Below are 57,671 nucleotides of genomic sequence, written 5' to 3'. Positions count from 1 at the left end.
GTGCTGACCGGTGTGGTCGACGACGGTACGGCCCGGGTGTCGGTCGCCCAGGCGGACAACCGCAACGGCCAGCAGGTCGCGGGCAAGACGGGTACCTCCGACGACAACAAGTCGGCCTGGTTCACCGGCTACACGCCGAACCTGGTCACCTCGGTCGGCCTCTTCGGTGAGGGCGCGCCCGGCAGCGACAAGGCGGGCGCGCAGGTCTCCCTGACCGGCGCCGCTGGCGGCGGCCGGGTCAACGGCGGTGGCTTCCCGGCCCAGATCTGGGCGGACTACACCTTCGGCGCGATGGGCAAGGTCACCAAGTTCGACCTGGACACCACGCAGGGCGCGGCGGTGAAGCCCACCCCGACGCCCACCCTCACGCAGACGCCGTCCAGCACGCCCTCGGAGGAGCCGACCACCGAGGAACCGACGACCAAGCCGCCGACGACCACCAGCAGCGCTCCGGTGACCCCGTCGGACGAGCCCACGACGAGCAAGCCGCCGTCGACCGAGCCGGCGACCACGCCCGCGACGACACCGACCATCGGGATCCCGGAGGATCCGGCTGATCCGAACGCTCAGTGAGCGTGCCGAGGGGGCGCCCGGTTGATCACACCGGGCGCCCCCTCGCTCGTACTCAGCCTCCGTTGACGTTGTTCGCGATCCGGTCGCCGATCTCCTTGTCGACGTTGCGCCAGTACTGGACGGCGCGGTCGAGGACAGGACGCGAGACGCCGGCCTTCAGGTGGCCGCTGATGTTGGACACCAGCCGGTCGCGGGCCGCGTCGTCCAGCACCTGGCGGACCATCGTGCCCGCCTGGCCCCAGTCGTCGTCCTCGCGGTGCAGCGCGTACGCCTCGCGCACCAGCTCGCCGGCGGTCTGCCAGCTCGCGGGGTCACCGAAGCGCCCGTAGTCGGCCGCGGGGCCGCCGTAGGAGTTCGGCGCGTACGGCATCGCCGCGTTGGACGCCTCGTAGCGCATCGGGCCGTCCTTGGCGTACGAGTTCACCGGGGAGCGCGGGCGGTTGGGCGGCAGCTGGTTGTAGTTCGGGCCGATCCGGTACCGGTGGGTGTCCGGGTACGAGAAGAGCCGGCCGAGCAGCATCTTGTCCGGCGAGGGGCCGACGCCCGGCACCAGGTTCGACGGCTCGAACGCGGCCTGCTCGATGTGGATGAAGTGGTCGTCCGGGTTCTCGTTGAGGGTCATCCGGCCGACGTCGATCAGCGGGTAGTCCCCGTGCGGCCAGACCTTGGTCAGGTCGAAGGGGTTGAAGCGGTAGTCCGCCGCGTCCTCGAAGGGCATGATCTGGACCTTCAGGGACCAGGTCGGCGCGTTCCCGGACTCGATCGACTCGTACAGGTCCCGGCGGTGCTTGTCCGCGTCGTGACCGGCCAGCTCGTCCGCCTCGGCCTGGGTGAGGAACTCGATGCCCTGGTCGGTCTTGAAGTGGTACTTCACCCAGAACCGCTCACCGGCGCCGTTGATCCACATGTAGGTGTGGGAGCTGTAGCCGTTCATGTGGCGGTACGTCTTCGGGATGCCGCGGTCGCCCATCAGCCAGGTCACCTGGTGTGCCGACTCGGGGGAGAGGGTCCAGAAGTCCCACTGCATGTCGTTGCTGCGCAGCCCGGTGGCCGGGTGGCGCTTCTGCGAGCGGATGAAGTCCTGGAACTTGATCGTGTCACGGACGAAGAAGACCGGGGTGTTGTTGCCCACGAGGTCGTAGTTGCCGTGCTCGGTGTAGAACTTGAGCGCGAAACCGCGGGGGTCGCGCCAGGTGTCGGGAGAGCCCATCTCGCCGGCCACCGTGGAGAACCGCGCCAGCATGTCGGTCCGCTTGCCCGGCTGGAAGAGGTCGGCCTTGGTGAACTGGCTGACGTCATTGGTGACTTCGAAGAACCCGTACGCGCCACTGCCCTTGGCGTGCACCACACGCTCGGGGACCCGCTCGCGGTTGAACTGGGCCATCTTCTCGATGAGGTAGTGGTCCTGGAGCAGGATCGGACCGTCGGGACCCACGGTGAGCGAGTGTTCGTCGCTCTCCACCGGAATGCCGACGTTGTTCGTGGTGTACGGAGCCTTCTGGGATGCCTCAGTCACGAGCGTCCTCCCGTCAAAGAAGAGGGTTGTCAGGTCGCTTCGTCCACCCCAGCAGTCAACTCCGCCGACGGGATGTCGGCAACATTTGGACTGCGTCCACTTTCGGTTCGAATCCGGATGGCTGCTGAGGAGGGCCCCGCGTGGGTACCCCCCTCAGCTCCGGTTCAACTCGAACCAGACGACCTTTCCCGTGCTCAGCCGGGTGGCTCCCCACCGTCTGGCCAGTTTGTTGACCAGGATCAGCCCACGGCCGCCCTCGTCGGTGGCCCGCGCCTGCCGCAGCCGCGGCAGCTGCGGCACATCGTCGCCGACCTCGCAGCGCAGTACGTCCGTACGCAGCAGCCGCAGGGTCACCGGCCGTGACGCATAGCGCACGGCGTTGGTCACGACCTCGCTGACGAGCAGCTCCACGGAGTCGGTCATCTCCTCCATGCCCCAGCGCGCCAGCGCCCGCCGGGCGAGCTTGCGGGCCCGCCCCGGTGCCGCGTCCTCCGGCTCCAGGTACCAGTACGCGACATCGCTCGGCGCGATCCCGTCGAAGCGGGCGGCGAGCAGCGCGATGTCGTCGTCCCGGTCGCCCGGGCCGAGCATGTCGAGCACGTCGTCGCAGAGCGCTTCCAGTGGCGGCGGATGGTCGGGGCCGGTCAGCGCCGCGGTCGCGGCCAGCCGCTCGCGGAGCTGCTCTATCCCGGTCCACACATCCCTGAGACGGGACTCGACCAGGCCGTCGGTGTACAGCAGCAGCGTCGCCCCGGCGGGCGCGTCCAGCTCGACCGCCTCGAAGTCCACCCCGCCCACGCCGATGGGGGCGCCCGGCGGCACCCGCAGCACCTCGGCCCGGCCGCCCAGGTGCAGCAGGACCGGCGGCGGATGGCCCGCGTTGGCGATCGTGATCCGGTGCGAGACCGGGTCGTAGACGGCGTACAGGCAGGTCGCCATCCGGTCGGTGCCCAGGCGCTGCGCCTGCTCGTCGAGGTGGTGCAGCACCTCCTGCGGCGGCAGGTCGAGCCCGGCGAGGGTCTGCGCGGTCGTCCGCAGCTGGCCCATGATGGCGGCCGAGGTCATCGAGTGGCCCATGACGTCACCGACGACGAGGGCGACACGGCTGCCCGGCAGCGGGATCGCGTCGTACCAGTCGCCGCCGACGCGCGCGGTCTCGGCGGCCGGAAGATAGCGGGACGCCAGCCGCACACCCGTGGGTCTGGGCAGCGTCTCGGGCAGCATCGTGCGCTGCAGCTCGTCGGCGATGTACGCCTCGCGCCCGTACAGCACCGCCTTGTCGATCCCGAGCGCGGTGTGCGTGGCCAGCTGGGCGGCGACCAGCAGGTCATCGGTCTCGAAGGCGAGCCGCTCAGGACGGCGCAGGAACAGTGCGGCGCCGATCACCCGGCGGCGGCCGCGCAGTGGAGCCAGGATCGCGCGCTGCCCGCACGGCACGGACAGCTCGTCGCCGAGCAGCTCGGGCAGCGCCGCACGGGCCGCGGGCGCGTCCGCGAACACGGGCCGTACCCCACGCAGCACCTCGGCGAGAGCGCCACCGGGGCGCACCTCGCACAGCTCGGCGGAGACCGGCGGCAGCTCGACGGGCTCCGGCTGGAACGCGGGCGGCAGGACGGTCTCCGCCTCCCGCTCCGAGGGAATCCGGTCGGTGCGCCGCAGCCGCAGCACGAGGGGCCCGGTGGGCCGCTCGTCACCGACCGGCAGCGGGTCGCGCAGATAGACCAGGATCTCGTCCGAGAAGGTCGGCACGGTCGCCCGGCACAGGCCCATCACGATCTCGTCGAGGTCGATGCCCCGGGCGATCCTGCGGGTCGCGGCGCCCACGAAGCGCAGCCGGTCCCCGTCCCGCCGCATCGGCATCGGCCCACCCGGCGGCAGACCCTGCCCGGTACGCCGCTCCTTGTCGCCGGAACTCCCCGGCGGCCGCTCCTGCTCGGAGCCCTGCTGCACCGGAATGCTGTCGGGAGCGGGGCGCGGGCGGTGCGGATCGGGCACGGCGGCCGAGGACTGGGCGTGCTCGGGACCGGGGGACGCGGACGGAGGTGTGCCGGTGCCGGCCGAGGCCTGAGCGCCGGACGGCCCGTTCGGCGGGCAGGGCACCGTCGTACCGGGTCCGGACGGGGCGTCGCCCGAGCGGGCCTGTACCGGTAAACCCGTGCTTCCTGAGGCCCCCGACGGCTGCTCCGGGGTATGCAGGAGCGCCCCGCGTGGGTCCGCGGGGGCGGCTGGCCGGCCGGCGCCGGGCTTGCGGCGCTCGTGCGCGGTGGGGTGCTCCGTCACGCGTGTCGAATCCATCCGTCCGGGGCTGTGCGTCGTGCGCACAGTTCGTCCCGCAGCCCCGATACCCGGAATGTGTGCTCCAGGAACGGAATCTGCGCGTCGTCAGGACCGGGTCGGTCCGTTACCGGCCGGAGCGCCGTTGTGGCTCCGCCGGACGCCCTCGCGGCCCGGTCCGGCCGGTGCGGCAGCCCGCCCGCCGTACGGCCGTGGCCCTCGTACCCCTCGCTCACGTCCTGCCGCCCCTCGGTGACGTATGGTCAAGCCCGCCCCATACTGCGGGAGTTGTTCCTGCCGTGCGCCCTTGCGGAAGACGATCCTACGGTTGTACCACGGGGGCGCATCAAGGGTCTCATGAGGACACATGCGCGGGCGTACGGTCCCAGTCATCGGGGAGAGCGGGAACCGGCCATGCCGGATCGGGCCGCCAGTGCTGCCAGCCGTCGCGGAACGGCGAGCCCCAGGAGCGGATCACCTCCACCGCGGCCCACCCCGCTTCCCTTACCTTTCCCGCCAGTTGGGCGTCCATCAGACCCGCCCGCTGGGCCTGCGCGAACTCGTCCTCGTCCAGCCAGCGCCAATTCCGGTCCGGGTGCACGGCGATGTCCAGGAAGTGGTCCTCCGAGTCGACGCCGCCCTCCCAACGGGCCCGCGGCGCCTCAAGGTTCACGTACCAGTTCTTGAATCGCCATCCGGACTCCCAGAACAGCCACACCGACCAGGGTTCGCCGGGCCGCGCCAGCTTGAGCACCCCGGTGCCGAACCAGCGGTCAAGGCGCACGGTACGCGGCTTGGTGTAGCGGGACTCCAGCGGTTCCCCGTGCACGGGCGTGCCGTCGGCCAGCACCGGCCGCACACACTCGGTACCGGGCGCCATCCACACCGCGAGCAACTCGTCGTCGTCCTGTACGACGGTCACCGGGCGGCAGATGTGGAAGCGCGCGCCGGCGTTCTCCCGGTACCGCCACAGGATCTGACTCCCGGGGGCCCAGTGCGCCGTCGAGCCGCCCGCTTCCACTTCTCTCACCGCTCCACCGTCTGTCATGACCAGATATTAGGTGCCCGGGGCATACGACGCTGCGGAGTGCGTCATGGTTCTCCCCACCGGCCGCAGGACGTTACGGAGGTGTCATCAGGCGTTTTTCGAACGGGCAAGCCTGTTACGGGCGCGTCATCCGCAGGACATTCAAGGCCTCGTCCAACTGCTCGACCGTCAGATCGCCCCGCTCCACATACCCCGACTCCACGATGACCTGGCGGATCGTCTTCCGCTCCGCCAGCGACTTCTTGGCGACCTTGGCGGCCTCCTCGTACCCGATGTACTTGTTCAGCGGCGTGACGACGGACGGCGACGACTCGGCGTACTCCCGGGCCCGTTCGCGGTGCGCGACGATCCCGTCGACGGTCCGGTCGGCGAGCAGCCGCGAGACGTTCGCGAGCAGCCGGATCGACTCCAGCACGTTCTTGCCGATGACCGGCAGCATGACGTTGAGCTCGAAGTTCCCGGCCGCGCCGGCGGTGGCGACGGTCGCGTCATTGCCGATGACCTGCGCGGCGACCATCAGCACGGCCTCGGGAATGACTGGATTCACCTTGCCCGGCATGATCGAGGACCCCGGCTGCAGATCCGGCAGGCTGATCTCGGCGAGCCCCGTACGCGGCCCGGAAGCCATCCACCGCAGGTCGTTCGCGATCTTCGTCAGCCCGATCGCGATCGTCCTGAGCTGCCCGCTGGTCTCCACGATCCCGTCGCGCGCCCCCTGCGCCTCGAAGTGGTCGCGCGCCTCCGTCAGCGGCAGCCCGGTGTCCCTGGCCACCTCCGCGATGACAGCCGCGGAGAACCCGGGCGGCGTGTTGATCCCCGTCCCCACGGCCGTCCCGCCCAGCGGCAGTTCGGCCAGCCGCGGCAACGAGGCGTTGAGCCGCTCGATCCCGTACCGCACCTGGGCCGCATACCCCCCGAACTCCTGCCCCAGCGTCACCGGTGTGGCGTCCATCAGGTGCGTACGCCCCGACTTCACGACGTCGGCGAACTCCTCCGACTTGCGGGTGAGCGAGGCGGCGAGGTGGTCGAGGGCCGGGATGAGATCCCGGGTCACGGCGGCGGTCGCGGCGATGTGAATGGACGACGGGAACACGTCGTTCGACGACTGCGACGCGTTGACGTGATCATTGGGGTGTACGTCCCTGCCGAGCCGCTCGGTCGCGAGCGTGGCGATGACCTCGTTGGCGTTCATGTTGGACGAGGTCCCGGACCCTGTCTGGAACACGTCGACGGGGAACTCCGCGTCCCAGTCGCCCCGCGCGACTTCGGCGGCCGCCTCCTGGATGGCCTCGGCGATGTCCTTCCCCACCACACCCAGCTCGCCGTTCACCTTCGCCGCGGCCGCCTTGATCCGGGCGAGGGCCTCGATATGAGCCCGTTCGAGATGCTGGCCGGAGATCGGGAAGTTCTCCACGGCCCGCTGCGTCTGGGCCCGCCACTTGGCGTCGACGGGGACGTGGACTTCGCCCATGGAGTCGTGCTCGATGCGGTAGTCGCTCATACAGGGGTAACTGTGTTCGCGGGCGGCGGTGTTCCCTGGGCGGGGATTTTCGCCCCCTCCGCCCCTGCCCGTCCCTTGTTCCTGGGGGCTGCCGCCCCCAGACCCCCGCTGTCGCGCTGAACGCGCTCGTCCTCAAACGCCGGACGGGCTAGGGGTTAGCCCCTCCGGCGTCTGAGGAGCGGGGTCTGGGGCGGAGCCCCAGAAACAAGGGACGGGAAGGGGCGGAGGGGGCGAACTGCATCTATCAGCGGCCCGCCGCGGGCTACCCCAGCCCCGGCCCCCGTACCGGAATAGAAGTGAACGTAGGCGCGGGCGCCGGGTCCTGGAAGAAGTCGTTGCCCTTGTCGTCGACGACGACGAACGCCGGGAAGTCCTCGACCTCGATCTTCCAGACGGCCTCCATGCCGAGCTCCTCGTACTCGACGACCTCGACCTTCTTGATGCAGTCCTGGGCGAGCCGAGCGGCGGGGCCACCGATCGAGCCGAGATAGAAGCCGCCGTGCGCATCACACGCGTTGGTGACCTGCGCCGAACGGTTCCCCTTCGCCAGCATCACCTTGGACCCACCCGCCGCCTGGAACTGCTCGACGTAGGAGTCCATCCGCCCGGCGGTGGTCGGCCCGAAGGAACCGGACGCGTACCCCTCGGGGGTCTTCGCCGGCCCGGCGTAGTACACCGGGTGGTCCTTCAGGTACTGCGGCATCTCCTCACCCGCATCGAGCCGCTCCTTGATCTTGGCGTGCGCGATGTCACGCGCCACGACAAGCGGCCCGGAGAGCGAGAGCCGGGTCTTCACGGGGTACTTCGTCAGCTCGGCGAGGATGTCGTCCATGGGCTGGTTGAGGTCGATGCGGACGACATCGCCGTCCGACTCGAGATGCTCGTCCGTCGTCTCCGGCAGGAAGCGCGCCGGGTCGGTCTCCAACTGCTCCAGGAAGACACCCTCGGGCGTGATCTTCGCGAGCGCCTGCCGGTCGGCCGAGCAGGACACCGCGATGGCGACGGGGCAGGACGCGCCGTGCCGCGGAAGCCGCACCACGCGCACGTCGTGGCAGAAGTACTTGCCCCCGAACTGAGCCCCGATCCCGATCCGCTGCGTCAGCTCGAAGACCTTCTGCTCGAGGTCCTTGTCCCGGAAGCCGTGCCCGAGCTCGGAACCCTCGGCCGGAATCTCGTCCAGGTAGTGCGCGGACGCGTACTTCGCGGTCTTCAGGGCGTACTCGGCGCTCGTACCGCCGACCACGATCGCCAGGTGGTAGGGCGGGCACGCGGCCGTACCCAGTGAACGGATCTTCTCCTCCAGGAACTTCATCATGGAGCCCTCGTTGAGGACCGCCTTCGTCTCCTGGTAGAGGAACGACTTGTTGGCCGAACCGCCGCCCTTGGCCATGAACAGGAACTTGTACGCGCCGCCGTCCGTCGCGTACAGCTCGATCTGCGCGGGGAGGTTCGAGCCGGTGTTCTTCTCCTCCCACATGGTGAGCGGAGCCATCTGCGAGTAGCGCAGGTTCAGGTTCAGGTAGGCGTCGTAGATGCCGCGTGAGAGGGCCGCCTCGTCGGAGCCCTGGGTGAGGACGTTCTGTCCGCGCTTGCCCATGACGATCGCCGTGCCGGTGTCCTGGCACATGGGGAGGACGCCCGCGGCCGCGATGTTCGCGTTCTTCAGGAGGTCGAGCGCGACGAACTTGTCGTTGCCCGAGGCCTCCGGGTCGTCGATGATGCGCCGGAGCTGCGCGAGGTGGGCGGGCCGCAGGTAGTGCTGGATGTCGTGGATGGCCTCCGCGGCGAGCTGGCGCAGGGCCTCCGGCTCGACCTTGAGGAATGTCCGCCCGTCGGCCTCGAAGGTGGAGACACCCTCGGAGGTCACCAGCCGGTACGGAGTGGTGTCCTCTCCCTGGGGGAGCAGATCGGTGTACGCGAACTCAGGCATCTAGCCCATTCCTCACTTGACGGACAGCGGCATGCCTCCATCGGCAGCATCCACCAGCGTAGAACCTGACTCGGACACCGAGCTTGTGAGGTAAGGCTCAGTTCGTCGTCCACACCCCCTAGTCGCGATCTATCGCGTTTGGGTACGCTGATGCCGTGGACCTTCAGAAGCGCCCTGACCCGACTGTCCCCACGTCTGCCCCCGCGTCTGCCCCCGCGTCTGCCCCCGCGTCTGCTCCGGCGTCCGCTCCGGCGGTCGCGAAGCCGGCCGGGCTCCGTGCCTCGGACGCCGACCGCGACCGGATCGCCGACATCCTGCGCGATGCCCTCGCCGAGGGGCGCCTCACCCCGGAGGAGCACTCCGAGCGGGTGGAAGGGGTCCTGGCCACCAAGACGGTGGGCGAGCTGGACCAGTTCGTCCAGGACCTGCCCGCCGCCCACGCGCCCCGCGCGACCCCCGCGTACACGATCGCGCCCAACCGCCCCACGGTGGGCGCGATCCCGCTGGAGCCCGATGACAATGTGGTGGCGGTGTTCAGCGCCGCCGTCCGCAAGGGCCGCTGGCGAGCGGGCCGCCGTATCCACGCGTACGCGGTCTTCGGCAGCGTCGAGATAGACCTCACCGAGGCGATCTTCGAGTACCAGCAGGTCGTGATCAAGGCGATCTCGGTCTTCGGCAGCGTGGAGATCCGCGTCCCGGAGAATGTGTCGCTGCGGGGCAGTGGCGCCGGCGTCCTGGGCAACTTCGAGGTGGACACGCTGGATTCGGGCGATCCGGACGCGCCCGTGATCTACGTGGACGGTCTCGCCGTACTGGGGAACGTCGAGGCGAAGCCCAAGCGGGGCAAGCTGATCGCCGACATCCTCGACCGCGTGACGGACCGGGTGTCGGACCGGCTGGACAGGAGTTTGCGCAAGCACCTGGACCGTTGACGCCTGTGAATCCCGCGGCCCCCGCGGCGAATTGGTCCAGTCGCGTCGGCTCGGTACCCGTGTGGCCGCCGTGCAGAAATCCCGGGCTTCGGAACCCAGTGCATAGGCGCGCGCACAGCGGGTAGGCCTTGCTGCATCGTCCCCTGGAGGGCGCTGTGGACTTCCCGCGGCGCCCGGCACGCTCGCGAAGCCGTCGTCAGGAGTAGACCGTGCTGCAACCGCCGCATCAGTCCCTGCAGCTAGCCGCCGTTCAGGCCCAGCGGGCGCCAGTGCGGGACAGGGATCAGGAAGCCCCATGGCACACGGAGGCCGTGTGCCGGAGGGACGAGGCAGGCCTGTTCTTCGCGCCCTCCAAGGAGCCCACCGCGGCCCGCCTCTCCCGTGAGGAGGCGGCGAAGCGCGTCTGTGCCCGCTGTCCGGTGATGGTCGAGTGCCGGGAACACGCGCTCCTGCAACCCGAGCCGTACGGAGTGTGGGGCGGCCTCACCGCCGCCGAGCGCCGCGTGGTCCTCGCCCGTCGCCGCCGGCGCGACCTCGAACTCAAGAAGGCCGCCCGCCCGGCGGGGACGATAGCCGCGGCCGGCTAGCCCCGAGCTCACAGAGATAAGAGGCGCCCCTCCGCACAAGGGGCGCCCCTTTTTTCGTGGAACCGGTTTCCGTGGAACCGGTTTCCGTGGAACCGGCGTAGCTACTTCGCCCGGTCGAAGTCGATCGCGCTGTACGCCCGCAGCTTGCTCAGCCGGTGCTCCGAGGTGATCTGCCGGACCGTCCCGGACTTGGACCGCATGACGATCGACTCGGTCGTCGCGGTCTCGGCGCGATACCGGACCCCCCGCAGCAGCTCGCCGTCCGTGATGCCGGTGGCGACGAAGAAGACGTTCTCACCGGAGACCAGGTCGTCCGTGTAGAGGACGCGGTCGAGGTCGTGGCCCGCGTCGATCGCGCGCTGCTTCTCCGCGTCGTCCTTGGGCCACAGCTTGCCCTGGATGGTGCCGCCCAGGCACTTCACGGCGCAGGCCGAGATGATGCCCTCCGGGGTACCGCCGATGCCTAGGAGCAGGTCGATGCCGGTGCCCTCGCGCAGGGCCAGGATCGAGCCGGCGACATCGCCGTCGGTGATCAGCTTGATCCGGGCGCCCGTCTCGCGGATCTCCTTGATGATCCCGTCGTGGCGGGGGCGGTCGAGGATGCAGACGGTGACGTCCTCGGGAGAGGACTTCTTGGCCTTGGCGACCCGGCGGATGTTCACCGACACGGGCGCGTTGATGTCGACGAAGTCGGCGGCCTCGGGGCCGGTGACCAGCTTGTCCATGTAGAAGACCGCGGACGGGTCGAACATGGTGCCGCGGTCGGCGGCGGCGAGCACCGCGATCGCGTTCGTCATGCCCTTGGCGGTGAGGGTGGTTCCGTCGATCGGGTCGACGGCGATGTCGACCTCGGCGCCGGTTCCGTCCCCGACGTGCTCTCCGTTGAAGAGCATCGGGGCCTCGTCCTTCTCACCTTCACCGATGACGACGACGCCGTTCATCGAGACGGTGGAGACGAGGGTGCGCATGGCCCGCACGGCGGCACCGTCGGCGCCGATCTTGTCGCCGCGGCCGACCCAGCGGCCCGCGGCCATGGCGGCTGCTTCGGTGACCCTGACCAGTTCCAGGGCGAGGTTTCGGTCGGGGGCCTCTGAGGGGACCTCGAGTTCGGACGGCAGATGATGCTCGGTCATCGAGACGCACCTTTCTGATACGACGACGGCCGGATGAGGGTGTGCCTCGACTCTATCGTTAGGCTGACAAAATGAGCAGGGGACCCCACGGATGAGCAGGCCAGGGCACCTGCGACGATAGACGTGTGGCAGGTATGAAAGGCAAGCAGTCGGTCCGGGACATGATTCTTTCCCTGGCCCTCATCGGGCTCGTGGCAGGCGTCATCTACGTCTTCATCCCGCACGACGACTCAGAACCCGAGCTCAAGCGCGTCGACTACCGCGTCGAGCTGCTCACCGCTCGCCGTGCGGCGGCCTACCCCGTGGCGGCACCCGAGGGGCTGCCCACGGCGTGGAAGGCGACGTCGGTGCGGTACGACGGCTCGGAGTTCGACGCCTGGCACCTGGGCTTCCACGACCCCGACGGCCAGTACGTGGCGGTCGAGCAGTCCACCGAGAAGCCGGCCGCGTTCATCGCCACGGCCAGCCAGGGCGCCGAGGAGACGCAGGCCACCCAGCGCATAGGCGATCAGACGTGGCAGCGGTACGAGGGCACCACGTACGACGCTCTCGTGCTCAAGGGCGAGAAGGCTACGACGGTGGTGACCGGGACGGCGTCCTTCGGGCAGCTCACGAAGATGGCGCAGGCCCTCAAGACGACGTAAGGCCCCTTGCAGGAAGGGCCCCGGCGATATCGCCGGGGCCCTTCCTGCTGCTTACGACCGCATCACACGGTCGTGATGACCTGCTCGCTCTCCAGTCGCGGGGAACGCGGGAACCAGGCGTCCTCGCCCGGGCGGCCGATGTTGACGACCATCAGGGGAGTGTGGTCGTCGTCAAGGAACTCCTTCTGGACGCCGGCGGCGTCGAAGCCGCTCATCGGGCCCGCGGCCAGGCCGGCGGCGCGGACGCCGATGATGAAGTACGCGGCCTGGAGGGAGGCGTTCAGCGCGGCCGACCGCTCGCGGGCTTCGCGCGAGCCGCCGAAGAGGTCCTTGGCGCCGGGGAAGTGCGGGAAGAGCTTCGGCAGCTCCTCATGGAACTCGTTGTCGGCGGAGAGAATCGCGACCAGCGGGGCCGCCTCCGTCTTCGGCTGGTTGCCCGCGCCCATGAGCGCGACGAGGCGCTCGCGGGCCTCGGCGGAGCGGACCAGGGTGATCCGCAGCGGCGACTGGTTCATGGAGGTCGGGCCGTACTTGACCAGGTCGTAGATCGCCTGCACCTGCTCATCGGTCACCGGCTCGTCGGTGAAGGTGTTCGCGGTGCGGGCCTCGCGGAACAGCAGGTCCTGTGCGGTGGGGTCAAGAACGAGAGACATGATGAACCTTCTCGGTACGTGCGACGGATCCGGGGGATCGGCTGGCAACGTCGAGAGTACGCCATTAAGTTTAGAGTTCAATTAAAAGTGGGGCGGAGTGATCCGCTTCACAGGTACCCGTGTTGTTCTGCCTGACGGCGGGGCTACTCGGACCGGTTGCCGTCCGAGTCCTCCTCGTCACCCTCCTCGGATCCCTCTTCCTCGGCCAGCGCCGCGTCCAGCCGCGCCCGCGCGCCCTCCAGCCAGCGGCGGCACACCTTCGCCAGCTCCTCGCCGCGCTCCCAGAGCGCGAGGGACTCCTCCAAGGTCGTGCCACCGGCCTCCAGCCGGCGTACGACCTCGATCAGCTCGTCCCGCGCCTGCTCGTACCCGAGCGTCTCGTCCACCTTGCTGGTCATGCGCCCACCCTATGCATCGACTCGGACGGAGAACTCACCCTCGGCGACCCGCGCCCGCAGCGGCTCGTCCGCCGTCACCTCGGAGGGGTCCCGGACCACATGGCCGTCGGCCTTCTGCAGCACGGCGTAACCCCGCTGGAGCGTCGCGGCGGGGGAGAGGGCCACCACGCGCGCGCGGGTGTGCGCCAGCTCGGAGTCGGCGCGGTCGAGAAGGTGGCCGAGCGTGCGTCGGCCGCGGTCCAGGAGCGAGACGACGTGGTCGGCCCGCTCGTCGATCATCCGGTGCGGATCCTCTATCGAGGGCCGGGCCAGCGCGTGTGCGAGGCCGCGCTCCTCGCGGTCGATGAAGGCGTGGACGCTGCGCCGCGCCCGGTCCCGCAGCAGCCGCACCCGCTCGTACTCCTCGCCGACGTCCGGCACGACCTTCTTCGCGGCGTCCGTCGGCGTGGAGGCGCGCAGGTCGGCCACATAGTCCAGGAGCGGGGTGTCGGGTTCGTGCCCGATGGCGGACACGACGGGCGTACGGCAGGCAGCGACCGCCCGTACCAACTGCTCGTCCGAGAACGGCAGCAAGTCCTCCACGCTGCCGCCGCCGCGCGCCACGACGATCACGTCGACGCCGTCGAGCGCGTCCAGGTCCTTCACGGCCTGCACGACCTGCGGTACGGCGTGCACGCCCTGCACGGCGACGTTGCGGACCTCGAAGCGGACGGCCGGCCAGCGGTGCCGCGCGTTCTCCAGTACGTCCCGCTCGGCCGCGGACGCCCGCCCGCACACCAGCCCGATGAGCTGCGGCAGGAAGGGCAGCGCCTTCTTGCGCTCCGCCGCGAACAGCCCTTCGGCTGCCAGCGCCTTCTTCAACTGCTCCAGGCGCGCGAGCAGTTCGCCCACCCCCACCGGCTTGATCTCGGTGGCCCGCAGCGACAACTGCCCCCGCGGCGCATACCACTCGGGCTTCGCCAGTACGACGACACGGGCGCCCTCCGTCACCACATCGGCCACCGAGTCGAACACCTGCCGATAGCAGGTCACGCTCACGGAGATGTCGTACGACGGGTCACGCAGCGTCAGGAAAACGACGCCCGCGCCCGGGCGCCGCGACAACTGGGTGATCTGACCCTCGACCCACACCGCGCCGAGCCGGTCGATCCATCCCCCGATGAGCCGCGACACCTCACCGACGGGCAGCGGAGCCTCTGCGGACGTGTTGAGAGCCATGCCGCGAGAGTAACCGCAGGCTCTGACAACAGGGCTGCACGATCCGGCCGGGGAAGTTCTTAGCCCGTCCGGCGTTTGAGTACGAGGCCGTTGCGGCCGACAGCGGGGGTCTGGGGGCGGCAGCCCCCAGGAACAAGGGACGGGCAGGGGCGGAGGGGGCGAAACCCAGGCCGCAGGCCCCAATACCGGCCAGCCGACTAACCAGCCCCCGCGGCGCTCCGGCCTCTCTGCCCCACCAACACCGCCAGCCCCACCACCAGCCAGACCGCGCCCACCACCTGGGCCGTCCCCGAGGCCTCGACGATCACCGCGACGGTGATCGCGGCACCGACGACCGGAACCAGGACGTGCCGCCACCACACCACGGGCCCACCCCGCCGCCGTACGGCGAACCAGCCCACCACGCTCGCGTGCAACAGCGTGAAGGCGGTCAGCGCACCGACGTTGACCACCGACACCAGCTGGTCGAGCCCGTCATCGCGCCGCGCCGCCCAGACCGCGGCGATCAGCGTGATGACGGCCGCGCACAGCAGCGCCGGCCTCGGCACCCCGGAGTCGGTCTTCGACAGGGCCTTCGGCAGCCGTCGGCCGCGGGCCATCGCGAACATGAGACGGCCCGCCGCGGCCTGCCCGGCGAGCGCCGCGAAGGCCGCCCCGATCGCCTTGCTCACGGCCACCAGGTCATGCAGCCAGGTCCCGACGGAGGCGTCCACGGCGTCGTAGAAGGCCGATCCCTGCTTCCCGGGGTCGGCGGCGAGCTGCGCGGACGTCGTCGGCTCCAGGAGCGCCACCAGGTAGGTCTGCGCCACGAACAGCACACCCGCGAGCGCCAGGCAGAACAGCACCGCCCTGGCCACCTTCTCCGAACCCCCGGTGACCTCCTCCGCGAAGGAGGCGATCGCGTCGAAGCCCAGATACGACAGGACGGCGATAGACACCGCGCCGACGACCGCAGACAGCGCGAACGCCCCCTGGGTGCCGTCACCGGACAGCGGCGACAGCCAGCCCCGGTGGGCCCCGTCGCGCGCGAGCATGACGACCGCCGACACGACGAAGACAAGAAGGACCACGATCTCCATCGCCAGCACCAGGAAACCGACCCGCGCCGCGGCCCGTACGCCCCACAGGTTGAGCAGCGTCGTGATGACCACGGCGAGCGCGGTCCACACCCAGCGGGACACCTCCGGGACCAGTGCGTTCATCGCGATGCCGGAGAAGAGGTACGCCACGGCCGGGATGAGCAGATAGTCCAGCATCGCCATCCAGCCGGCGACGAACCCGGCCTCCTTTCCGAGCCCCACGCGCGCGTAGGCGAACACCGAACCCGCCTGGGGGACCACGCGGACCATCTGCGCGTAGCTGAACGCGGTGAACGCCATCGCGACGGTCGCGACGACGTAGACCAGGGCCACCGCACCGTGCGACTTGGCGTCGAGGGTGCCGAAGATGCCGACAGGTGCCATGGGGGCGATGAACAGCAGCCCGTAGACGACCAGGTCCCGGAAGCCGAGACTGCGCCGCAGCCCCTGCTCCTCACCCGCACCACCGGCCGCTTCCGTTGAGGTCTGTGTGCCGGACATCCGTGCCTCCCGAGAGTCGCGACTGGCCCCACCCCTCCCAGCTCCCGACCAGTCTCCCCAAGGAGGCGATCTTTGACCTGCCGAGCGCGGCCTTACGATGGGGTGCATGACTGCTTCGCCTGGCCGCCGTGTCCTGCTTGCCGCCCCCCGGGGCTACTGCGCGGGTGTGGACCGCGCCGTGATCGCCGTCGAGAAGGCCCTTGAGCAGTACGGGGCCCCGATCTATGTCCGCCACGAGATCGTGCACAACAAGTACGTCGTCCGGACCCTGGAAAAGAAGGGTGCGATTTTCGTCGAGCGGACGGCGGAGGTCCCCGAGGGGGCCATCGTCATGTTCTCGGCGCACGGCGTCGCCCCGGTCGTCCACGAAGAGGCCGCGGCCGGAAAGCTCGCGACCATCGACGCGACCTGCCCGCTGGTCACCAAGGTCCACAAGGAAGCCGTCCGGTTCGCGAAGGACGACTTCGACATCCTCCTGATCGGGCACGAGGGCCACGAGGAGGTCATCGGCACGTCCGGTGAGGCGCCCGAGCACATCACGCTCGTCGACGGCCCCGCGGACGTCGCCAAGGTCGAGGTCCGCGACCCGTCCAAGGTCGTCTGGCTCTCCCAGACCACGCTGTCCGTCGACGAGACCATGGAGACGGTCGACGCGCTCAAGGAGAAGTTCCCGCAGCTCATCTCGCCGCCCAGCGACGACATCTGCTACGCCACGCAGAACCGTCAGATCGCGGTGAAGAAGCTCGCCGAGGACGCCCAGCTGGTGATCGTGGTGGGCTCCAAGAACTCCTCCAACTCGATCCGGATGGTCGAGGTCGCCCTGGACGCGGGTGCCCCCGCCGCGCACCTGGTGGACTTCGCCTCCGAGATCGACGAGACCTGGCTGGACGGTGTCAGCACGGTCGGCCTCACCTCCGGTGCCTCGGTACCGGACGTGCTGGTGGACGAGGTCCTCGAGTGGCTGGCCGCCCGTGGCTACGGCGACGTGGAGACGGTGAAGACGGCCGACGAGTCCATCACCTTCTCGCTGCCGAAGGAACTGCGCCGCGATCTGCGCGCGGAGGCGGCGGCACTGGTGGCGGAGCGCACCGGCGAGAAGTAACGCACCGGCGAGACGTGACGGATCGGCTAGACGTGACGGATCGGCGAGACGTGACGGATCGGCGAGACGTGACGGATCGGCCGGTCGCACGGCTTCCGGACGTGGGCCGGTCGCACGGCTTCCGGACGTGAAGGTTCCGGGGCCGTGCTTCCTCCGGGAAGTGACTGTCAGTCGCAGGCCTTAAATTGGGGTCCATGCAGATCTTTGGTGTGGACATCGGTGGTTCCGGGATCAAGGGCGCTCCTGTGGACCTGGACCGCGGCGAATTGACGGAAGAGCGCTTCAAGGTGCTCACCCCGCATCCCGCGACGCCCGACTCGGTGGCCGACGGCGTGAAAGAGGTCGTCGGTCACTTCGGCTGGACGGGTCCGGTCGGCATCACGTTTCCCGGTGTGGTCACCGGCGAGGCCATCATCCGTACCGCCGCCAATGTCGACAAGAACTGGATCGACACCGACGCCCGCGCCCTGCTGAGCGAGCGCCTCGGCGGCCTTCCGGTGACGGTGTTGAACGACGCGGACGCGGCGGGCGTCGCCGAGATGCAGTTCGGTGCGGGCAGCGACCGTCAGGGCACGGTCATCCTGCTCACCTTCGGCACGGGCATCGGCAGCGCGCTCTTCATCGACGGCGAGCTGGTGCCGAACACGGAGCTGGGCCACCTGGAGCTGGGCGGCCACGACGCGGAGAAGCGTGCCTCCACCAAAGCCAAGGAAGACCACGAGCTCACCTGGGAGCACTGGGCGCGCCGGGTCACCAAGTACCTCGCCCACGTGGAGATGCTCTTCTCGCCCGAGCTCTTCATCATCGGCGGGGGCGTCAGCCGCAAGGCCGACAGGTTCCTCCCCCTGATCGAGGGCATCAAGGCCGAGATCGTCCCGGCGCAGCTGCAGAACAACGCGGGGATCGTGGGGGCGGCTATGCGGGCGGCGAAGGCGTCGTAAGGCTTTTCAGAGCTGGACTTCGTAGCGGGGCGAGTCGGGTGGCCGGGTGGGAAGCCCGCCGCGAAGCGGCGGAAACCACAGCGGACCTCAGGCGGGACGCCGACGTGCGGGAGCCTGGGCCGCCCTGCGCTGGGCGGCCCGTCGGCTCATGAGCCGAACCTTCCGTACGGTCACGATGAGCCCCGCGACCAGCGTCCCCCCGTACAGCCATCCCGCCTGCACGGCGAGCGCGGTGACCAGCCCCATCAGCCGCCCGCCTACCCCGCCCCCGCTGTCGTCGGCGACGGGCAGCAGCCCGAAGGCGAAGGCGATCGGTACGACGACCGGCGCGGTGACGAGGTCACCGCGCCGCACCCACACCGCGGTCAGCGCGCAGACCGGCAGGAACAGCACCCCGTACACCACCGGCGACGCCCCGAACAGCAACTGGTCCAGGCAGCCGAGCGCGAACATCAGCGCACCGCAGAACAGTCCGCTGCCCAGCCCGGTGAGCCGGGGGTTCGGCATCCGCCGTACCGCCTGGACGACAGGCGGAGCGGGCCGCCGGGCCACCGCCGAACCCCGCCGCACCGCGCCTGCGGCACTCCGCCCGGCCTGCGAGGGGAAGGGCGTGCCGCGTCGCGGTCTGTACTGCGGTCCGGCCTGAGAGGGACGCGTCCTGTGTTGCTCCACTGGACCAACTTAGGTCGGTTTATGTGTCGAATAGGCCTTCAGACACGCCGGAGGGCAGACCTTGGGCAAGCGTTCGATACGTCGCCGGGGCGGGATCCCGCACGCCGTAGACTGGTGGATCGGCCCGCGCTCTCCTGGGCCCCTCGCCCATCCTCACGTACGGGAAGTCGCAACGTGTCGCTCACGATCGGAATCGTCGGTCTGCCCAATGTCGGCAAGTCGACCATGTTCAACGCCCTGACCAAGAACGACGTGCTCGCGGCCAACTACCCGTTCGCCACGATCGAGCCGAACGTCGGCGTGGTCGGCGTCCCTGACGCGCGGCTGGCGACGCTGGCCGGGATCTTCGGCTCGCAGAAGATCCTCCCCGCCACGGTCGACTTCGTCGACATCGCCGGCATCGTGAAGGGTGCCTCCGAGGGTGAGGGCCTGGGCAACAAGTTCCTCGCGAACATCCGCGAGTCCGACGCGATCTGCCAGGTCATCCGCGCCTTCCAGGACGAGAACGTCGTACACGTCGACGGCAAGGTCTCGCCCAAGGACGACATCGAGACGATCAACACCGAGCTGATCCTCGCGGACCTCCAGACGATCGAGAAGGTCCTGCCGCGTCTCCAGCGGGAGTCGCGCATCAAGAAGGACATCGGCCCGAAGGTCGCCGCGGTCGAGGCCGCCCAGGCGATCCTGGAGCGGGGCGACACCCTCTTCTCCCAGGGCATCGTCCAGGGCTCCGGCAAGGAGGAACTCCTCCACGACCTGCACCTGCTCACCACCAAGCCCTTCCTCTACGTCTTCAACGTCGACGAGGACGAGCTGGTGGACGAGGACTTCAAGACCGAACAGCGCGCCCTGGTCGCCCCCGCCGAGGCGATCTTCCTCAACGCCAAGCTGGAGGCGGACCTCGCCGAGCTCGACGAGGAGGAAGCGATGGAACTCCTGGAGTCGGTCGGCGTAGAGGAGCCCGGTATGGCGACCCTGGCCCGCGTCGGCTTCGACACCCTCGGCCTCCAGACCTATCTGACGGCCGGCCCGAAGGAATCCCGCGCCTGGACCATCAAGAAGGGCGCCACTGCCCCCGAGGCCGCCGGTGTCATCCACACCGACTTCCAGAAGGGCTTCATCAAGGCCGAGGTCATCTCCTTCGCCGACCTCGTCGAGACCGGCTCGGTCGCCGAGGCCCGCGCCAAGGGCAAGGCCCGCATGGAAGGCAAGGACTACGTCATGCAGGACGGCGACGTGGTGGAGTTCAGGTTCAATGTGTAGCGGCTGACGCATCACCACGTCGCTGATCTGGCAAACGTGCAGGTCAGAGAGGGTCCGACTCTTCGGAGTCGGGCCCTGGTTCTTTCCCGTGCTGGGACGAGCCCTGTCCAGAGCACAGGCGGCGGGACATGCGCGGGTGAACGGCGCTTCCGACGCCCTCGTCATGACTCCGAGGCCGGAGCAGGTATGGACCCGACGGACGTTCCGATCTCCTGGCCGAGAAGGAGAAAGCTTCGGGCCTGTCCAGGTGACCGGGCCAGGCGTATGGAGGGGCTTGCCCTCGTGTCATGGCGGCCATTCCGGTAAACCCCGGGTGGCGGCCGCCTCCGGATGTGAGTAGAGGTCTTGACTGGGATGGCCGGTGAAGCGGGACACTAACGTGTATGTTACTAACATTTCCGTTAGTGTCGTGCGTGGAGGTCGGCAGACGTGGTCGAATTCGTAGGCCGTCGGCAGGAACTGGCGACGCTGGAACGAGAGCTGCAGAAGGTGACGGCAGGGGTTGGCGAGGAGCGGCCCGGTCGGTGCGTGATGTTGCGCGGGCGGCGTCGAGTGGGCAAGTCGCGACTGGTCGAGCGGTTTGCGGAGCGCTCCGGAGCTCCGTTCCTGTTCTACGCGGCGACTGGTGCGTCCCCGAGGGATGATCTGGCACGGCTCGCCCGGGACGCCCAAGCGTCGACGCTGCCGTTGGCGGGGTTGGTGGCCGCCGCGCGGCCGGAGGGCTGGGACGCCGCGTTCGACGTGCTGGCTGCGGCGCTGCCCGCCGACCGGGTGAGCGTGCTGGTCATCGATGAGGTGCCGTACCTGATGGATACCGCCGGCGCCTTTGAGGGGATGCTGCAGCGGGCCTGGGATCGGGTGCTGGAGACCAAGCCGGTGCTGCTGGTCCTCATCGGCTCCGATCTGTCGATGATGGAGGCATTGAACAGCTACGGGCGCCCCTTCCATCAGCGCGGCCGGGAGATGGTGCTGGGACCACTCAACCCCGCCGAGGTGGGGCGGATGCTTGGGCTGGGTCCGGCGGAAGCCTTCGACGCTGCGCTGGTCACAGGCGGGCTGCCGCTGATCTGCGCTGAGTGGCCGCGCGGCGCAGGGTTGTGGGACTTCCTCGGCGAGGCGTTGAGTGATCCGGTATCGGCCCTGCTTGTGTCGGCCGAGCGCTCGCTGGCTGCGGAATTCCCCCCGCAGGCCCAGGCGCGTACGGTGCTGGCGGCTATCGGTAGCGGCGAGCGGACCTTCACCAACATCGCCCGTGCAGCCGGTGGGATCGGGGCCACGCCGCTGCAGCGAGCTTTGGAACTGCTTACGGACAAGCGGATTGTCGCTGGGGAACTGCCTGTATCGCTGCGGCCGTCGAAGGATCGCCGCTACCGGGTGACAGATCCCTACCTGCGGTTCTGGCTGCATCTGCTCGGCCCGTCCATGGAAGAGATCGAGCGGGGGCGGGGCGATCTGACCTTGGCGCGCATCCGGGAGAACTGGACCAGCTGGCGCGGCCGGGCCGTCGAGCCCCTTGTCCGCGAGGCCCTGGCGCGGATACTGCCCGACGATCGGCTTCCCGCGGCCCCCGCGGTGGGCGGCTACTGGACCCGTACCAACGACGTCGAGATCGATATCGTCGGGGCGGATCGCGCTCCCATCGCCAAGGAGCTGCTCTTCGTTGGCTCCATCAAGTGGCTGGAGCAGTCGCCCTTCGACCGGCACGACTTGGCCGCTCTCCACCGGCACCGGGCCGCCCTCACCCACGAACCTGTTCCAGTCGTGGCGGTTTCGCGCAGTGGAGCCGACTGTCCGGGGCTTGAGGCCACCTACGGGCCCGGCGATTTGCTGACCGCCTGGCCGCTGTGAGCGGCGGATTACAGGCGAGACTCGGGAGTTGATCCGGGGCTCCGCACGGTCCTGCGGGCGTTCCGCAGTACCCGCAGCGTGCCCAGTACCGGCGGACTCGCGGAGCCCCGCAGCAGTGCTGCTCCGCGTGCCAGTGCCGCGTCGGCGGTCAGGAGCTCGATCTCGACGAACGCGTTCAGCAGAGCCCGGCCGGGTGCCGAGACCTGGGCGGGCAGTTCGCGGGCTGCCGCCAGGGAAGCCCGGGCCGCGCCGACCTCGTGCTCCACCAACTGGCGCAGGCCCGGCGGCTCATACCCCGCCACGAGGTCCGCCTCCGTGACCGAGAAGCGCGCCAGTGTCCTTGCCGGAATGCCCGGTCGGCCTTCCGCGATGTCCTCGGCGAGATCGTTGACGAAGTCCAGTCGCTGGCTGCCGTCGATGAGTGTCCGGCATGCCGCCCGGTACCGGCCGTCACCGTCCTCAGGACACAACAGCACGGCAACCAGCATGAACGCGGGCAGTGAGTAGGCGTCCACGTAGGCCTGGTAGTCGGCCTCGGAGACGAAGCCGGTGAACTCCAACTCGGCGCCGGCGGTGGACAGATACTCCTCCACCGCTCCCCGAAGCCGTGGATACGCAGCGACGGTGTGCAGCAGGGCGCGGATCAGCGGATCGTCCGCCACCCCCGTTTCCAGTGCCTTGCGAACCTGCTGCTCCCAGGATGCCCACGCCGCGATCCGCTGCGGCTTCGGGCCGGTGTCCAGCAGGTTGTCCCCGTGGTGCATCACGGCCGTCGCGGCCACCACATGCGGCAGCACCGACGGCGGAAGCAGCAAACGGGCCGCCAGGTAGGAACTACGGCGGAACCGCGACACCAGCCGACGCCCGTCGTCGTAGTCCCTCCGGAGCTGCGGTTCCCGGACCCCGGCCGCCGTCAGGCTCCGCTGCCATGTGCTCAACCTCGTCACCATCCCTGGCATTCGCGGGCCTTCCAGGTGCGTCCGCCGTGATTCTGTCACGCAGGAGAGGGGCCGCCTCCCCCCGGAGGCCGCCCCCCGTTCGGGTCAAGGCCGTGACTGTCAGTGCTCCGTGGAAGGATGCGCGGCATCGGGGCGGACGGCTCAAGAGGGGCGTGGCATGGCGGGTGTGGAGGGGAGCGGGATGCCGGGTCCTGCGCGGCCCGGGAGTCCCGGTGAAGCCCTGCCGGTCGGGCGGCGGGCCAGGGAACTGGTCGTGGCGGGTGCGCGGTTGTACGGGGCCGCGCGGGCCGTGCTCACCGATCACGCGCGGGCACTCGAAGCGGTGCGGGCGGCGCTGGCGCCGATACATGCCGAACTGGTCGCCGGAGAGCTGGAGTCCATCCCCGTCTCGCGGCTGAAGGACGTCACCGAGGGGCGGTTGCGGCTCGGCGCGCTGGAGACGGCCGGGTTCGAATCGGTGCGGGCGGTGTACGGGACGAGCCGGTACGAGCTGCGGCAGGTGCCCGGCGTGGGGGCGCAGACCGCCGACCGTGCGCTCGCCGCCGCACGGCAGATCGCGCGGGCGGTGGAGGAGACCGTCTCCGTGCGGATCGACGTCGATCACCCGGAACCCCGGACGACCGCCCTGGTCATCGCCTTGCGCACACTCGTCGAGGCCGGTCCGGACCTGCGCCGGGCCGTGGACGCGGCTACCCGGCTCGACGAGCGGCTCGGTGCGCTGCTGCCGGCGGCCCGGCCTGCCGGAGGGCGGCTGCGGATGGCGCTCGCGGGACGGCAGCGGCGCGAGAGCGCGTGGGCGGCGGTCGTGGAGCTGCGGGAGCTGACCACCGGCGCCGCCGCCAGGGACGTACGACTGCTGCTCGCGCAGGCGTCGGCGGACCTGTTGCGCGAACCCGCCTCCGACATCGAGGCGTGGGTCGACTTCGAGCTGCGTTCCACGGAGTACTACAGCCAGCTCGCCGAGGTCTCTCAGCAGCGGCCGGATGTCGAGGCCTCCGAGGGATTCCTGCCGTCGGAGGTCGCCCAGCGGGTGCACGCGCAGGAGCTGGACGATACGCACCGGCGGGTCTCGCTGCGCGGCTATCAGGCCTTCGGGGCCCGATTCGCGCTGGCCCAGCGGCGGGTCGTCCTCGGCGACGAGATGGGGCTCGGGAAAACCGTGCAGGCCATCGCGGCGCTCGCCCACCTCGCGGCGGACGGGCACAGCCACTTCCTGGTCGTCTGCCCGGCCAGCGTACTGATCAACTGGACGCGCGAGATCGGCGCACGCAGCACCCTGCGGGCGTTGCCGGTGCACGGCTCCGACCGGCTGGACGCGTACGAGGAGTGGCGGGAGCGCGGGGGCGTCGCCATCACCACGTACGACGTGCTGCACAGCCTGCCCGAACCCGACGGCACCAAGAAACCCATGGGTACGAAACCGGGGATGCTCGTCGTCGACGAGGCGCACTACGTGAAGAACCCCGACACCCGTCGTTCCAAGGCGGTCGCCGCCTGGACCGGACACTGCGACCGTGTGCTGTTCCTCACCGGTACGCCCATGGAGAACCGTGTCGAGGAGTTCCGCACCCTGGTCCGCTACCTTCAGCCCGGCCTTCTCCCCAGCATCCACAACGGCTCCGCGGCCGCGGGCCCGCATGTCTTCCGCAGATCCGTCGCGCCCGCGTATCTGCGCCGTAACCAGCAGGACGTCCTCACCGAACTTCCCGCCCTCCTTCAGGTCGACGAGTGGGAGGAGTTCGGCGCGGCGGACCGGGCGGCGTACCGCAAGGCTGTCCAGGACGGGAACTTCATGGCGATGCGCCGCGCCGGGTACGCCGACGCGGAGAGGTCGGCGAAGCTGCAGCGGCTGCGCGAGCTGGTCGCCGAGGCCGCGGAGAACGGATTGAAGGTCGTCGTCTTCTCCTACTTCAAGGATGTCCTCGCCACCGTCCAACACGCGGTGGGGGAGGGGATGTTCGGCCCGATCTCCGGCGCCGTCCCCGCCGCGCGCAGACAGCGAATGGTGGACGACTTCACGGCCGCCCCCGGGCACGCGGTGCTGCTCTGCCAGATCGAGGCCGGCGGCGTCGGCCTCAACCTGCAAGCGGCGTCCGTGGTCATCCTCTGCGAGCCGCAGGTCAAGCCGACCATGGAGCACCAGGCCGTGGCCCGCGCCCACCGCATGGGCCAGGTCCGCCCGGTCCAGGTCCATCGCCTCCTCGCCACCGACAGCGTCGACCAGCGCCTCCTGGACATCCTCAAGAACAAGACCCGCCTCTTCGACGCCTACGCCCGCCGCAGCGACACCGCCGAACACACACCGGACGCCGTCGACGTCTCGGACAGCGGCCTCGCCCGCCGGATCGTCGAGGAGGAACAGCAGCGCCTGGCGGGCCGGGTTCCTGAGGCGACAGCTCAGTGAGCCGGTCCCGTCAGTGCGCCAGTCCCGTCTTCACCCCCGCCCCGCACAACGGCACCACCGCCGACCGCTCGCCCAGCACCCCGTCCCGGACGGCCGCCCAGCAGGCCACCCCCGTGGACTCCACATACAGCCCCCGTGACGCCAAGTCCGTCTGTGCGTGCCGGAGCTGATCCTCCGTCACGGTCAGGAACGCGCCACCGGAGTCCCGTACCGCGCGCAGGATCTGGCGGGCCCGCGGCGGGCGCGGGATCGCGATGCCCTCGGCGAAGGTGGGGGCCGCCGGGGTCACTCCGACCAGGTCGTCGGCGCCCGCGTGCCAGGCCTCGGCTAGCGGGGCGACCGCGGCGGCCTGGACCGCGTAGAGGGCGGGCCGGCGGTCGATGAAGCCCGCCGAGTGGAGTTCGGCGACGGCGAGGGCGGCGCCCAGGAGCAGGGTGCCGTTGCCCACGGGGACGACGATGACGTCGGGGAGGCGGCCGCCGAGGTCCTCCCAGAGTTCATGGACGTAGGTCTTGGTTCCGGCCAGGAAGTAGGGGTTGAAGACGTGCGAGGCGTAGAACACGCCCTCCTCGTCCGCGGCCTCCCGCGCGGCCGCCGCGGTGGCCTCACGGTCACCGTCGACCACGCGCACCCGCGCCCCGTGTGCCCCGATCTGCTCCAGCTTCTTCGGTGACGTGCCCTCGGGCACGTATACGGTGCACGGCAGCGCGGCCCGCGCGCAGTACGCGGCGATCGCCGTCCCCGCGTTGCCGCTGCTGTCCGCGAGCACCTGCCTGGCCCCCAGCCGCAGGGCCAGCTCGGCGAGGAGCACGGCGCCGCGGTCCTTGAACGACAGCGTCGGCATCAGGAAGTCGAGCTTGGCGGAGATGCCGTCCCGGAGCGGGACCAGGGGCGTACGGCCTTCGCCCAGGCTGATGGTGGGGGCCGTCAGCGGCAGGCACTCCGTGTACCGCCAGAGTGAATTGACCCGCCCGGAAAGGGACTTGAGGGTCGCCGGTGTCGGGGCGAAGTCCAGGTCGAGCGGGCCGCGGCAGACCGGGCAGCACCAGGCGAGCGAACCGGCGGGGACACGCGTGCCGTCCACCGGGCAGAAACAATCCGGCAAAGATGTCATGTGGGCAGGTTAGATGCGCCGTTTGGTGACGTTGTGTCATGACTGGCATATGGCACCCGTGTTACGTCCTTGCAGGACCCTTGTGGAATTCCTGTGGAAGCCGCAATCTTTCGGCTGACGCACAGGCGTTGCACTGGGTCTGAACAGGATTCGCGCAGTGGATCGGTACGACGGATCGGTACGACGGATCGGTACGACGGATCGGTACGACGGATCGGTACGACGGATCGGTACGACGGATCGGTACGACGGATCGGTACGACGGAATGACATGACCCTGTCTTGTTTGCGTCTCCAGCACCCCCCACCAGCGCACCACCGATTGAGGAGGATCCCTCAGATGGCAGTGATGCGTCACACCCGCCGAAGACTGGCCGGCATAGCGAGCGCGGCCCTCGTCCTCGGAGCCGTCTCCACCCTGCCCGCGAACGCGGCACCTGAGCGAGCGGGACAGATCCAGTACGCCGGCGCCGCCAACGCGGTCGCCGACAGCTACATCGTGACCCTCAAGGCGGACGCCGCGCAGGCCGCTTCCGCCGAGGGCAGGGCCCTCGCCAAGGAGTACGGCGCCACGATCGAGCGTACGTACAAGAAGGCCCTGAACGGCTACGCGGTCGAGGCCACCGAGGCCGAGGCGAAGGAGTTCGCCGCCGACCCGGCGGTCGCCTCCGTCGTCCAGAACCGTACCTTCCACATCAACGCGACCCAGCCCAGCCCGCCCTCCTGGGGCCTGGACCGCATCGATCAGAAGACCCTCCCGCTCAACAACAGCTACACCTACCCGGATTCGGCCGGGACGGGCGTGACCGCGTACATCATCGACACCGGCGTACGCATCACGCACAGCGACTTCGGCGGCCGTGCCTCCTACGGCTACGACGCCGTCGACAACGACAACACCGCGCAGGACGGCAACGGCCACGGCACGCACGTCGCGGGCACGGTCGCCGGAACCCTGCACGGCGTCGCGAAGAAGGCGAAGATCGTCGCCGTCCGCGTCCTCGACAACGCCGGCTCGGGAACCACCGCGGGCGTCGTCGCGGGCATCGACTGGGTCACCACGAACGCGGTCAAGCCGGCCGTCGCCAACTTGTCGCTCGGCGGTGGCGCGGACACCGTGCTCGACACGGCCGTCCGCAACTCCATCGCCTCCGGCGTCACCTATGCCATCGCGGCGGGCAACAGCAACGCGAACGCGTCGAGTTACTCGCCCGCCCGCGTCACCGAGGCCATCACGGTCGGCGCGACCACGTCGACCGACGCCCGCGCCAGCTACTCCAACTACGGCACGGTCCTGGACATCTTCGCGCCGGGCTCCTCGATCACCTCGTCGTGGAACACCAGCGATACGGCCACGAGTTCCATCTCCGGTACGTCGATGGCGTCGCCGCACGTGGCGGGAGCAGCGGCGCTCTATCTGGCCGACAACCCGACGGCCACACCCGCGCAGGTGGCGACAGCGCTCATCGGCCTCTCGTCGACCGGCGTGGTCACCAGCCCCGGCACGGGCTCGCCGAACCGGCTGCTCAACGTCCCCGGCGGTACGACGACTCCGCCGCCGCCGACCGGGCCGCGCTTCGAGAACACCGCCGACTACGCGATCGCCGACAACACCACCGTCGAGTCGCCGATCACGGTCAGCGGTGTCACGGGCAACGCCCCCGCGGCGCTGAGCGTGCCGGTGAACATCGTCCACACGTACATCGGTGACCTCCAGGTGCAGTTGATCGCACCCGACGGCACGGCGTACACGCTGAAGGCGTACAGCACGGGCGGCAGCACCGACAACATCAACACCACCTACTCCGTGAACGCCTCCTCCGAGGTCGCCAACGGCGTATGGAAGCTGCGGGTCAGTGACAACGCGGCGCAGGACGTGGGGCGGATCGACTCCTGGGCCCTGCAGTTCTGATCCCTGTAGTTCTGATCCCTGTAGTTCTGAGCTCTGCAGTTGTGAGCTGTGCAGTTCTTAGCTCTGCAGTTCTGAGCACTGAGCAGGGATAGGGATAGCGACTACTCGTCCTCGCGGTGCGGCTTCGGGTCCCTGACCCGGCCGGCCGCGAGGACGAGGCATGAGGCGCGGCGCGGTGAGGCGAGGACGCCGACCATGGGACCCGCATTCCGCCTCTGCCCGTGCCGCGTTTACGATGCGCCCAGCCGTACTGCCGTTCGTATGGCGGTTTGTACGCCGAACCCGCACCCGCCCGGACCAGGAGCAAGGTACTAGTGGCCATATCCCCGCCGCCCGGCCCCCAGCAGCCCGAGGGCCAGTACCCGCCTCCTGGGACGCCCCCAGGGACGCCTCCTGGGACGCCACCGGGGTCGTACCCGCAAGGCCCCTACCCCCAAGGCCCGTACCAGCAGCAGCAGTTCCAGCAGCCGTTGCAGCCGCCGTACCAGTCCTGGGGCTACGGCTACCCCGCGGCCGTCCCGCCGGTGCCCGTCAATGGGCTTGCGATCTCCGCGCTCGTGCTCGGTCTTCTCTGCTTCCTCCCCGGCGTCGGGCTGGTCCTCGGGATCGTCGCGCTGGTGCAGATCAAGAAGCGGGGTGAGCGTGGCAAGGGGATGGCAGTGGGGGGTGTGGTGCTGTCCTCGCTCGGGATGGTGCTGGCCCTGCTCGCGGTCACCACGGGCGGCGCGCGGGACTTCTGGGACGGCTTCAAGGAAGCGGCGAACGACTCGCAGAACAGCACTTTCTCGCTCGACAAGGGCGACTGCTTCGACGTGCCGGGTGGTTCGCTGGAGGGCATGACGTACGACGTCGACAAGGTGCCGTGCGCCGGTGCGCACCAAGGCGAGGTGGTCGCGAACTTCGTGATGAGCGACGGCAGTTATCCCGGCGACAGCGTGGTCTCGGACACGGCCGACGACAAGTGCTACACGCTCCAGGACGCGTACGCGATGGACACCTGGGCCGTCCCGGACGACGTCGACCTGTACTACTTCACGCCGACCCGGGAGAGCTGGGGCCTGGGCGACCGTGAGATCACCTGCGTGTTCGGGAACACGGTGGAGACGGACACTCTGACCGGCTCGCTGCGCCAGGACGCGACGACGCTCGACGCGGACCAGCTCGCCTACCTGGAGGCCGCGCGCGTGCTCAACACGGCGATGGACTCGGTGCCCGACACCGAGTACGTCGAGGACGATCTGCCGGGTCACAAGGAGTGGGCGACCAGGGTGTCGGACGCGCTCACGAAGCAGACGGGCATGCTGCACGACCATACCTTCGCCCCCGACGTGGCCACGCCCCTCGCCGCTCTGGTGAAGGACCTTGAGTCGGCGCGGGGGGAGTGGGCGAAGGCGGCGGACGCGGCGGACGTGGACGCCTTCTACGTGCACTACGAGAAGGGGCTGGACCTGACCGACCCCGAGAAGACCGTCACCACGCGCGAGGCTCTGGGCCTGGCGACCACCCCGCCTTCGTACGGCATGGACGACGGCTCGGCGGGCGACGGCGAAGGCGACCCCGATCTGGAGGTGTGACGGCGGCTATACCGGGGAGAAAGTGCCTGGGTAAAGCCCCCGGCAAGGGGAAGTCATCACATCGAGTGAATCTTTGGCCTTTGCTTGCATGAGACAACCCACGGTTGCCAGGCTGTTGCTGTCTGTACAACCTGATGGGAGCGGCCAGTGACATTCGGTGAGCAGCCGGCCTACCTGCGCGTCGCGGGTGATCTCCGCCAGAAGATCGTCGACGGTTCACTGCCCCCGCACACCCGCCTCCCCTCGCAGGCCAGGATTCGCGAGGAGTACGGCGTCTCGGACACGGTCGCGCTGGAGGCGCGCAAGGTGCTGATGGCCGAGGGCCTGGTCGAGGGCCGCTCCGGGTCGGGCACGTATGTGCGGGAGCGTCCGGTGCCGCGCAGTGTCGCCCGCTCCGGATACCGGCCGGACAGCGGCGCGACCCCGTTCCGTCAGGAGCAGGCCGACGTCTCCGCGCGAGGCACCTGGGAGTCCCACAGCCGGCAGGTCGAGGCGAGTGTCGCGATCGCCGAGCGGCTCTCCGTCCAGCCCGGCGACCGCGTGATGTGCACGAACTACGTCTACCGTGACGGGGGCGAGGCGATGATGCTCTCCACGTCCTGGGAGCCCCTCGCCGTCACGGGCCGTACGCCGGTGATGCTCCCCGAGGAGGGCCCGCTCGGCGGCATGGGTGTGGTCGAGCGCATGGCGGCCATCGACGTGATCGTGGACAACGTCACGGAGGAGGTGGGCGCCCGCCCAGGTCTAGCGGAGGAGCTTCTCTCGCTGGGCGGCGTTCCCGGGCACGTGGTCGTCGTCATCCAGCGGACGTTCTTCGCGTCGGGCCGTCCCGTCGAGACGGCGGACGTCGTCGTGCCGGCGGACCGCTACCGGATCGCGTACCACCTGCCGGTGAAGTAGTCGCGGGGGTGCGTCGGCAACCTCCGGTCGAGCCGGTGGTGAAGCGGCCGAGGGGCGCGCGGCCGCAGTCGCCGGTGAAGTATCCGAGGGGCGCGCGCCCGCAGTCGCCGGTGAAGTGGCCCTCAAACCAAGCTGGTTGGAATCTGGCCTTTCTCAACAGCCCCGCCCTGTAAGGACTTTGCCCTGCTCGCAGGCGCGCGGAAAGCGGTCGACGGCGCGTTCGGCGGTGTGCGCCCCAGGACTCAAGTCCACTTCCTGGCTGGTTGCGTACCTCTTTGTGAAAAGCCGTGTTCGCTGCGTGAAGGTTAGGCGTAGGCTCGGGCATATGCGGATTGCGATTTCGTTAGAGGTCGAGGCACGGCGGGGGCCCGGGGCGGGAAGTGGAGGGGCTCGATGAACGACGGCACGATCACTCTTCCCTGGCTCGTCATCCGGCAGGACGACAACGGCAATCGCTACCGCGTGGGCAGGTACGCGACCCGCGCCGAGGCCCAGAAGATCGCGGACAGCCTCGACGACCGCGGGCACAAGCAGCTCTACTGGGTCGAGCGGATCGGCCAGAACGGGCAGACCGCGAGCAGATGATCCCGGACCCCGGGCGCGACCGGGCATGCGGGGCGCTCCCGTAGGCTCCGGCGCATGACCGAACGGACCGTGGTGGTCGGAGCCGCCCTCCTGAACGGCGGGCGACTGCTCGCCGCCCGCCGCAGCGCACCCCCGGAGCTCGCCGGACGCTGGGAGCTCCCCGGCGGCAAGGTCGAACCCGGTGAGACCCCTCAACAGGCCCTGGTGCGCGAGCTGCGCGAGGAACTCGGCGTCACCGCGGAGCCCGCCGCCCGCGTCCCGGGGGAGTGGCCCCTGCGAGTGCCGTACGTCCTCCAGGTGTGGACCGCGCGACTGCTCCCCGGCTCGGCCGATCCTCGGCCGCTCCAGGACCACGACGAGCTGCGCTGGCTGACACCGGCCGAGATCTGGGACGTGGACTGGCTGGACCAGGATGTCCCCGCCGTGAAGGCCACGCTGCTGGAGTGGGACACCGGGCAGCCGGCCCAGCTCAGGCTCTGCTGACGATGCTCGGCCTGTGGTGAGACCGGTGCCTTCTTGGTCTGCCAGCCGGTGAACGTCAGCAGCGAGACCCCTTCGGGCCGCCCCCACCGCTTGGTCAGCACGATGCCGGAAGCCATCGTCAGGGCGCCGAGAAGACCAGCCACGACGCCGGTGGTGTCCGAGGCCGGCGGGCGGCTGGAGGACGAGCAGGGCGACACCGACGGCCGCGAGCAGGCGGGAGGCGATGTGCGGCGGCTGGATGCGGGCCTTGAGCAGGACCGCGCCGAGCAGCATCGCCGCGCGTGGACCGTCTCGTGGCCCGTGGCCCGTGGCCCGGGGCCTGGTGACGCGTGATGAGAGCCCGGGAACCGCCGCAGCTTTCACATCGCCCTGACCGGTGAGGAGCGCGAGCTCGTCGACCGCACCGTCGAAGGTCACGTCCGCAACCAGCGCAAGCTGCTCTCCGCTCTTGACGACGGCGACTTTGCGGATCTGGAACGGATCATGCGAACCCTGCTCGTCTCGCTCGGGGACACGTACTGAGGTCCAGTGGTGAGGGGGCGCGCGCGATGGCTTTTGTTCGGTGCTGCATACGCCGTTCGTGCCACAGTGCGCCCTTAGGTGCGGTAAGGCGGCCCGGATATCGGGTATGTGCCCATTAACCCCATGAAACCGGACATGGGTGTGCTTCGGGCCTGGGAAGTGATCGGCGTGATCGACACCGAAGGCGACTGTGCCGAGTGGACCTTTCCCGCGGAGCCGGGTGCCGTCCGCAACGCTCGCGCCGTCGTCCGGGACCAGCTCCGCACGTGGGAGCTGGACTGCCTTGCTGATATTGCCGCGCTGCTGGTCAGCGAGCTGGTGACGAACTCCCTGCGGCATGCGACGGGACCCATCGGCGTACGGCTGTTGCGGACCGGTGGAGAGCCGGACGCCCTGCTGGTGGAGGTCTCCGACCCGCTGCCCGACCCGCCCCGCGAGCGGTCCGCCGACGCCGACGACGAAAGCGGCCGCGGACTCCAGCTGGTGGCCGGCTCCTCGCGCCGCTGGGGCACCCGGCCGGGGGACACCGGCAAGACGGTCTGGTTCGAGCTGGCGCTGCCTGGATGAGGGCGATCGGTCCGTGGCACGTGTCAACCGATTGGTTCAGGCCACTGGCGGTTGCCGGACTCTTGGATTCGACGGGGTGCCACCTGGTTAGAAGACTGGGAGTATGTCGCGGCCGGTCCAAAAATCATCGGGACCGTGCTGTGATCGTGAACACCGTGTTGTGCGGGGCCGTAGTACTGGATACTGCGGTCAGCCGCCCCCGGTGACCGGTGCCGGACGCGGTGAGCTGGAGGGGACGGTTCGCGTGAGCGAGATACCAGCGAAGGCCACGGAGTCCGAGGACCCGTCGGACGGCGCGAGGACTGGCGCCGTGGGTGACTCGGCCGTGGGTGACTCCGTGGTGCGCCGATCCGCCTTGTCCGCCTTGGACGAGGGGATGGGCGACACCAGAGGCGACAGGGCGAGTGACGGGATGTGGCAGAGCAGCCCGCCCGGCTCGATCTACGACTACATCAAGGTCGCCTCGTTCTCCATCGGTGCCGACGGGCTGGTCGAGCAGTGGAGTCTGCGCGCGGAGCAGCTCTTCGGGATATCCGCGGACCGCGCCGTCGGCATGGACCCCATCGCGGCCTTCGTCGCCCCGGACCGGCGTGACTTCGGGCACCGCAAGATGGCGGAGATCCTGGACGGCCGGGAGTGGACCGGCGTGGTGCCCTTCCGGATGCCGCCCACCGAGACCGGTCAGGACGGCGCCGAGGGCCTCGCAGAGGTCTATGTGATGCCGACCACGAACGAGGACGGCGAGCGGGCCGCCGTGTGCATCGTCGTCGACGTCCGCACCCTCCGGCGGATCGAGACGGACCTCGCCGCCTCGCAGGCGATTTTCGGACAATCTCCGTTCGGCTTTCTGCTGATCGACACGGACCTGCGGGTCCGGCGCGCCAACCAGCGGTTCGCCTCGACCTTCGGCGGGACTCCCGCGGACCACCGCGGGCGCGGCGTCCACGACTATCTGCCGCGCTCAGAGGCCGAGCGCGTCGCCGCGACCCTGCGCCGTGTCCTGGAGACCGGCGACTCCATCACGGACATGCACGTCACAGGCCACGTGCCCGGCTCCGAAGAGCGCCGCCACTGGTCCATCAACCTCTACCGCGTGCACAGCGGCAGCGGCCGCCCCATCGGCATCGCCTGGCTCGGAACCGACATCACGGCCCGCCGCGCCGCAGCCCGCGAAGCCGCCTCCGCGCGGCGCAATCTCGCCCTTCTGAACGAGGCCGGCGCCCGCATCGGCAACTCCCTCGACCTGGAGACCACCGCCCGCGAACTCCTCGACGTCGTCGTCCCCGGCTTCTGCGACCTAGCCACCGTCGACCTCTACCAGGGCCTCCTGGCCGGTGACGAAACCCCGCCCGGACTCGCCGACGGCAGCGCGGAACTGCGCCGCGTCGCCTTCGCCAGTGCCGTCGGCGAGCCCTTCGCCGACGGACCCGCGCCCGGCGCCGTCCACCGCTTCCCGTTCACCTCGCCCTGCGCGGACGCCCTGCGCACCGCCCGCCCCCAGCACCTCCCCGCCGAAGAGGGCGGCGTCATCCAGTCCACGCTCGCCGTGCCGATGGTCGCCCACGACACCGTGGTGGGCCTGGTGCAGTTCGCGCGTACGAAGGGCAGCGAGCCGTTCGGGGACCGTGACCGGGCGCTCGCGGTGGAGCTCGCCGCACGCGCCGCGGTCTGTATCGACAACGCGCGCCTGTACCGCCGTGAGCACGAGCGCGCGCTCATCCTCCAGCGGTCCCTGCTGCCCCCGGGCGACCCCGAGGCCTCCGGCCTGGACATCGCCTGCCGGTATCTGCCGGGCAACGCTGCCACCGAGGTCGGCGGCGACTGGTTCGACGTCATCGAACTCCCCGGCCACCGCACCGCGCTGGTCGTCGGCGACGTGATGGGACGCGGGCTGCGCGCGGCCGTCGCGATGGGCGAACTGCGCACCGCCGTACGGACGCTGGCCCTTCTCGACCTCGAACCGGCCGAGGTGCTCTCGGCCTTGGACGAGATCGCCCGCGGGCTCGGTACACCGGGCGGTGTCCAGCAGGCCACCCGTACGGCCCGCACCTCCCGTGACGCCGACCTGTCCGAGGTCTACCTCGCCACCTGCGTGTACGCGGTCTACGACTCCGTCACCCGCCGGTGCACCTTCGCCAACGCGGGCCATCTGCCGCCGGTGCTTGTGGAGCCCGGCGAGGCCGCGCTGATGCTCGACGTGCCGCCGGGAATGCCGCTGGGCGTCGGCGGAGAGCCCTTCGAGGAGGTCGAGGTCGAACTTCCCGAAGGTGCTCTTTTGGCCCTCTACACGGATGGACTGGTCGAATCGCGCGACCATCCCCTCGACGAGGGCCTGCAAGCGTTCGTCGGCGCCCTGACCGACCCCTCCAGCCCCCTTGAGGACGTCTGCGACCACGTCCTCAACACCCTCGACACCCACCACGGCGAGGACGACATCGCCCTGCTCATGGCCCGCGTCCAGGGGCTGCCCGCCGACTCCGTCGGCGACTGGACCCTGCCCCGCGAGCCGCGCAGCGTCGGGCGTGCCCGCGAGTACGCACGCACCCAGCTCGTCTCCTGGGGCCTCGAACCGCTCGTCGACACCGCCGAACTCCTGGTCAGCGAACTGGTCACCAACGCCCTCCGCTACGGCGAGGGTGAGATCAGGCTCCGGCTCCTCCTCGACCGGACCCTGGTCTGCGAGGTCTGGGACGCCGGCCTCGTCCAGCCCCGCCGCCGCCGGGCCCGTGACACGGACGAGGGCGGCCGTGGCCTCCAACTCGTCGGCCTCCTCTCCGCCGGCTGGGGCTCCCGACGCACACCACGCGGCAAGACGGTGTGGTTCGAACTCCCGCTCCCGCGTGGGGGAAAGGCTCTGGCGGACCCGGCGGAGGCGTTGCTCAGCTTGTTCTGACGCGGGGGAGCGATCTCCGGGTCCGGATCTTCAGCCCGTCCGGCGTCCGGGGACGAGACGGTGCCGTCCTGATCCCCCGCCCACCCGTGGGGGGCGGTGGTTTCAGCCCGTCCGGCGTTTGAGGACGAGTGCGTTCAGCGCGATGGCGGGGGTCTGGGGGCGGCAGCCCCCAGGAGCAAGGGACGGGCAGGGGCGGAGGGGGCGAAAAACCCAACCCCCGCCCACGCGCTACGGCACCGCCCGCCGCCCCCGCGTCCGGCACCCCCCGAAGCTCGCGGGACCACCGCCCGGCAGCAGGATCCCCCCGAGCAGGGCGCCGCCCACCCCGGCCCCCTCGCCCAGGGGATGCCCGTACGCCCGTACATCCCGCTCCGCAAGCACCCGCGCCCGCTGAGCAAGCCCCTCGGCAGCCAGAACCTCGGCAAGCTCACCCGAGAGCCGCCGCTCCGCCTCCCCCAGGAAGTCGTCCGCGATGGCGACCGAACTACGCGCCGGGAGAAGGACGTGATCAAGGACCCCGTCGGCGAAATCCGCACCGGCCCGAGCCACCCGGCGCAACGCGTCCAGCGGATCCTGCACCCCGCCGGCCGACAGCGGACGCCGTACGTCGGCAAGGACCGACTCGGCCTGCGCGACACGGCCGGCCGGCTCAGGCGAACCGTCGGCCGTACTCTCCAGCTCGCCCCGCGCCTTGGCGAGCCCGTCCTCCACAGCGGCGACCGCGACGGGCAACTGCTGCTCGGCAGCGGCCAGTTCGCCCGCGAGCCGGTCGACACCGTCGACAAGGACGGCCGCCTGGTCGACGGCTCCCTCCGCGGCCCGCAGAGAGGCGGCCGCCTCGTCCTCCGCACCCCGGTCGAGGGACTGCCGCGCCCGGTTGAGGTGCACCGTCGCGAACAGGAGCCGGTCCTTGGCCTGTTCGACGTATCCGGCTACGGGAACGGACGCGGAAGGCGCGTACCGCTCGCGGAGTTCGCGGAGCGTGACCTCGGCGGCCGGGGTACGCGCGGCGAGCCGACGAAAGCGGGCCTCGGCGTACTCCAGCGCGGCCGGCGCGTCCTGCTCCAGGGCACGCAACTGGTCGAACCCGGCGGCCTCGGCGTCGAGCCGTCCCCCGGCCTCAGCGCAGCGCGCGACGACCTCCTCCAGCAACCGACGGCGCTCATCGTCGGGTTCCGGGCCCGGGTCCTCCAACTGCTGCCGCAGCCGGAAGGCCGCCGCCAGCTCGGTTCTCGCGAACTCCAGCGCCTCCGCGTACGGCTTCACCGCCTCGTCGCCGAACCGGGCCGTGACGAGACCGAGTTCCTCGGCACCGGTGCGGACGCAGTCGTCGGTGTCCACCAGCGACTGCTGGGCCTGCCGGTCGAGTTCGGCAAGCGGGACGACCGTCGGGGTCACCCCGCCCGGTGTCGTGCGGGTCCTCGCCCGCCGCCTGCGCCGCGTGTACGTGTACGCCGCCAGCACGCCGGCCGCGCCCACCGCGGCGACGGGCAGTACGAGATCCCCGGTGTCCGTCCGGTCGTCACCATCAGCACCGGCGGCCTCGCGTGCCGGTGCCGCCGCACTCCGCGACACGGTCACCGGATCGTGATCATCAGCGACTGTTCTCGCGAGCGGCAACACCAGCCACCCCACCGCCACCAGCCCCCCGACCAGGCCATACACACCCCGCACGGCTATGTGCGACGCCGCTCGGCGCGACCGGCTTCCACTCTGGGACGACGTCACATTTGGGAGCGTATGACCGCCCGCGCCCCGCCGCGACCGGGGTGCGCCGAGGTGGGGGTACTTAGGGTTACGGAGGAAACGGGGGCGTACCGGAGGGGGCACAGGGATGGACACCGAGCGGACGGACACCGAGCGGACGGAATACGAGGCGGGACCGGATCCGGAGATGCGGGACGAGCGCACGCCCGCCCCGGAGGCGGCGGGGCCGGATCCCGAGCCCGATCCCGATCCCGAGCCCGAGCCCAAGCCCGAGCCCAAGCCCGGCCCCGAGCCCGCCCCTAAGTCCGAGCCCGACCCCGAGCCCAAGCCCGACCCCGACCCCGAGCCAGTGCCCAAGCCCGAGCCGAAGCCCGACCCTGACCCTGACCCCGACCCCGACGCGACCGCAGACCCAGCCCCCCGCCCCCATCGAGCCCTCCGCGCCTGGCGGCACCCCCGGCTCCGCTGGCCCAAGCGCATCGCCCTTGGGCTCGTGCTCCTGCTTGTCGTCCCGGCCCTCGGGGCAGGCGTCGCGCTGCGGGTGAACTACGCCGGTGACCCGGGTCCCGGCACCCAGACCAGAAACCGTGACGCCCTGTGGCTGGGCCACGCCTGGATCGACGGGCGGAAGGACGATGCGGATGTCCAGGCGCTCGCGGAGCAGTTGCGGGACACCGGGATACGGGACCTGTATGTGCACGCGGGGCCCTTGGAGCACGACGGGACGTTGCCCAAGTCGGCCTATTCGCAGGCGGATTGGCTGATCGGGGCCGTGCACCGCGAGCTGCCCGGCGTACGGGTGCAGGCCTGGCTCGGGGACGTACTGGCGAGTGAGGAACCGGAGGGGATGCGGCTGGAGCGGGAGGAGACGCGGGCCGCCGTGGTCGGGGCCACCGAGCAGATCCTCGGGGCGGGCTTCGACGGCGTCCACTTCGACCTGGAGCCGCTGCACTCGGACGACCAGGACTACCTCTCCCTCCTCGACGACCTGCACGCGCTCACCCACGGCCGCGGCGTCCCGCTCTCCGTCGCCGCCCACCAGATCGACCCGTTCCCGGCCGCCAACTCCATCCGGGGCACCCTCACGGGCCACCCCAAGTGGTGGTCCCAGGCCTACTTCGGCCAGGTCGCCCGCCGCGTCGACCAGATCGCCCTCATGTCGTACGACACGGCCCTTCCGCTGGCGAGCCTGTACGGCGGGTACGTCGCCCAGCAGACCTCTCTCGCTCTCGAAGTCACCCCGGAGTCAACGGACTTGCTGATGGGCCTGCCGTTCTTCCACGACGACGATCTGAGCCACCACGAAGCCGCCGAGACGGTCGAGGCAGCCGTACGCGGCACCCGCCTGGGCCTCTCCCGCACGGACCGCGACCGCGAGCGCTTCGGGGTGGCGCTGTACATCGATTTCGCCGCCGAGGAGTCGGACTGGGCGGCGTACAGGGAAGGCTGGCTGTCATGATCGCCGGTGTCGCCTGCGCGGCGCTCATGATCACGGGTCACGAGTGCGAGCCGCCCATGCCCGATGACCTGGTGCGATCGGCGGTGGCAGCGCCAACGGGAAGGTGACGTAAGCATTCCGCCACCTAGGTGTCACGTGTGGTTTACCCACATGTGCACCTTTGTTGGTTGTGAACTGCCTGTGTGGGCCATAGCGTCCCACTTTTCCCTATCCCGTGAGGGCCACACAGTGATGCGAGCGATAGTCACCAACAAGGCTGCCCGGCGAGCCTTGCGCCCCATAACAGAGCTCATCGACCAGCGCATAGAGCGCCAGGCCCGTCGTATCGTCCAGAACTCCCTGAAGAACGTCCCGCAGAAGGCCGAGTACGAAGCGTTGCAGCAGGAGCTGCAGACGCTGCGCAACCGCCAGCGCCCCCTGGAGCTGTTCTTCGACGAGACCGGGCGCGGCTCGTCACGGCTGACGTCCGCAGCCAATCTCGACCGCGCGATCGGTCAGCTGGCGGACATGACAGGTGACCGGGACGGTGCCGAGCGCAATGTCGCGCAGGCGTTCCGGCTGCTCATCGCGATGGAGGCGCTCGGGGTCGGCCGGATCGCCGGCGGCACCATGAACATCGTCGGCAAGCTGTCCGCAGTGCCGCTGCTCGACCCGCCGAACGACGAGATCCTGGAGATCGGGACGCTGTACGGGATGTTCAGCTCGGCACTGATCCGCATGATGGAGCGCGCGGGACGTGACCCGCGTCTGACGATCGTGGACCCGCTCGCGGGAACGCAGCTGCAGCCCGGCGCCGCCGTGGGGAAGGACGCGTCGGGCACTCCCGTACGCGAAGCCGCGGTGCGCACCAACCTGGCACTGGTGGGCGCGGCCGGCGCGGCGGCCCGGATCCAGCAGGGCTTCTCCGAGGACCCGGAAGTACGCGCCCTGCTCGCCGACCGCTCCTACGGCGTGATCATCGTTGACGGTGACCACTCCGCCGCCGGTGTCGAGGCCGATCTGCAGTGGGCGGAGCAGATCGTCGCGCCCGGCGGCATCGTCGTCCTGGACGACTTCGGGCACCCCAAGTGGCCGGGGATCAAAGAGGCCTTCGAGAAGCACATGGCGGGGGACACCCGGTTCACGTTCCTCGGACAGGTGGCCCACTCCGGCTATCTCCGAGCGGAGGCGTGAGCACCTCAGGTCATAGGCCTCAGGTCCGCCGCCGGATCTTGCTCCCGAGCCACACGAGCGGGTCGTACTTGCGGTCAACAGCCCTTTCCTTCAGGGGAATCAGCGCGTTGTCCGTGATCTTGATGCCTTCGGGGCAGACCTCGGTGCAGCACTTGGTGATGTTGCAGTAGCCGAGGCCGTGTTCGTCCTGGGCGGTGCGTTTGCGGTCCAGGCCGGACTCGGCGGCGGCATCCAGCGGATGCATGTCGAGTTCGGCCACCCGCATCAGGAAACGCGGGCCCGCGAACGCCGGTTTGTTCTCCTCGTGGTCCCGGACGACATGGCACGTGTCCTGGCACAGGAAGCACTCGATGCACTTGCGGAACTCCTGCGGGCGGTCCACGTCCTCCTGCTGCATCCGGTACTCGCCCGGACCCAGCCCGGCGGGCGGCACGAAGGCCGGCACCTCGCGCGCCTTCGCGTAGTTGAAGCCCACGTCCGTGACGAGATCCCGTACGACGGGGAAGGCGCGCAGCGGTGTGACGGTGATCGTCTCCTCCCGCGTGAACACCGACATCCGCGTCATGCACAGCAGCCGCGGCCGCCCGTTGACCTCCGCCGAGCACGAACCGCACTTGCCCGCCTTGCAGTTCCAGCGCACGGCCAGGTCGGGGGCCTGGGTCGCCTGGAGGCGGTGGATGATGTCGAGGACCACTTCGCCGTCGTTGACCTCGACCTCGAAGTCCTTGAGGCCGCCGCCCTTCACATCCCCGCGCCACACCTTGAAACGGGCCTCATAGCTGCTCACTCGTAGAGCTCCTCTTCGGCGAGGTACTTGACCAGCTCCTCTTTCTCGAAGAGGGCGAGCAGGTCGGAGCGGATGGGTTCGGTGGTCTCGCGGCTCAGGTCGATCTGGCCGTGCACGGGGTCGGTCGCCGCCAACCCGCCCGTGGGGTCGGTGAGTTGGCACAGGAGGTTGATACGGCGCCAGGTGCGCTCCATCGCCGGGTGGTCCTCGCGGGTGTGGCCGCCACGGGACTCCGTACGCTCCAGGGCGGCTCGTGCGACGCACTCGCTGACCAGGAGCATGTTGCGCAGGTCCAGGGCGAGGTGCCAGCCCGGGTTGAACTGGCGGTGGCCCTCCACCCCCGCCCGGCGGGCCCGTACCCGCAGATCCGCGAGCTTCTCCAGGGCTGTCTCCATCTCCGCCTCCCGGCGGATGATGCCGACCAGGTCGTTCATCGTCTGCTGGAGTTCCTGGTGGAGGGTGTACGGGTTCTCGGGCGGGCGGCCGCCGGGGGTCTGGGGGCCGTCCCCCAGATGAGCGCTGTCCTTGCCCGGCTCGGGACCCTCGGCGGAGAACGGCCGCAGCGCCTCCGCCGCCGCCGCGTCGATCTGGAGGTCGTCCACCGGGGGCCGTTCACCCAGCTCGGTCGCGTACTGCGCCGCGTGCAGTCCCGCCCGCCGTCCGAACACCAGCAGGTCGGAGAGGGAGTTGCCGCCGAGCCGGTTGGAGCCGTGCATACCGCCGGCGACCTCACCGGCCGCGAACAGACCGGGTACGCCGCGCGCCGCCGCCGTGTCCGACTCCACCGCGATGCCGCCCATGACGTAGTGGCAGGTCGGGCCGACCTCCATCGCCTCGGCGGTGATGTCGACGTCCGCCAGCTCCTTGAACTGGTGGTACATGGAAGGGAGTCGGCGCCGGATCAGTTCGGCGGGCATCCGGGTGGAGACATCGAGGAAGACCCCGCCGTGCGGCGTTCCGCGGCCGGCCTTCACCTCGGAGTTGATGGCGCGCGCGACCTCGTCCCGGGGCAGCAGTTCGGGGGGACGCCGGTTGTGGTCCGGGTCCTCGTACCAGCGGTCGCCCTCCTCCTCCGACTGCGCGTACTTCTCCTTGAAGACGTCCGGGATGTAGTCGAACATGAACCGCTTGCCGTCGGAGTTGCGCAGGACGCCTCCGTCGCCGCGCACCGACTCCGTGACGAGGATGCCCTTCACCGAGGGCGGCCAGACCATGCCCGTCGGGTGGAACTGCACGAACTCCATGTTCAGCAGGGGCGCGCCGGCCAGCAGGGCCAGCGCGTGTCCGTCGCCCGTGTACTCCCACGAGTTCGACGTCACCTTGAAGGACTTGCCGATGCCGCCGGTCGCGATCACCACCGAGGGTGCTTCGAGGACGAAGAAGCGGCCGGACTCACGCTGGTAGCAGAAGGCCCCGGACACCCGCTCGCCGTCCTTCAGGACCCTGGTGACCGTGCACTCCTGATACACCTTCAGGCGGCTCTCGTAGTCGCCCGTCTCCTTCATGTCCTCCTGCTGGAGGGACACGATCTTCTGCTGGAGGGTCCGGATCAGCTCAAGTCCCGTCCGGTCGCCGACGTGCGCGAGCCGCGGATACTCGTGCCCGCCGAAGTTGCGCTGCGAGATCCGCCCGTCCTTCGTACGGTCGAAGAGGGCGCCCCAGGTCTCCAACTCCCATACGCGGTCCGGGGCTTCCTGCGCGTGCAGCTCGGCCATCCGCCACTGGTTGAGGAATTTCCCGCCGCGCATGGTGTCGCGGAAGTGGACCTGCCAGTTGTCACCGGAGTTGACGTTGCCCATGGCGGCCGCGATGCCGCCCTCGGCCATCACCGTGTGCGCCTTGCCGAACAGGGACTTGCAGATCACGGCCGTACGGGCGCCACGCTCGCGTGCCTCGATGGCGGCGCGGAGGCCGGCGCCCCCGGCGCCGACCACGACGACGTCCCACTCCTGCCGGTCCACAACGGACATCAGAAGCCCCTCTTGTTTTGCTAGAAGATGGTCGGATCATCAAAGGCGCCGGACGCGACCAGATACACGTAGAAGTCGGCGAGCGCCACGCTCACCAACGACGCCCAGGCGAGCGGCATGTGACGGGCATTCAGCTTTCCGGTCCACTGCCACATCCGGTAGCGCACGGGATGCCTGGAGAAGTGCCTGAGCTTCCCGCCGACGATGTGCCGGCAGGAGTGGCAGGACAGGGTGTACGCCCAGATCAGCGTGATGTTGAGCAGGAAGACCAGGGTGCCAAGGCCCATGTGGCCCCAGTTGTAGTGCTCGTCGCGGAAGGAGAGCACGGTGTCGTACGTGAGGATCCCGGCGACGACGATGGCCGCGTAGAAGAAGTACCGGTGGATGTTCTGGAGCACCAGCGGGAAGCGGGTCTCGCCCGAGTACTTCTTGTGCGGCTCGGCGACCGCGCAGGCCGGCGGGCTCGCCCAGAAGCCGCGGTAGTAGGCCTTGCGGTAGTAGTAGCAGGTCAGCCGGAAGCCGAGCGGGAAGATCAGGATGAGGATGGCGGGGGAGATGCCCCACCAGCTCCCGAAGAGGTCCGCGTTGGGGCCGGAGCGCATCGGCTCGCAGCGGTCCGCCAGACAGGGCGAGTAGAACGGCGAGACGTACGGCGCCGCGTAGTAGTCCGTGTCGGCGAACGCCCGCCATGTCGAGTAGACGATGAACGCCAGCAGACCGGCCGCAGTGGCGGCGGGCGCCAGCCACCAGCGGTCCGTCCGCAGGTGCGGGGCGGTGATCGCGGCGCGTGTACCGGCGCGTACACCGCCACGGTGGGGATGAGGTTCCGTACCAGTGGCCAACTCATGACTCCGGTCGGGTTCGCGTTCGGGTTTCGGCCCAGGGGCGGATTCAGGGGGCGCGGCGGTCGCGGGCGCCGAGTCCCTCGTCGTCCGAGTCCGTCCACAGGGACGTGTCGTACGGGGTGTCGGGGATGGATACGAGGTCGGGGCGCCGGGGGGTGGTCAGGCCGGGGGCGGCCTCCTTCAGCAGCGCGATGCTCTCGCGGAGGTGGTCGGCGTCGGTGCGCACGCGGCGCATCTCCAGGCCCCGGCCGATCTGTTGCTCCAGGCGGCTCACCGACCTCGCGAGGTCGTCGAGGCAGCGCTGGAGTGACGTCAGGTCGTCTTGTACGGACATGACTTGCCCTCACTTCCGGGGTGTGTCGGCCCCTCGGCGGCAACGTTCATGCGCCTGCGAGTGTTGCGCGTCACATGAGTCCGTGTGAAGGCGTCTGCACGGATTCGTGGATCTCAGCCGTTTGCGCGCCCCTTCGCGCGCCGGGGTGGGGGCCTGTTTTCTCGCCCCCTCCGCCCCTGCCCGTCCCGTCTCTGGGGGCTGCCGCCCCCAGACCCCCGCTTCGGCCTGGACGGCCTCATCCTCAAACGCCGGACGGCTAAAAGATTTCCAGCCCCTCCGGCGTTTGAGTAGCGGGGTCTGGGGCGGAGCCCCAGGGACAAGGGACGGGTTGGGGCGGAGGGGGCGAAAACCCCCAAGCCCAGTCCCGCCCCCGGGCTCGTTGCGCCGCACGGGTGGGCTTCCGCGCTCCCACCGCCGTGTCGCCGCCCCCGCCCCGTCCCCCTCCCCTTCAGTGGGCGCATACATCTGATCAGCTCCATATACCGCCAAACGTGATCAGAAGCCGACAGTAGAGCGTCCCCCGGAGGTTGCAGTGATGTCCCACGACGGCGTCGGACTGCGCGCGGTGATGCGCTCGGTCGCGTTTCTCACCGCAGGTGCGCTCGCGGTACCCCTTCTCACCGCGTGCAGTGCGGAGGACCAGGCGGGCAAGCCGGTCGCCCCGCAGGACATCGCGCCCGCGACCCGCGACCTGATCGCCGACGGCGGCACAGTGCGCTGGGCCGTGGACGCCGTACCGGAGACGCTCAACACGTTCCAGGCGGACGCCGACGCCGCGACATCGAGGGTTGCAGGCGCCGTACTGCCGTCGATGTTCCGGCTCGACCCGAACGGGCGGCCGCAGGCCAACCCCGACTTCCTGGAGTCCGCGAAGGTCGCCGACCGCGAGCCCAAGCAGGTCGTGCTCTACAAGCTCAACCAGCAGGCGGTCTGGAGCGACGGCCGCGAGATCGGCGCCGCCGACTTCGCCGCCCAATGGCGTGCCCTGTCCGGCAAGGACACCGCGTACTGGACGGCCCGCAACGCCGGTTACGACCGCATCGAGAAGATCGAGCGCGGCGCCAACGACCTCGAGGTCAAGGTCACCTTCAGCCGCCCGTACGCCGACTGGAAGTCGCTGTTCTCGCCGCTGTACCCGAAGGACGTCATGGGCACCCCTGACACCTTCAACGACGGCGCGCGCCGCAAGCTGAAGGTCACCGCGGGACCCTTCGCGCTGAAGAAGGTCGACCACGAGAACGACAAGGTCACCCTTGTCCGCAACCCGCGCTGGTGGGGCCGGCCCACCAAGCTCTCCGAGATCGTGCTGAGCGCCGTCCCCCGCGACGAGCGGGCCGCCGCCCTCGCCGCCGGCAAACTCGACCTGGCCGAGATCGACCCCTCCGAGGCCGAGCGGATCACCCTTGCCGCCCGTGACAAGGGCAGCACGCCCCTCCAGGGTCCCGGCGCCGCGCTCACGCCCGAGAAGGCGCTGCGCTCCTGGGCCCGGGCGCACGGCTCCGACGAGGAGGCCGCCGGCGAGGAGATCAGCGCCCGCGAGAAGCGCCGCGAGGCGCTCGCGGAGTACGCCGACCAGCAGTCCGCCCTGCGCGGGTTCGTGGTCCGCAAGTCCCTGGAACCCGCCTACACCCAGCTCGCCCTCAACGGCTCCGAGGGCCCCCTCGCCGACGAACGCGTCCGCCGCGCCGTGGCCCGCGCCCTCGACCGCGAGGAACTCGCCAAGCTGGTCCTCGAACCGCTCGGCCTGCCCGCCGTACCGGTCGGCAGCCACCTCGCGCTCTCCGGCCAGCAGGCGTACGCCGACAACAGCGGCGCCCTCGGCGGCCAGGACACCGCGGAGGCACGGGCACTGCTCGCGGACGCCGGATGGGTGCCCGGCGGCCCGGTCAAGGAGCAGAAGAAGACGGAGAAGGCGGCCGGGCCCGAGGGCGAGCAGGCGGACTCCGAGGAAGGTTCCGACGACGGGACGTACATCGTCGGCGAGGACAACAAGCCCGCCGAGGCCGACCGGGAGAAGAAGAAGGACCCCAAGGACCACTCCAGGAAGCAGTCGGGGCAGTACGCGGACGAGCAGGCCGGCAAGCACCTTGACGGCAAGCAGTACGGGGGCAAGGAGGCGAAGGAGGCCAAACAGGGAGGTGCGCCCGGCGCGTACGCCCCCAAGGGCACGGCCGCCCCGGCGGGTGCCGCGGCCGGTGCGCTCGCCAAGGACGGCAAGCCGCTCACCCTGCGCTTCGTGGTCCCCTCGGGCCCCGGCTCGGAGTCGCTGCGCGCCGTCGCCGACCGCATCTCGCGGATGCTGGAGCGCGTCGGAATCCGTACGGAGATGAACCGGGTCCCCGACGACAGCTACTTCAAGGACCACATCGCGTCCGGCGAGTACGACCTGGCGCTGTACTCCTGGCCCGCCTCCGCCTACCCGGCCACCGACGCCCGCCCCATCTACTCCAAGCCCGTCCCGGCCGCCGACGGCTCCCTCACCGTCGAGCAGAACTACACCCGCGTCGGCACCGACCAGGTCGACCAGCTCTTCGACCAGGCCATCGCCACACTCGACGAGGAAGAGGGCCGCTCCCTGGTCCGCAAGGCCGACGCCCGCATCTGGGCAGCCGCCGGATCGATTCCCCTCTACCAGCGCCCCCAGCTGACAGCCGCCCGCACCAACCTCGCGAACACCGGCGCCTTCGGCTTCCAGACCCCCGTCTACGAAGACATGGGCTTCCTGCGGAAGGGCGCGCAGGGCCCGGAGAAGTCACCGGGGGCGGAGAAGAAGGACAAGTAGTCCCCTTGCTCCGGATCCTCCTCGCTCGGATCCTGCTTGCTCAGATCCTCTTCGCTCAGATCATCCTCAAGCCGAGTGCCGGGCGGGACCCGGCTGGGCAGAGTGTCCCCGACGGCCGGTGATCACCACCGGCCGCGGGGGGACACCGGGGGACGATCATGCGCGGGCACACTCTCAGGAACACCGCCGCGGGTTTCACCGTGGTGGCACTGTTTGTCGTTGGCACGGGCTGCACGAGCGGCGGGAACGTGAAGGCCGACGCGGCGTCGTGCGCGTACGCCTGGTCCGGTATCGAACGCGAGCAGAAACTGACCGGGCTGTCCGAGCCGATCACGCTGAAGAGGAAGGCGGACTCCGTCTCCGTGCCGATCGACTCGATCAACGGCGTCCACTACGAACCCCGCATGACATTCACGGCGCCCGGGGTCCGCGCGGCGGACGCCATCAAGGCGCTGGGGCGGCACCTCGGGACGACGGAACCCCTCGCGGATCCCTCGGAGGGGGCTGTTCCGGAGGAAACCGGGATGTACTACGAGTTGCACGCGGGGAACCTTCAGGGGTCCTACTACGCGTGGACGTACGTCGACCTGGTCGAGGCCGACTTCACCTACAACTGCGCGGGTGCCGGCGACACCGAGCCGGTCGGGGGTCATGTGCTGACCTGGGACCGGGTCGGCCAGGGGTTCCTGAGCTGTGGTGATCCCGTCGAGGACGGAGACCTCGGCACGCCGGAGGCCGCCACGCGCATCGCCGCCCTGAAGCTCTGCCCCGCCGATTCCCCCGCCGCGAAGACCGCCTGACCACAAGCCCGGGAACGCCGTCCCGGCACCCGCGCGCACAGGCCCGCGGAGGCCGCGGGTGTCAGGGCCACGTACGATGGGGTAAGGCCGTGGCGTGTTCAGCCCGGCAGGCCCCGCGCTGCGGAGGCCGTCCACTCACTCCGGGAGAAGCGCCTCAATATGGCCACGCGCCACGACATCCGCAACGTTGCCATCGTCGCCCACGTCGACCATGGCAAGACCACTCTGGTCGACGCCATGCTCAAGCAGGCCGGTGCCTTCGCCGCGCACGCCGCCGAGTCGCTCGACGACCGCATGATGGACTCGAATGACCTGGAGCGTGAGAAGGGCATCACGATCCTGGCCAAGAACACGGCCGTGAAGTACCACCCGAAGGATGGCGGCGACGTCATCACCATCAACATCATCGACACCCCCGGCCACGCCGACTTCGGTGGTGAGGTCGAGCGCGGTCTGTCGATGGTGGACGCGGTCGTCCTGCTGGTCGACGCCTCCGAGGGTCCGCTGCCGCAGACCCGCTTCGTGCTGCGCAAGGCGCTCCAGCAGCGTCTGCCGGTCATCCTGTGCATCAACAAGACGGACCGCCCGGACTCCCGGATCGACGAGGTCGTCAACGAGACCTACGACCTCTTCCTGGACCTGGACGCGGACGAGGAGCAGATCGAGTTCCCCATCGTCTACGCGTGCGCGCGTGACGGTGTCGCCTCGCTGACAAAGCCGGAGAACGGCACCGTCCCGGCCGACAGCGACAGCCTGGAGCCCTTCTTCTCCACGATCCTGTCGCACGTCCCGGCCCCCGAGTTCGACGAGGAGGCCCCGCTCCAGGCGCACGTCACCAACCTGGACGCCGACAACTTCCTCGGCCGTATCGCGCTGCTCCGCGTCGAGCAGGGCGAGCTGCGCAAGGGCCAGACCGTCACGTGGATCAAGCGCGACGGCACGATGTCCAACGTGCGCATCACCGAGCTGCTGATGACCGAGGCGCTCACCCGCAAGCCGGCCGAGATGGCGGGCCCCGGTGACATCTGTGCCGTGGCCGGTATCCCGGACATCATGATCGGTGAGACGCTCGCCGACCCCGAGAACCCGATCGCGCTGCCGCTGATCACGGTCGACGAGCCGGCGATCTCGATGACCATCGGTACGAACACCTCGCCGCTGGTCGGCCGTGGCGGCACCGGCAAGGGCGCCTCCGCGAAGGCCGCCGTCAAGGACCGCAAGGTCACCGCCCGCCAGGTCAAGGACCGGCTGGACCGCGAGCTGATCGGTAACGTCTCGCTCCGCGTGCTCGACACCGAGCGCCCGGACGCCTGGGAGGTCCAGGGCCGTGGTGAGCTCGCGCTCGCCATCCTGGTCGAGCAGATGCGCCGCGAGGGCTTCGAGCTGACCATCGGCAAGCCGCAGGTCGTCACCCAGGTCATCGACGGCAAGGTCCACGAGCCGGTCGAGCGCATGACGATCGACGTCCCCGAGGAGCACATGGGCGCGGTCACGCAGCTCATGGGCGTCCGCAAGGGCCGGATGGACAACATGTCGAACCACGGCTCGGGCTGGGTCCGGCTGGAGTTCGTCGTGCCGTCCCGCGGTCTCATCGGCTTCCGGACCGAGTTCCTCACCGGCACCCGCGGCACGGGTATCGCGCACTCGATCCACGAGGGCCACGAGCCCTGGTTCGGTGTGCTCACGACCCGTAACAACGGCTCGCTGGTCGCCGACCGCGCCGGCGCCGTCACCGCGTTTGCGATGACGAACCTCCAGGAGCGCGGTGTGCTCTTCACCGACCCCGGCACCGAGGTGTACGAGGGCATGATCGTCGGCGAGAACTCGCGCGCCGACGACATGGACGTGAACATCACCAAGGAGAAGAAGCTCACCAACATGCGGTCCGCCGCGGCCGACTCCTTCGAGGCGATCGTCCCGCCGCGCAAGCTCTCGCTGGAGCAGTCGCTCGAGTTCTGCCGCGACGACGAGTGCGTCGAGGTGACCCCGGAAGCCGTTCGCATCCGCAAGGTCAACCTGGATGCCCGCGAGCGCGGCCGCGCCGCGAGCCGCGCCAAGCACGGCTGATCAGGCTTGTCCGGTACGGCTGAACCGGCCGTCCGTCACGACTGATCCGGCCGCTCGGCAGGACCGAGTCACCGGCAACTGAGCCCGGGTTCCCCCATGATGGGGGAACCCGGGCTTTCTGCTGCGAAAGATCTAGCCGTCCCGGATGGTGTCTGCAACTGGTTTTCCCGTCGCGTCGTGTCCGAAATGCGGTTCGTCCCGCCCGATACATATGTAACAAGTCCGTTTCGCGGGCTTCTCCCGCAGATCATTTTGTCCAGATTTTGGAAGATGTACGTGTCAGCTGTGATGGAACCGAGACCTAAAGGCAGTGGTCGGTATCTGGCTCATGTCAGATAGTTAGCCGCGTAACGCTCGGGTCAATGGGTCATGCGCTGCCGGGGGCAGCGTCGACTCACGAGCACAGTGGGGTGCTTGATCCTCCGTCAGGGGTGTCGGAGGTCAGGCGAGAACCCCTCCTGTCCGTGCACCGGTTGAGTCATGAGGAGACACAAGATGCCAACTACGCGTGTTCACCTGCGAGTTGTCGCCCGCCGCGCCCTGGCGCCCAGCGACCACTAGGCATACGTCTCTCCTGATTCACATGGTCCGATCCGTGGCCGCCCACACCCTGTGGTGGCCCGCGGACTCGGCGTACCCATGAAATGGACGAACCATGACCAGTCCGATCGAGATCCAGGGCGCGGAGGCCTCCACCGAGGTCGACGAGAAGGCCGGGCCGAAACGTTCCGAGCAGCCGGAGAAGATGGCGGGCCGATCGCCCGGCCAGCTGATGTGGCGCCGGTTCAAGCGTGACCGCACCGGTGTGGTCTCCGCGTACATCGTGCTCTTCTTCTTCCTGATCGCCGCCCTCGCTCCGCTGATCTCGAAGCTGTACGGCAAGAACCCGTACACGCTCTACGGGCAGGAAGACCCCACGCTCCTGAACGACTTCAACATGCCCGCGGGTCCCAACGGCGGCATCACGTCGGAGTACTGGTTCGGGATCGAACCGACCCTGGGGCGCGATGTGTTCATGCAGCTCCTGTACGGCATGCGCACCTCGCTCTACACGGCGCTCGCGGCGACGGTCGCCATGGTGATCATGGGCATCGTCATCGGGCTGGTCGGCGGGTACTTCGGCGGCAAGGTCGACTACTGGCTCGGCCGGCTCACGGACTTCCTGCTGGCCTTCCCCAGCCAGCTCTTCATGATCGCGTCCATGCCCGTGATCACGGTGGTGTTCGTCGCTCCCGACGAGGAGACGCCCACCTACATCCGCACGCTCGCCATCGTCGGCGTGCTGTGGTTCCTCGGCTGGATGGGGCTCTCCCGGCTGATCCGGGCGGTCACCCTCTCGCTGCGTGAGCGTGAGTTCGTCGAGGCCGCGAAGGTCGCCGGCGCCTCCCCGTGGCGGATCATCCGCAAGGAACTGCTGCCCAACCTCGTCACACCGATCCTGGTGCAGGGCACGTACATGCTGCCCAGCACCATTCTGTCGGTCGCGTTTCTCTCCTTCGTCGGCGTCGGTTACACCGAGCCGACCCCTGACTGGGGCCGGATGTTCGCCATTGGGTCGGACATCTACGAACAGGACCCCGTCTACATGTTCTTCCCGGGTGTCGCCATGGTCGTCTTCGTCGTGGCGTTCAACCTCCTCGGGGACTCCGTCCGGGATGCCTTCGATCCCAAGACGGGCCGCTGATACCAGCGAGGGCCGCTGCCACCCGGGAGCCGGCGACGGGGCCGTGCACTGCAGGCAGCACCAGTGATCACTACTCACAGGCAGGTGGACTCAACTCCATGAGCATCCTCAGTTCCCGCAGAGGGCGGACCGCATTCGCCGCGGTCGCGGTCGGCGCCCTAGCGCTGGCCGGCTGCAGCAGCAGTGACAGCGGCAGCAACACCGACGGCAGCAAGAAGAAGGAAGACGCCGCCGCGCAGTCCGCGGCCGTGAAGGTCGGCACCGTCGCAGACTCCACGGGTCCCGCCGAGGAGGTCCCGGGGGCCAAGCCCGGCGGCACCATACAGGTCTATCAGGAGACCGACTTCTCGCACCTGGATCCTGCCCAGATCTACGTCAGTGACGGCGGCCTGCTCTCCAAGCTGATCTACCGGGGTCTGACCACGTACAAGGAGGACGACAAGGGCGGCCTCACCGTCGTCGGCGACCTCGCCACCGACCCGGGCAAGATCTCCGACGGCGGCAAGACCTGGACGTTCACGCTCAAGGACGGCGTCAAGGACGAGACCGGTCATGTGATCGACTCGGCCGACATCAGGCACACCATCGAGCGGCTCTACGACCCGTTCATCACGGATGGTCCGACCTACGTCCAGCAGTGGCTGTCGGGCTCCGGCACCGCCTACCGTGACGCGTACGAGGGTCCGTTCAAGGGCAAGCACCTGCCGGACTCCGTGCTCGCCACGCCCGACTCCAAGACCATCGTCTTCAAGTTCAAGACCCCGCAGCCCGACCTGCCGCAGGCGCTGGCCATGGCCGGCTACTCCATCGTTCCCGAGAAGACGGACACGAAGGAGAAGTACGACACCGACCCGGTCGCCGTCGGCCCGTACAAGATCTCGGAGTTCAAGCCCGGCAAGAGCGTGACGCTGGTCAAGAACACCAACTGGGACGCCGACACGGACGCGATGCGCCACCAGTACGTCGACGGCTTCAACATCGAGGTCAACCACGACGACGAGGACCAGACCAAGACGATCCTCGCCGACCGCGGTGACGCCCAGAACGCGATCATGATGACCGGTCAGGTCGCCACGACGCAGGTGCAGAAGGTCGTGTCCGACGCCGCTGCGATGAAGCGCACGGTCCAGGGCTACGCGCCCTACGTCTGGCAGTTGAACTTCAACCTGGACCGCGTCAAGGACAAGAAGATCCGCGACGCGATCACCCTGGCCCTGCCGGCCACCTCGATCTACCGGGCCGACGGCGGTAGCTACGGCGGTGAGGTCGCCAACAGCCTGATGTCGCCGACCACTCCGGGTTACGACAAGGCGTACGACCCCTTCAACCGCGCCAAGAAGCCCAACGGTGACATCGACGCGGCCAAGAAGCTGATCGAAGAGGCCGGCGCCGACGGTCAGAAGATCGTCTACGCCTACTCCAACACCCCGGTCCGTCAGCAGCAGGCCATCCTCATCGAGGACGCCCTCACGAAGATCGGCCTGGACGTCCAGAAGAAGGAGATCGACTCCGCCACCTGGTACGAGCAGGTCGGCAAGGTCGACAACGGTCTCGACCTCTACATGACCGGCTGGGGCCAGGACTGGCCGTCCGCCAGCACGGTCTTCCCGCCGCTGTACGACGGCACGCAGATCCAGGACGGTTCGTCGAACTACGCGCACATCAACGACGACCACGTGAACTCCGAGATCGTCCGCATTCAGAAGATCACGGACGCCACGGAGGCCACCAAGGCCTGGAACGCCCTCAACCAGTACATCAGCGAGAAGGTCAACCCGGCCGCGCCGATCTACTACACCAAGGTGTTCCAGATCGCCGGCTCGAACGTGGGTGGCCTGCGCTACTCCACAGTGACCAGCTACACCGACCCGACCCGGGTCTTCCTCAAGAGCTGATCACGGTCCCGGGGGCGCACTCAGCCGAGTGCGCCCCATGGTGCTCCTGTCCGTCCCTGGCCGTAGCCGTCCCGAGAGCAGCGTTCCGCCATGCTTCGATTCATCCTTCGCCGGACGTTCGGCGCGATGCTCATCCTTCTGCTGATCAGCGTCGTCACGTTCCTCATGTACTACGCCATTCCCCAGGACCCGGCGTTGCTCTCGTGCGCCAAGAACTGCACCCCGGACGCGCTGGCGATCATCCACAAGAACCTGGGCATGGACGAGCCGTTGCCCGTGCAGTACTGGAAGTTCCTCTCCGGCATCTTCGTCGGGCGGGACTTCGCCGTGGGTCACTGCCCGGCCCCCTGCTTCGGCATCTCCTTCCGTGACCAGCAGATGGTCTGGGACACGATCATGGACCGCTTCCCGCTGACGCTGTCGCTCACGGTCGGCGGCCTGGTCGTCTTCCTCATCGTCGGCCTCGGCACCGGCATGGTCGCCGCCCGCTACCGGGGGACCTGGCTGGACAAGGGTGCCAGCGGCCTCTCGCTGGTCCTCAGCTCGTTCCAGATCTACTTCCTCGGCCCGATCGTCCTCGGCATCTTCGTCTACAGCACGGGCTGGCTGGACAAGCCCAAGTACGTGCCGCTGACCGAGAATCCATGGGGCTGGTTCATGGGCCTGCTGATCCCCTGGCTCGTGATGTCCGTGATCTTCACCGCCAACTACACGCGTATGGCACGCTCGACGATGATCGAGCAGCTCCAGGAGGAGCATGTGCGCGCGGCCCGCGCGAAGGGCATGTCCGGCAGATACGTCTTCTTCCGGTACGCCTGGCGCGGCTCGCTCATCCCCATCCTCACCATCCTCGGCATGGACCTCTCCGCACTGCTCGGCGGCGCCATCGTCACCGAGTTCACCTTCGGTCTCGCGGGCGTCGGCCGGCTCGCGGTGGACTCGGTGGTCGGCAAGGACCTGCCGAAGCTGATGGGCGTGATGCTCGTCAGCGCCGCGTTCATCCTTGTACTGAACGTCATCGTCGATGCCCTGTACGCGGTGGTCGATCCGCGGGTACGACTGGCGTAGTCCCGTAGTTGGAAAGCTCCGCAGTGAGTAACCCCGCAGTAGCTGTGCCGCAGTCCTGCTCGTCGTCCTGCTTCGTAGTACCGGGAGAAACCGCAGTGACCACTCTCACCAAGCCGGAGGACGCGCCGGCTCCCACCGGATCCGACGCGTTTCTCTCGGTCCGCGACCTGCACGTCCGGTTCTCCACGGAGGACGGCGACGTCAAGGCGGTCGACGGTCTCTCCTTCGATCTGGAGCGCGGTACGACCCTCGGCATCGTCGGTGAGTCCGGGTCCGGGAAGTCCGTCACCAACCTGACCATCCTGGGCCTGCACAGCCCGGTGAACACCACCATCGAGGGCGAGATCGTCCTCGACGGCAAGGAGCTGACCACCGCCACGGAGAGCGAGCTGGAGAAGCTCCGCGGCAACAAGATGGCGATGATCTTCCAGGACGCGCTGACCGCGCTGTCGCCGTACCACTCGGTCGGGCGGCAGATCGGTGAGCCGTTCCGCAAGCACACCGGGGCCTCCAAGAAGGAGGCGAAGGAGCGGGCGATCGAGATGCTGACGAAGGTCGGCATCCCGCACGCCAAGGAGCGTGTGGACGACTACCCGCACCAGTTCTCCGGCGGTATGCGCCAGCGTGTGATGATCGCGATGTCCCTGGTCTGCAACCCGGATCTGCTGATCGCCGACGAGCCGACCACGGCCCTCGACGTGACGGTCCAGGCGCAGATCCTGGACCTGCTGAAAGACCTCCAGCAGGAGTTCGGATCCGCCATCATCATGATCACCCACGATCTCGGGGTGGTCGCGAACATGGCGGACGACCTGCTCGTGATGTACGCGGGCCGGGCGGTCGAGCGCGGCACGGTCCGCGAGGTGCTCAAGGCTCCGCAACACCCTTACACCTGGGGGCTGTTGGGATCCATGCCGCGCCTCACGGCGGATGTCGACGAACCGCTGATCCCCATTCCGGGCGCGCCCCCGTCGCTGCTGAACCCGCCCTCGGGGTGCCCGTTCCATCCGCGGTGCACCTTCACGGGTGAGGTCGAGGGCTCCGACCGCTGTGTGGACGTACGGCCCGAACTGCCGGTGGGGCGTGGCTCGGCCTGCCATCTGACACCGGATCAAAAGAGCCACATCTTCATCGACACGATTCGGCCCAGGCTGGGCTGAGGGGACTGACTGTGAGCGACGAGAAAACCGCGGTCGTGACCGACGCGATCCCCGGGCAGCGGGACGAGACACGGGAACCGCTGCTGCGTGTCACCGATCTGAAGAAGCACTTCCCGGTCAAGGGAGGTTTCCCGATCAAGCGCACGGTCGGCGCTGTCCAGGCCGTGGACGGGGTCTCCTTCGACGTGTTCCCCGGCGAAAGCCTGGGCCTGGTGGGCGAGTCGGGCTGCGGCAAGTCCACGACGGGACGGCTGCTGACCCGGCTTCTGGAGCCGACGGACGGCACGATCTCGTACCGCGGAAAGGACATCAGCCGCTCCACCCGGCGGCAGCTGCGCCCGATCCGCTCCGAGATCCAGATGATCTTCCAGGATCCGTACGCCTCGCTGAACCCCCGCCAGACGGTCGGCAAAATCATCTCCGCCCCGATGGAGATCAACGGCGTCCAGCCGCCCGGCGGGCGCGAGGCCCGGGTACGGGAGCTCCTGGAGACGGTCGGTCTCAACCCCGAGCACTACAACCGTTTCCCGCACGAGTTCTCCGGCGGGCAGCGGCAACGTATCGGCGTGGCAAGGGCGTTGGCGCTGTCTCCCAAGCTGATCGTGGCGGACGAGCCGGTGTCCGCGCTGGACGTCTCGATCCAGGCGCAGGTCGTGAACCTGCTCCAGGAGGTCCAGCGGGAGATGGGCATCGCGTTCGTCTTCATCGCCCACGACCTGGCGATCGTCCGGCACTTCTCACAGCGCGTCGCGGTGATGTACCTCGGCAAGATCGTGGAGATCGCCGACCGTACGTCGCTGTACACCGGCCCGCGCCACCCGTACACCCATGCGCTGATGTCGGCCGTCCCCGACGCCGACATCGACGCCGAGAAGAAGGAGCGCATCCGCCTTCAGGGCGATGTGCCTTCGCCCATCTCGCCGCCCTCGGGCTGCCGCTTCCGCACCCGCTGCTGGAAGGCGCAGGACAAGTGCGCGCAGGAGGAGCCTCCGCTGGTCCGCCTTTCGGGGAACGCCGAGGGCCATTTGACGGCCTGTCACTTCCCCGAGGACCCGACGATCGAGGCCCGCGCGGAGGACATCATCCTGGACCCGGCGCTGGCGGCGCTGGAGGACGAGATCGCGAAGAACTGAGGATCACGGCCCGGCGGGGCGGGCCACGGTGATGATCTCCGGGGCGGCGGGGGTGAACGGCCCCCGCCGCCAGTCCCCGAACCGCTCGTGCACGGCGAACCCCGCCTCGGTGAGGAACCCGTCGAGCGCGTCCGGGCCCAGGAACCGCAGTGTGCTGCGACTGACCCGCGGCCGCTCCCACCTCGGGTGGACGAAGGTCTCGGTGAACGTGACACGGTCCCCGCCGACGGGTGTCTCCACGTCCGGCCAGACCCGTACGACATCGCCGTGGGCGTCCGTCACCTCGCGCACGTGCTCGGGAGTCCACCTCTCCCAGGCGCGGGCGGCGGGGTTGCGGGTCTCGAAGACGAACCGGCCGTCGGGGGAGAGGGATTGGTGAACCGCGGCCAGGGCGCCGCGTAACTGCTCATCACCCAGCAGCACTTGAAACGCGTGGCCGGTCATCACGACGAGGTCGAACTCCCGCTCCCACCGCGTCGCGGCGAGATCCCCGAGCACCCACTCGACGCCGGATCGTCGCCGCGCCTGCACCAGCATCGCCGCGGCGGGATCGAGCCCGCAGAGCCGTCCTTCGTGGCCGGCCTCGCGGGCCCGCCCGAGCAACTGCCCCGTCCCGCAACCGACGTCGAGCACGGACCGCGCGGACAGCGCGAGGTCCAGATAGAAGTCGTCACCGGGCCCCCATGGATTGAGGGTGTCGTACAGGGCGGCCAGTGAGAGGTCACTGAACGAACGGTCAGCCATCGCAGCAGTCTCTCAGCCCGTAGGGTCGCTCGAACCATAGATCATGACACTGTCGGCCGCCCGCGGGGAAGCGGTAACTGCGGCGAGGGGGAGGGGAGTTGGAAGACGATGCGGTGGCTGCCGTCCCCTTCGGCATGGACGGCGTACTGATTGACACCGCGGCGGCGCATGGGCGGGTGTGGCGCGCCTGGGCCCGGCTGCACGGTCCGGACCCCGAGGAGGTCTGGCAGGCCACGCAGGGCCGCTGCCGCACGGACATCCTCCGCCTGCTGGCCCCGGAGCTGGATCCCGCCGGGGAACACCTGGTCCTGGACCGGCTGATGGCCGCCGAGGAACC

46 protein-coding genes and 1 pseudogene (2 of these 47 running past the window's edge) are annotated in these 57,671 nt (G+C 69.4%); 27 read left to right on the top strand and 20 right to left on the bottom strand.

Annotated elements, in window-relative coordinates:
* Nucleotides 1-573 carry the 3' end of a transglycosylase domain-containing protein gene (locus ACFVKT_RS36485; RefSeq protein ID WP_385739956.1) on the top strand. Its footprint begins 1,749 nt before the window's first position, so only the last 573 of its 2,322 coding nucleotides appear in the window; the start codon falls outside the window, past its left edge; it ends in the stop codon at nt 571-573.
* A gap of 52 nt (nt 574-625) precedes the next feature.
* Here the strand turns inward: ACFVKT_RS36485 and ACFVKT_RS36480 are convergent, their stop codons facing one another.
* From ACFVKT_RS36480 to ACFVKT_RS36460, 5 genes are all read right to left on the bottom strand, one after another.
* On the bottom strand, nt 626-2,089 hold the full coding sequence (locus tag ACFVKT_RS36480; RefSeq protein WP_385739953.1) for a catalase: 1,464 nt from the start codon (nt 2,087-2,089) through the stop codon (nt 626-628).
* A gap of 153 nt (nt 2,090-2,242) precedes the next feature.
* Nucleotides 2,243-4,384 (bottom strand): SpoIIE family protein phosphatase, encoded by a 2,142-nt coding sequence (locus ACFVKT_RS36475; RefSeq protein WP_385739951.1) that lies wholly within the window; start codon nt 4,382-4,384, stop codon nt 2,243-2,245.
* A gap of 334 nt (nt 4,385-4,718) precedes the next feature.
* Nucleotides 4,719-5,411 (bottom strand): DUF402 domain-containing protein, encoded by a 693-nt coding sequence (locus ACFVKT_RS36470; protein WP_385739949.1) that lies wholly within the window; start codon nt 5,409-5,411, stop codon nt 4,719-4,721.
* A 115-nt stretch (nt 5,412-5,526) separates the two neighbouring features.
* Nucleotides 5,527-6,912 (bottom strand): class II fumarate hydratase, encoded by a 1,386-nt coding sequence (locus ACFVKT_RS36465; RefSeq protein ID WP_385739946.1) that lies wholly within the window; start codon nt 6,910-6,912, stop codon nt 5,527-5,529.
* Nucleotides 6,913-7,174: 262 nt separating this feature from the next.
* Nucleotides 7,175-8,842 carry a fumarate hydratase gene (locus ACFVKT_RS36460; protein ID WP_385739944.1) on the bottom strand — a complete coding sequence of 556 codons (1,668 nt, stop codon included), beginning with the start codon at nt 8,840-8,842 and terminating at the stop codon, nt 7,175-7,177.
* A 155-nt stretch (nt 8,843-8,997) separates the two neighbouring features.
* Here ACFVKT_RS36460 and ACFVKT_RS36455 point away from each other — a divergent pair, with 155 nt between their 5' ends.
* Together ACFVKT_RS36455 and ACFVKT_RS36450 are read left to right on the top strand one after the other, a co-directional pair.
* A complete protein-coding gene (locus ACFVKT_RS36455) occupies nt 8,998-9,774 on the top strand; it encodes a DUF1707 domain-containing protein (protein WP_385739941.1) in 777 nt (258 codons plus the stop codon).
* Between the two features lie 209 nt (nt 9,775-9,983).
* Complete coding sequence (locus ACFVKT_RS36450) at nt 9,984-10,361, top strand: WhiB family transcriptional regulator (protein ID WP_385739938.1); 378 nt, start codon at nt 9,984-9,986, stop codon at nt 10,359-10,361.
* Between the two features lie 101 nt (nt 10,362-10,462).
* Here ACFVKT_RS36450 and glpX read toward each other — a convergent pair whose 3' ends face one another.
* Nucleotides 10,463-11,494: a class II fructose-bisphosphatase gene (gene glpX / locus ACFVKT_RS36445; protein WP_385739935.1), complete on the bottom strand. Its 1,032-nt coding sequence runs from the start codon at nt 11,492-11,494 to the stop codon at nt 10,463-10,465.
* A gap of 125 nt (nt 11,495-11,619) precedes the next feature.
* On the opposite strand from glpX, the gene ACFVKT_RS36440 reads away from it, so the two are divergent.
* Nucleotides 11,620-12,138, top strand: coding sequence for a DUF4245 domain-containing protein (locus ACFVKT_RS36440; protein WP_385739932.1), 519 nt, complete (start codon nt 11,620-11,622; stop codon nt 12,136-12,138).
* Nucleotides 12,139-12,200: 62 nt separating this feature from the next.
* Here ACFVKT_RS36440 and ACFVKT_RS36435 read toward each other — a convergent pair whose 3' ends face one another.
* From ACFVKT_RS36435 to ACFVKT_RS36420, 4 genes are all read right to left on the bottom strand, one after another.
* Nucleotides 12,201-12,791 (bottom strand): malonic semialdehyde reductase, encoded by a 591-nt coding sequence (locus ACFVKT_RS36435; RefSeq protein ID WP_385739929.1) that lies wholly within the window; start codon nt 12,789-12,791, stop codon nt 12,201-12,203.
* Between the two features lie 143 nt (nt 12,792-12,934).
* Nucleotides 12,935-13,189, bottom strand: coding sequence for an exodeoxyribonuclease VII small subunit (locus ACFVKT_RS36430; protein WP_385739926.1), 255 nt, complete (start codon nt 13,187-13,189; stop codon nt 12,935-12,937).
* Nucleotides 13,190-13,198: 9 nt separating this feature from the next.
* Nucleotides 13,199-14,407, bottom strand: coding sequence for an exodeoxyribonuclease VII large subunit (gene xseA, locus ACFVKT_RS36425; protein WP_385739923.1), 1,209 nt, complete (start codon nt 14,405-14,407; stop codon nt 13,199-13,201).
* A 197-nt stretch (nt 14,408-14,604) separates the two neighbouring features.
* Entirely contained in the window at nt 14,605-15,987 is a 1,383-nt protein-coding gene (locus tag ACFVKT_RS36420; protein WP_385739921.1) for an APC family permease, read from the bottom strand.
* A gap of 97 nt (nt 15,988-16,084) precedes the next feature.
* Between ACFVKT_RS36420 and ACFVKT_RS36415 the strand changes: the two genes are divergently transcribed.
* Nucleotides 16,085-17,089 (top strand): 4-hydroxy-3-methylbut-2-enyl diphosphate reductase, encoded by a 1,005-nt coding sequence (locus ACFVKT_RS36415; RefSeq protein WP_385739918.1) that lies wholly within the window; start codon nt 16,085-16,087, stop codon nt 17,087-17,089.
* Nucleotides 17,090-17,283: 194 nt separating this feature from the next.
* Nucleotides 17,284-18,030, top strand: coding sequence for a polyphosphate--glucose phosphotransferase (ppgK, locus tag ACFVKT_RS36410; protein ID WP_385739915.1), 747 nt, complete (start codon nt 17,284-17,286; stop codon nt 18,028-18,030).
* A gap of 87 nt (nt 18,031-18,117) precedes the next feature.
* On the opposite strand, the gene ACFVKT_RS36405 is transcribed toward ppgK, so the two are convergent.
* Entirely contained in the window at nt 18,118-18,702 is a 585-nt protein-coding gene (locus ACFVKT_RS36405) for a DUF6542 domain-containing protein (RefSeq protein ID WP_385739912.1), read from the bottom strand.
* A gap of 174 nt (nt 18,703-18,876) precedes the next feature.
* On the opposite strand from ACFVKT_RS36405, the gene ychF reads away from it, so the two are divergent.
* Nucleotides 18,877-19,965, top strand: a complete 1,089-nt coding sequence (gene ychF, locus ACFVKT_RS36400; RefSeq protein WP_385739909.1) for a redox-regulated ATPase YchF — start codon at nt 18,877-18,879, stop codon at nt 19,963-19,965.
* Nucleotides 19,966-20,394: 429 nt separating this feature from the next.
* Entirely contained in the window at nt 20,395-21,813 is a 1,419-nt protein-coding gene (locus ACFVKT_RS36395) for an ATP-binding protein (RefSeq protein WP_385739906.1), read from the top strand.
* 8 nt (nt 21,814-21,821) lie between these two features.
* On the opposite strand, the gene ACFVKT_RS36390 is transcribed toward ACFVKT_RS36395, so the two are convergent.
* On the bottom strand, nt 21,822-22,751 hold the full coding sequence (locus ACFVKT_RS36390; protein WP_385739903.1) for a squalene/phytoene synthase family protein: 930 nt from the start codon (nt 22,749-22,751) through the stop codon (nt 21,822-21,824).
* Between the two features lie 202 nt (nt 22,752-22,953).
* Here ACFVKT_RS36390 and ACFVKT_RS36385 point away from each other — a divergent pair, with 202 nt between their 5' ends.
* Nucleotides 22,954-25,176 (top strand): DEAD/DEAH box helicase, encoded by a 2,223-nt coding sequence (locus ACFVKT_RS36385; RefSeq protein ID WP_385740183.1) that lies wholly within the window; start codon nt 22,954-22,956, stop codon nt 25,174-25,176.
* A gap of 10 nt (nt 25,177-25,186) precedes the next feature.
* On the opposite strand, the gene ACFVKT_RS36380 is transcribed toward ACFVKT_RS36385, so the two are convergent.
* Nucleotides 25,187-26,290, bottom strand: a complete 1,104-nt coding sequence (locus ACFVKT_RS36380) for a pyridoxal-phosphate dependent enzyme (protein WP_385739900.1) — start codon at nt 26,288-26,290, stop codon at nt 25,187-25,189.
* Nucleotides 26,291-26,630: 340 nt separating this feature from the next.
* Between ACFVKT_RS36380 and ACFVKT_RS36375 the strand changes: the two genes are divergently transcribed.
* The 5 genes from ACFVKT_RS36375 (at nt 26,631) to ACFVKT_RS36355 (ending at nt 31,744) form a co-directional block, all read left to right on the top strand.
* A complete protein-coding gene (locus ACFVKT_RS36375) occupies nt 26,631-28,202 on the top strand; it encodes a S8 family serine peptidase (protein WP_385739898.1) in 1,572 nt (523 codons plus the stop codon).
* 314 nt (nt 28,203-28,516) lie between these two features.
* Nucleotides 28,517-29,776, top strand: a complete 1,260-nt coding sequence (locus ACFVKT_RS36370) for a DUF4190 domain-containing protein (protein ID WP_385739895.1) — start codon at nt 28,517-28,519, stop codon at nt 29,774-29,776.
* Between the two features lie 147 nt (nt 29,777-29,923).
* Nucleotides 29,924-30,676, top strand: a complete 753-nt coding sequence (locus tag ACFVKT_RS36365) for a GntR family transcriptional regulator (protein WP_385739892.1) — start codon at nt 29,924-29,926, stop codon at nt 30,674-30,676.
* A 393-nt stretch (nt 30,677-31,069) separates the two neighbouring features.
* Nucleotides 31,070-31,261 (top strand): SPOR domain-containing protein, encoded by a 192-nt coding sequence (locus tag ACFVKT_RS36360; RefSeq protein ID WP_385739889.1) that lies wholly within the window; start codon nt 31,070-31,072, stop codon nt 31,259-31,261.
* Nucleotides 31,262-31,315: 54 nt separating this feature from the next.
* On the top strand, nt 31,316-31,744 hold the full coding sequence (locus ACFVKT_RS36355; RefSeq protein ID WP_385739886.1) for a (deoxy)nucleoside triphosphate pyrophosphohydrolase: 429 nt from the start codon (nt 31,316-31,318) through the stop codon (nt 31,742-31,744).
* 38 nt (nt 31,745-31,782) lie between these two features.
* Here ACFVKT_RS36355 and ACFVKT_RS36350 read toward each other — a convergent pair.
* Nucleotides 31,783-32,014, bottom strand: a pseudogene (locus tag ACFVKT_RS36350) (EamA family transporter); the annotation flags it as partial.
* 387 nt (nt 32,015-32,401) lie between these two features.
* Between ACFVKT_RS36350 and ACFVKT_RS36345 the strand changes: the two are divergent.
* Both ACFVKT_RS36345 and ACFVKT_RS36340 read left to right on the top strand, forming a co-directional pair.
* Complete coding sequence (locus ACFVKT_RS36345; RefSeq protein ID WP_385739883.1) at nt 32,402-32,833, top strand: ATP-binding protein; 432 nt, start codon at nt 32,402-32,404, stop codon at nt 32,831-32,833.
* A gap of 244 nt (nt 32,834-33,077) precedes the next feature.
* Nucleotides 33,078-35,726, top strand: a complete 2,649-nt coding sequence (locus ACFVKT_RS36340) for a SpoIIE family protein phosphatase (RefSeq protein ID WP_385739880.1) — start codon at nt 33,078-33,080, stop codon at nt 35,724-35,726.
* Nucleotides 35,727-35,954: 228 nt separating this feature from the next.
* Here ACFVKT_RS36340 and ACFVKT_RS36335 read toward each other — a convergent pair whose 3' ends face one another.
* Nucleotides 35,955-37,307 (bottom strand): hypothetical protein, encoded by a 1,353-nt coding sequence (locus ACFVKT_RS36335; protein ID WP_385739877.1) that lies wholly within the window; start codon nt 37,305-37,307, stop codon nt 35,955-35,957.
* 253 nt (nt 37,308-37,560) lie between these two features.
* Between ACFVKT_RS36335 and ACFVKT_RS36330 the strand changes: the two genes are divergently transcribed.
* Both ACFVKT_RS36330 and ACFVKT_RS36325 read left to right on the top strand, forming a co-directional pair.
* Nucleotides 37,561-38,892, top strand: coding sequence for a hypothetical protein (locus tag ACFVKT_RS36330; protein ID WP_385739874.1), 1,332 nt, complete (start codon nt 37,561-37,563; stop codon nt 38,890-38,892).
* A 231-nt stretch (nt 38,893-39,123) separates the two neighbouring features.
* Nucleotides 39,124-40,065, top strand: a complete 942-nt coding sequence (locus ACFVKT_RS36325; protein ID WP_385739872.1) for a class I SAM-dependent methyltransferase — start codon at nt 39,124-39,126, stop codon at nt 40,063-40,065.
* Between the two features lie 19 nt (nt 40,066-40,084).
* Here the strand turns inward: ACFVKT_RS36325 and ACFVKT_RS36320 are convergent, their stop codons facing one another.
* The 4 genes from ACFVKT_RS36320 to ACFVKT_RS36305 are packed head-to-tail and all read right to left on the bottom strand — an operon-like array spanning nt 40,085 to nt 44,001.
* Nucleotides 40,085-40,852, bottom strand: coding sequence for a succinate dehydrogenase/fumarate reductase iron-sulfur subunit (locus ACFVKT_RS36320; protein WP_385739869.1), 768 nt, complete (start codon nt 40,850-40,852; stop codon nt 40,085-40,087).
* Nucleotides 40,849-42,822, bottom strand: coding sequence for a fumarate reductase/succinate dehydrogenase flavoprotein subunit (locus ACFVKT_RS36315; protein WP_385739866.1), 1,974 nt, complete (start codon nt 42,820-42,822; stop codon nt 40,849-40,851). The genes ACFVKT_RS36320 and ACFVKT_RS36315 overlap by 4 nt, the downstream gene beginning before the upstream one ends.
* 20 nt (nt 42,823-42,842) lie before the next feature.
* On the bottom strand, nt 42,843-43,664 hold the full coding sequence (locus ACFVKT_RS36310; RefSeq protein ID WP_385739863.1) for a hypothetical protein: 822 nt from the start codon (nt 43,662-43,664) through the stop codon (nt 42,843-42,845).
* 49 nt (nt 43,665-43,713) lie between these two features.
* The gene (locus tag ACFVKT_RS36305; RefSeq protein ID WP_385739860.1) at nt 43,714-44,001 is read right to left on the bottom strand and encodes a hypothetical protein; all 288 of its coding nucleotides are present in this window, start codon (nt 43,999-44,001) and stop codon (nt 43,714-43,716) included.
* A gap of 535 nt (nt 44,002-44,536) precedes the next feature.
* Between ACFVKT_RS36305 and ACFVKT_RS36300 the strand changes: the two genes are divergently transcribed.
* The 8 genes from ACFVKT_RS36300 to ACFVKT_RS36265 all read left to right on the top strand — a co-directional run bounded on the left by ACFVKT_RS36300 (nt 44,537) and on the right by ACFVKT_RS36265 (nt 56,590).
* Complete coding sequence (locus ACFVKT_RS36300) at nt 44,537-46,783, top strand: ABC transporter family substrate-binding protein (protein WP_385739857.1); 2,247 nt, start codon at nt 44,537-44,539, stop codon at nt 46,781-46,783.
* 158 nt (nt 46,784-46,941) lie between these two features.
* A complete protein-coding gene (locus ACFVKT_RS36295; RefSeq protein WP_385739854.1) occupies nt 46,942-47,583 on the top strand; it encodes a hypothetical protein in 642 nt (213 codons plus the stop codon).
* A 159-nt stretch (nt 47,584-47,742) separates the two neighbouring features.
* Nucleotides 47,743-49,650 (top strand): translational GTPase TypA, encoded by a 1,908-nt coding sequence (gene typA / locus ACFVKT_RS36290; RefSeq protein WP_385739851.1) that lies wholly within the window; start codon nt 47,743-47,745, stop codon nt 49,648-49,650.
* A 655-nt stretch (nt 49,651-50,305) separates the two neighbouring features.
* On the top strand, nt 50,306-51,334 hold the full coding sequence (locus ACFVKT_RS36285; protein ID WP_385739848.1) for an ABC transporter permease: 1,029 nt from the start codon (nt 50,306-50,308) through the stop codon (nt 51,332-51,334).
* A gap of 98 nt (nt 51,335-51,432) precedes the next feature.
* The gene (locus ACFVKT_RS36280; protein WP_385739845.1) at nt 51,433-53,229 is read left to right on the top strand and encodes an ABC transporter substrate-binding protein; all 1,797 of its coding nucleotides are present in this window, start codon (nt 51,433-51,435) and stop codon (nt 53,227-53,229) included.
* A 90-nt stretch (nt 53,230-53,319) separates the two neighbouring features.
* On the top strand, nt 53,320-54,297 hold the full coding sequence (locus tag ACFVKT_RS36275) for an ABC transporter permease (protein WP_385739842.1): 978 nt from the start codon (nt 53,320-53,322) through the stop codon (nt 54,295-54,297).
* Nucleotides 54,298-54,392: 95 nt separating this feature from the next.
* A complete protein-coding gene (locus tag ACFVKT_RS36270) occupies nt 54,393-55,457 on the top strand; it encodes an ABC transporter ATP-binding protein (protein WP_385739839.1) in 1,065 nt (354 codons plus the stop codon).
* An 11-nt stretch (nt 55,458-55,468) separates the two neighbouring features.
* A complete protein-coding gene (locus tag ACFVKT_RS36265) occupies nt 55,469-56,590 on the top strand; it encodes an ABC transporter ATP-binding protein (protein ID WP_385739836.1) in 1,122 nt (373 codons plus the stop codon).
* Nucleotides 56,591-56,593: 3 nt separating this feature from the next.
* Here ACFVKT_RS36265 and ACFVKT_RS36260 read toward each other — a convergent pair whose 3' ends face one another.
* The gene (locus ACFVKT_RS36260) at nt 56,594-57,334 is read right to left on the bottom strand and encodes a class I SAM-dependent methyltransferase (RefSeq protein WP_385739833.1); all 741 of its coding nucleotides are present in this window, start codon (nt 57,332-57,334) and stop codon (nt 56,594-56,596) included.
* 98 nt (nt 57,335-57,432) lie between these two features.
* Between ACFVKT_RS36260 and ACFVKT_RS36255 the strand changes: the two genes are divergently transcribed.
* Nucleotides 57,433-57,671 carry the 5' portion of an HAD family hydrolase gene (locus tag ACFVKT_RS36255; protein WP_385739830.1) on the top strand. Its footprint extends 298 nt past the window's final position, so 239 of the gene's 537 nt are visible here — the first part of the coding sequence; the start codon lies at nt 57,433-57,435; its stop codon lies beyond the right edge, outside the window.

It is taken from the genome of Streptomyces sp. NPDC127595 (assembly GCF_042671685.1).
In the GTDB taxonomy this organism is placed as follows: domain Bacteria; phylum Actinomycetota; class Actinomycetes; order Streptomycetales; family Streptomycetaceae; genus Streptomyces.
Note: the sequence above shows the minus strand (reverse complement) of the source record. Positions and strands in the feature narration are given on the sequence as shown.

Bases quoted from the DNA above. Each gene is read 5' to 3' on its own strand.
- ACFVKT_RS36385 (WP_385740183.1), top strand. From the start codon at position 22,954: ATGCCGGGTCCTGCGCGGCCCGGGAGTCCCGGTGAAGCCCTGCCGGTC.
- ACFVKT_RS36475 (WP_385739951.1), bottom strand. From the start codon at position 4,384: ATGGATTCGACACGCGTGACGGAGCACCCCACCGCGCACGAGCGCCGC.
- ACFVKT_RS36275 (WP_385739842.1), top strand. From the start codon at position 53,320: ATGCTTCGATTCATCCTTCGCCGGACGTTCGGCGCGATGCTCATCCTT.
- ACFVKT_RS36420 (WP_385739921.1), bottom strand. From the start codon at position 15,987: ATGTCCGGCACACAGACCTCAACGGAAGCGGCCGGTGGTGCGGGTGAG.
- typA (WP_385739851.1), top strand. From the start codon at position 47,743: ATGGCCACGCGCCACGACATCCGCAACGTTGCCATCGTCGCCCACGTC.
- ACFVKT_RS36305 (WP_385739860.1), bottom strand. From the start codon at position 44,001: ATGTCCGTACAAGACGACCTGACGTCACTCCAGCGCTGCCTCGACGAC.
- ACFVKT_RS36330 (WP_385739874.1), top strand. From the start codon at position 37,561: ATGGACACCGAGCGGACGGACACCGAGCGGACGGAATACGAGGCGGGA.
- ACFVKT_RS36260 (WP_385739833.1), bottom strand. From the start codon at position 57,334: ATGGCTGACCGTTCGTTCAGTGACCTCTCACTGGCCGCCCTGTACGAC.
- ACFVKT_RS36315 (WP_385739866.1), bottom strand. From the start codon at position 42,822: ATGTCCGTTGTGGACCGGCAGGAGTGGGACGTCGTCGTGGTCGGCGCC.
- glpX (WP_385739935.1), bottom strand. From the start codon at position 11,494: ATGACCGAGCATCATCTGCCGTCCGAACTCGAGGTCCCCTCAGAGGCC.
- ACFVKT_RS36360 (WP_385739889.1), top strand. From the start codon at position 31,070: ATGAACGACGGCACGATCACTCTTCCCTGGCTCGTCATCCGGCAGGAC.
- ACFVKT_RS36435 (WP_385739929.1), bottom strand. From the start codon at position 12,791: ATGTCTCTCGTTCTTGACCCCACCGCACAGGACCTGCTGTTCCGCGAG.
- ACFVKT_RS36295 (WP_385739854.1), top strand. From the start codon at position 46,942: ATGCGCGGGCACACTCTCAGGAACACCGCCGCGGGTTTCACCGTGGTG.
- ACFVKT_RS36325 (WP_385739872.1), top strand. From the start codon at position 39,124: ATGCGAGCGATAGTCACCAACAAGGCTGCCCGGCGAGCCTTGCGCCCC.
- ppgK (WP_385739915.1), top strand. From the start codon at position 17,284: ATGCAGATCTTTGGTGTGGACATCGGTGGTTCCGGGATCAAGGGCGCT.
- xseA (WP_385739923.1), bottom strand. From the start codon at position 14,407: ATGGCTCTCAACACGTCCGCAGAGGCTCCGCTGCCCGTCGGTGAGGTG.
- ACFVKT_RS36285 (WP_385739848.1), top strand. From the start codon at position 50,306: ATGACCAGTCCGATCGAGATCCAGGGCGCGGAGGCCTCCACCGAGGTC.
- ACFVKT_RS36380 (WP_385739900.1), bottom strand. From the start codon at position 26,290: ATGACATCTTTGCCGGATTGTTTCTGCCCGGTGGACGGCACGCGTGTC.
- ACFVKT_RS36415 (WP_385739918.1), top strand. From the start codon at position 16,085: ATGGGGTGCATGACTGCTTCGCCTGGCCGCCGTGTCCTGCTTGCCGCC.
- ACFVKT_RS36460 (WP_385739944.1), bottom strand. From the start codon at position 8,842: ATGCCTGAGTTCGCGTACACCGATCTGCTCCCCCAGGGAGAGGACACC.
- ACFVKT_RS36345 (WP_385739883.1), top strand. From the start codon at position 32,402: ATGGGTGTGCTTCGGGCCTGGGAAGTGATCGGCGTGATCGACACCGAA.
- ACFVKT_RS36375 (WP_385739898.1), top strand. From the start codon at position 26,631: ATGGCAGTGATGCGTCACACCCGCCGAAGACTGGCCGGCATAGCGAGC.
- ACFVKT_RS36355 (WP_385739886.1), top strand. From the start codon at position 31,316: ATGACCGAACGGACCGTGGTGGTCGGAGCCGCCCTCCTGAACGGCGGG.
- ACFVKT_RS36430 (WP_385739926.1), bottom strand. From the start codon at position 13,189: ATGACCAGCAAGGTGGACGAGACGCTCGGGTACGAGCAGGCGCGGGAC.
- ACFVKT_RS36300 (WP_385739857.1), top strand. From the start codon at position 44,537: ATGTCCCACGACGGCGTCGGACTGCGCGCGGTGATGCGCTCGGTCGCG.
- ACFVKT_RS36470 (WP_385739949.1), bottom strand. From the start codon at position 5,411: ATGACAGACGGTGGAGCGGTGAGAGAAGTGGAAGCGGGCGGCTCGACG.
- ACFVKT_RS36280 (WP_385739845.1), top strand. From the start codon at position 51,433: ATGAGCATCCTCAGTTCCCGCAGAGGGCGGACCGCATTCGCCGCGGTC.
- ACFVKT_RS36465 (WP_385739946.1), bottom strand. From the start codon at position 6,912: ATGAGCGACTACCGCATCGAGCACGACTCCATGGGCGAAGTCCACGTC.